The sequence below is a fragment of the Streptomyces amritsarensis genome, assembly GCF_001953875.1.
Classification (GTDB): Bacteria; Actinomycetota; Actinomycetes; order Streptomycetales; family Streptomycetaceae; genus Streptomyces; species Streptomyces amritsarensis.
On sequence record NZ_MQUR01000014.1, the window covers coordinates 55114 to 101355 of the forward strand.

At 73.2% G+C, this 46242-nt stretch carries 46 protein-coding genes; 21 read left to right on the forward strand and 25 right to left on the reverse strand.

The genetic code is table 11. The annotated features are described in order from the left end of the window. Positions 1-44: 44 nt before the first annotated feature. A complete protein-coding gene (locus tag AVW11_RS09075) occupies positions 45-680 on the forward strand; it encodes a helix-turn-helix domain-containing protein (RefSeq protein ID WP_079250568.1) in 636 nt (211 codons plus the stop codon). 61 nt (positions 681-741) lie between these two features. Here the strand turns inward: AVW11_RS09075 and AVW11_RS09080 are convergent, their stop codons facing one another. Continuing rightward, positions 742-1146 carry a CoA-binding protein gene (locus AVW11_RS09080; protein ID WP_030841981.1) on the reverse strand — a complete coding sequence of 135 codons (405 nt, stop codon included), beginning with the start codon at positions 1144-1146 and terminating at the stop codon, positions 742-744. 167 nt (positions 1147-1313) lie between these two features. On the opposite strand from AVW11_RS09080, the gene AVW11_RS09085 reads away from it, so the two are divergent. The 3 genes from AVW11_RS09085 (at position 1314) to AVW11_RS09095 (ending at position 6203) form a co-directional block, all read left to right on the forward strand. After that, positions 1314-1940 carry a YigZ family protein gene (locus tag AVW11_RS09085; protein WP_030841978.1) on the forward strand — a complete coding sequence of 209 codons (627 nt, stop codon included), beginning with the start codon at positions 1314-1316 and terminating at the stop codon, positions 1938-1940. A gap of 85 nt (positions 1941-2025) precedes the next feature. Further along, positions 2026-3195 (forward strand): exonuclease SbcCD subunit D, encoded by a 1170-nt coding sequence (locus tag AVW11_RS09090; RefSeq protein ID WP_076043715.1) that lies wholly within the window; start codon positions 2026-2028, stop codon positions 3193-3195. Further along, positions 3192-6203, forward strand: coding sequence for an AAA family ATPase (locus AVW11_RS09095; RefSeq protein WP_076043716.1), 3012 nt, complete (start codon positions 3192-3194; stop codon positions 6201-6203). The genes AVW11_RS09090 and AVW11_RS09095 overlap by 4 nt, the downstream gene beginning before the upstream one ends. Positions 6204-6273: 70 nt before the next feature. Here the strand turns inward: AVW11_RS09095 and AVW11_RS09100 are convergent, their stop codons facing one another. Beyond that, complete coding sequence (locus AVW11_RS09100; RefSeq protein WP_030841973.1) at positions 6274-6720, reverse strand: Lrp/AsnC family transcriptional regulator; 447 nt, start codon at positions 6718-6720, stop codon at positions 6274-6276. 94 nt (positions 6721-6814) lie between these two features. Here AVW11_RS09100 and AVW11_RS09105 point away from each other — a divergent pair, with 94 nt between their 5' ends. Then, positions 6815-7330: a rhodanese-like domain-containing protein gene (locus tag AVW11_RS09105; protein WP_076043717.1), complete on the forward strand. Its 516-nt coding sequence runs from the start codon at positions 6815-6817 to the stop codon at positions 7328-7330. A 115-nt stretch (positions 7331-7445) separates the two neighbouring features. On the opposite strand, the gene AVW11_RS09110 is transcribed toward AVW11_RS09105, so the two are convergent. The 4 genes from AVW11_RS09110 to AVW11_RS09125 all read right to left on the reverse strand — a co-directional run bounded on the left by AVW11_RS09110 (position 7446) and on the right by AVW11_RS09125 (position 13500). Beyond that, on the reverse strand, positions 7446-9149 hold the full coding sequence (locus AVW11_RS09110) for a DUF885 domain-containing protein (protein WP_060179348.1): 1704 nt from the start codon (positions 9147-9149) through the stop codon (positions 7446-7448). A gap of 236 nt (positions 9150-9385) precedes the next feature. Further along, positions 9386-10813: a GNAT family N-acetyltransferase gene (locus tag AVW11_RS09115; protein WP_060179347.1), complete on the reverse strand. Its 1428-nt coding sequence runs from the start codon at positions 10811-10813 to the stop codon at positions 9386-9388. Between the two features lie 112 nt (positions 10814-10925). Further along, positions 10926-12494: an alkaline phosphatase D family protein gene (locus AVW11_RS09120; protein ID WP_076043718.1), complete on the reverse strand. Its 1569-nt coding sequence runs from the start codon at positions 12492-12494 to the stop codon at positions 10926-10928. 154 nt (positions 12495-12648) lie between these two features. After that, positions 12649-13500: an alpha/beta fold hydrolase gene (locus AVW11_RS09125; RefSeq protein ID WP_076043719.1), complete on the reverse strand. Its 852-nt coding sequence runs from the start codon at positions 13498-13500 to the stop codon at positions 12649-12651. 288 nt (positions 13501-13788) lie between these two features. On the opposite strand from AVW11_RS09125, the gene AVW11_RS09130 reads away from it, so the two are divergent. Then, positions 13789-14556 carry a GntR family transcriptional regulator gene (locus AVW11_RS09130; RefSeq protein ID WP_076043720.1) on the forward strand — a complete coding sequence of 256 codons (768 nt, stop codon included), beginning with the start codon at positions 13789-13791 and terminating at the stop codon, positions 14554-14556. Between the two features lie 115 nt (positions 14557-14671). On the opposite strand, the gene AVW11_RS09135 is transcribed toward AVW11_RS09130, so the two are convergent. The 3 genes from AVW11_RS09135 to AVW11_RS09145 all read right to left on the reverse strand — a co-directional run bounded on the left by AVW11_RS09135 (position 14672) and on the right by AVW11_RS09145 (position 17773). After that, on the reverse strand, positions 14672-15829 hold the full coding sequence (locus AVW11_RS09135; RefSeq protein WP_030841959.1) for an ROK family transcriptional regulator: 1158 nt from the start codon (positions 15827-15829) through the stop codon (positions 14672-14674). 110 nt (positions 15830-15939) lie between these two features. Continuing rightward, the gene (locus AVW11_RS09140; protein WP_030841956.1) at positions 15940-16590 is read right to left on the reverse strand and encodes a response regulator; all 651 of its coding nucleotides are present in this window, start codon (positions 16588-16590) and stop codon (positions 15940-15942) included. A gap of 4 nt (positions 16591-16594) precedes the next feature. Next, on the reverse strand, positions 16595-17773 hold the full coding sequence (locus AVW11_RS09145; RefSeq protein ID WP_076043721.1) for a sensor histidine kinase: 1179 nt from the start codon (positions 17771-17773) through the stop codon (positions 16595-16597). A gap of 109 nt (positions 17774-17882) precedes the next feature. On the opposite strand from AVW11_RS09145, the gene AVW11_RS09150 reads away from it, so the two are divergent. Genes AVW11_RS09150 through AVW11_RS09165 form a run of 4 tightly spaced genes read left to right on the forward strand, consistent with a single transcriptional unit; the run spans position 17883 to position 20535 of the window. Then, entirely contained in the window at positions 17883-18794 is a 912-nt protein-coding gene (locus tag AVW11_RS09150; RefSeq protein WP_060179344.1) for an ABC transporter ATP-binding protein, read from the forward strand. A gap of 26 nt (positions 18795-18820) precedes the next feature. After that, positions 18821-19570, forward strand: coding sequence for an ABC transporter permease (locus AVW11_RS09155; RefSeq protein WP_060179343.1), 750 nt, complete (start codon positions 18821-18823; stop codon positions 19568-19570). A 40-nt stretch (positions 19571-19610) separates the two neighbouring features. After that, a complete protein-coding gene (locus AVW11_RS09160; protein ID WP_076043722.1) occupies positions 19611-20048 on the forward strand; it encodes a hypothetical protein in 438 nt (145 codons plus the stop codon). 10 nt (positions 20049-20058) lie between these two features. Next, positions 20059-20535 carry a hypothetical protein gene (locus tag AVW11_RS09165; protein ID WP_076043723.1) on the forward strand — a complete coding sequence of 159 codons (477 nt, stop codon included), beginning with the start codon at positions 20059-20061 and terminating at the stop codon, positions 20533-20535. A 7-nt stretch (positions 20536-20542) separates the two neighbouring features. On the opposite strand, the gene mug is transcribed toward AVW11_RS09165, so the two are convergent. The 5 genes from mug to AVW11_RS09190 form a co-directional block, all read right to left on the reverse strand. Further along, the gene (mug, locus tag AVW11_RS09170; protein WP_037832639.1) at positions 20543-21088 is read right to left on the reverse strand and encodes a G/U mismatch-specific DNA glycosylase; all 546 of its coding nucleotides are present in this window, start codon (positions 21086-21088) and stop codon (positions 20543-20545) included. Further along, complete coding sequence (purB, locus tag AVW11_RS09175; RefSeq protein WP_060179339.1) at positions 21085-22518, reverse strand: adenylosuccinate lyase; 1434 nt, start codon at positions 22516-22518, stop codon at positions 21085-21087. Before purB ends, mug begins: the two co-directional genes overlap by 4 nt. Positions 22519-22589: 71 nt before the next feature. After that, on the reverse strand, positions 22590-23372 hold the full coding sequence (locus tag AVW11_RS09180; protein WP_030841933.1) for an SGNH/GDSL hydrolase family protein: 783 nt from the start codon (positions 23370-23372) through the stop codon (positions 22590-22592). A 67-nt stretch (positions 23373-23439) separates the two neighbouring features. Then, positions 23440-24465, reverse strand: coding sequence for a hemolysin family protein (locus AVW11_RS09185; protein WP_030841930.1), 1026 nt, complete (start codon positions 24463-24465; stop codon positions 23440-23442). Next, the gene (locus AVW11_RS09190; RefSeq protein WP_060179338.1) at positions 24462-25796 is read right to left on the reverse strand and encodes a hemolysin family protein; all 1335 of its coding nucleotides are present in this window, start codon (positions 25794-25796) and stop codon (positions 24462-24464) included. The genes AVW11_RS09185 and AVW11_RS09190 overlap by 4 nt, the downstream gene beginning before the upstream one ends. Positions 25797-26014: 218 nt before the next feature. Between AVW11_RS09190 and AVW11_RS09195 the strand changes: the two genes are divergently transcribed. Next, the gene (locus AVW11_RS09195; RefSeq protein WP_030841926.1) at positions 26015-26437 is read left to right on the forward strand and encodes a GNAT family N-acetyltransferase; all 423 of its coding nucleotides are present in this window, start codon (positions 26015-26017) and stop codon (positions 26435-26437) included. Positions 26438-26950: 513 nt separating this feature from the next. On the opposite strand, the gene bioD is transcribed toward AVW11_RS09195, so the two are convergent. Genes bioD through bioB form a run of 3 tightly spaced genes read right to left on the reverse strand, consistent with a single transcriptional unit; the run spans position 26951 to position 30288 of the window. Beyond that, positions 26951-27694, reverse strand: coding sequence for a dethiobiotin synthase (gene bioD / locus AVW11_RS09200; RefSeq protein WP_037832638.1), 744 nt, complete (start codon positions 27692-27694; stop codon positions 26951-26953). Positions 27695-27704: 10 nt separating this feature from the next. Further along, complete coding sequence (locus AVW11_RS09205) at positions 27705-29027, reverse strand: adenosylmethionine--8-amino-7-oxononanoate transaminase (protein ID WP_076043724.1); 1323 nt, start codon at positions 29025-29027, stop codon at positions 27705-27707. Beyond that, positions 29020-30288 carry a biotin synthase BioB gene (bioB, locus tag AVW11_RS09210; RefSeq protein ID WP_076043725.1) on the reverse strand — a complete coding sequence of 423 codons (1269 nt, stop codon included), beginning with the start codon at positions 30286-30288 and terminating at the stop codon, positions 29020-29022. The genes AVW11_RS09205 and bioB overlap by 8 nt, the downstream gene beginning before the upstream one ends. A gap of 156 nt (positions 30289-30444) precedes the next feature. Here bioB and AVW11_RS09215 point away from each other — a divergent pair, with 156 nt between their 5' ends. Next, on the forward strand, positions 30445-31617 hold the full coding sequence (locus AVW11_RS09215; protein WP_030841918.1) for an 8-amino-7-oxononanoate synthase: 1173 nt from the start codon (positions 30445-30447) through the stop codon (positions 31615-31617). On the opposite strand, the gene AVW11_RS09220 is transcribed toward AVW11_RS09215, so the two are convergent. Continuing rightward, on the reverse strand, positions 31614-31844 hold the full coding sequence (locus tag AVW11_RS09220; protein WP_030820578.1) for a DUF397 domain-containing protein: 231 nt from the start codon (positions 31842-31844) through the stop codon (positions 31614-31616). The two genes, AVW11_RS09215 and AVW11_RS09220, sit on opposite strands and share 4 nt — an antisense overlap. A gap of 13 nt (positions 31845-31857) precedes the next feature. Further along, a complete protein-coding gene (locus AVW11_RS09225) occupies positions 31858-32742 on the reverse strand; it encodes a helix-turn-helix domain-containing protein (RefSeq protein ID WP_030841915.1) in 885 nt (294 codons plus the stop codon). Between the two features lie 196 nt (positions 32743-32938). Between AVW11_RS09225 and AVW11_RS09230 the strand changes: the two genes are divergently transcribed. From AVW11_RS09230 to AVW11_RS09265, 8 genes are all read left to right on the forward strand, one after another. Beyond that, positions 32939-33388, forward strand: a complete 450-nt coding sequence (locus AVW11_RS09230) for an ATP-binding protein (RefSeq protein WP_030841913.1) — start codon at positions 32939-32941, stop codon at positions 33386-33388. 344 nt (positions 33389-33732) lie between these two features. Further along, the gene (locus AVW11_RS09235) at positions 33733-34035 is read left to right on the forward strand and encodes an urease subunit gamma (protein ID WP_030841910.1); all 303 of its coding nucleotides are present in this window, start codon (positions 33733-33735) and stop codon (positions 34033-34035) included. A 16-nt stretch (positions 34036-34051) separates the two neighbouring features. Then, positions 34052-34363 carry an urease subunit beta gene (locus AVW11_RS09240; RefSeq protein ID WP_076043726.1) on the forward strand — a complete coding sequence of 104 codons (312 nt, stop codon included), beginning with the start codon at positions 34052-34054 and terminating at the stop codon, positions 34361-34363. Then, positions 34356-36077: an urease subunit alpha gene (locus AVW11_RS09245; protein WP_076043727.1), complete on the forward strand. Its 1722-nt coding sequence runs from the start codon at positions 34356-34358 to the stop codon at positions 36075-36077. Before AVW11_RS09240 ends, AVW11_RS09245 begins: the two co-directional genes overlap by 8 nt. Positions 36078-36090: 13 nt before the next feature. Continuing rightward, the gene (locus AVW11_RS09250; RefSeq protein ID WP_060179333.1) at positions 36091-36765 is read left to right on the forward strand and encodes an urease accessory protein UreF; all 675 of its coding nucleotides are present in this window, start codon (positions 36091-36093) and stop codon (positions 36763-36765) included. A gap of 38 nt (positions 36766-36803) precedes the next feature. Further along, positions 36804-37499: an urease accessory protein UreG gene (ureG, locus tag AVW11_RS09255; protein ID WP_030841902.1), complete on the forward strand. Its 696-nt coding sequence runs from the start codon at positions 36804-36806 to the stop codon at positions 37497-37499. Then, positions 37496-38281, forward strand: coding sequence for an urease accessory protein UreD (locus tag AVW11_RS09260; protein ID WP_076043728.1), 786 nt, complete (start codon positions 37496-37498; stop codon positions 38279-38281). The genes ureG and AVW11_RS09260 overlap by 4 nt, the downstream gene beginning before the upstream one ends. 185 nt (positions 38282-38466) lie before the next feature. Continuing rightward, entirely contained in the window at positions 38467-40143 is a 1677-nt protein-coding gene (locus AVW11_RS09265; RefSeq protein WP_079250567.1) for an alpha/beta hydrolase, read from the forward strand. 52 nt (positions 40144-40195) lie between these two features. Here AVW11_RS09265 and AVW11_RS09270 read toward each other — a convergent pair whose 3' ends face one another. The 6 genes from AVW11_RS09270 to AVW11_RS09290 all read right to left on the reverse strand — a co-directional run bounded on the left by AVW11_RS09270 (position 40196) and on the right by AVW11_RS09290 (position 45490). Next, positions 40196-40906, reverse strand: a complete 711-nt coding sequence (locus tag AVW11_RS09270) for a lysophospholipid acyltransferase family protein (RefSeq protein ID WP_030841899.1) — start codon at positions 40904-40906, stop codon at positions 40196-40198. Positions 40907-40993: 87 nt separating this feature from the next. After that, positions 40994-41152: a hypothetical protein gene (locus AVW11_RS37670; RefSeq protein ID WP_030841897.1), complete on the reverse strand. Its 159-nt coding sequence runs from the start codon at positions 41150-41152 to the stop codon at positions 40994-40996. 32 nt (positions 41153-41184) lie between these two features. Then, complete coding sequence (locus tag AVW11_RS09275; protein ID WP_030841895.1) at positions 41185-42141, reverse strand: cytochrome c oxidase assembly protein; 957 nt, start codon at positions 42139-42141, stop codon at positions 41185-41187. 112 nt (positions 42142-42253) lie between these two features. Beyond that, positions 42254-43279, reverse strand: coding sequence for a 6-phosphofructokinase (locus AVW11_RS09280; protein ID WP_030841893.1), 1026 nt, complete (start codon positions 43277-43279; stop codon positions 42254-42256). A gap of 215 nt (positions 43280-43494) precedes the next feature. Then, the gene (locus tag AVW11_RS09285) at positions 43495-44223 is read right to left on the reverse strand and encodes a type 1 glutamine amidotransferase (RefSeq protein WP_030841891.1); all 729 of its coding nucleotides are present in this window, start codon (positions 44221-44223) and stop codon (positions 43495-43497) included. 28 nt (positions 44224-44251) lie between these two features. After that, positions 44252-45490 (reverse strand): MurT ligase domain-containing protein, encoded by a 1239-nt coding sequence (locus tag AVW11_RS09290; RefSeq protein WP_030841889.1) that lies wholly within the window; start codon positions 45488-45490, stop codon positions 44252-44254. A gap of 123 nt (positions 45491-45613) precedes the next feature. On the opposite strand from AVW11_RS09290, the gene def reads away from it, so the two are divergent. Next, positions 45614-46168, forward strand: a complete 555-nt coding sequence (gene def / locus AVW11_RS09295) for a peptide deformylase (RefSeq protein ID WP_076043729.1) — start codon at positions 45614-45616, stop codon at positions 46166-46168. Positions 46169-46242 lie beyond the last annotated feature (74 nt).

The window sequence follows — 46242 nt, forward strand, 5'->3', positions numbered from 1 at the left end:
GTACACCCTGTTGGACTGCGTCATCCAGGATATTGGACGGAATGGTGTCGGATCTCGAACAGCTCACCCAGGCGCTCGCCCGGAACCTCAGGAGGTGGCGCGCGGAGCGCGGTTTCACACTGGACTCGCTGGCGGCCCGGGCCGGCGTGAGCCGCGGGATGATCATCCAGATCGAGCAGGCCCGTACGAACCCCAGTGTGGGCACCACGGTCAGGCTGGCCGACGCGCTGGGCGTCAGCATCTCCGCGCTCCTCGACTACGACCGCGGCCCGCAGGTCAGGGTCGTGGCGCCGGAGCAGGTGGTGCGGATCTGGTCGAGCGAGGCGGGCAGCTCGACGACCATGCTGATCGGCACCGACGAGCGCGGGCCCATGGAGCTGTGGACCTGGCACCTGGTCCCGGGCGAGGGCACGGACTCCGTCCCCCACCCCTCCGGCACCATCGAGATGCTGCACGTCACGGCCGGGGAGCTGACCCTGGTGGTCGGCGAGGAGGAGTTCCGCGTCCCCGCCGGGGCCGCGGCCGCCTTCGAGGCCAACCTCCCGCACTCCTACCGCAACGAAGGCTCCGTGCCGATGGAGATGACCCTCGCGGTGTCGGTCCCGCCCGTCTCCGCACCGGTACCCGCGACCGCCACCGCGCACGCGCACGGCGGTGCGGCCGCGGGCCGGGACGGCTAGAGCTGTGGCCGGCAACGGCGTGCCGGGCGGCGCGACCCGGTGAACCTTGCCGGTCACAGCACTAGAGAGCCGGGATCTCGATCGCCGGGCAGCGGTCCATGACCATCGTCAGCCCGGCCTCGCGGGTCCGGTCGAAGGCGGCCTCGTCGATCACGCCGAGCTGGAACCAGACGGCCTCGGCGCCGACGGCGGCCGCCTGGTCGGCCACCGCCCCGGCCAGCTCGCTGTTCACGAAGACGTCCACCACGTCCACCTTGAACGGGATCGCCTCCAGCGAGGCGTAGCCCGGCTCGCCGTGCACGGTCTCGGCCTTGGGGTGCACGGGAACCACGCGCTTGCCGTACTGCTGGAGCACGCGGGCCACCCCGTAGGCCGCCCGGTCCCTGTTGTTCGAGAGGCCCACCACGGCCCAGGTGTCGCCGAGCTCGGTGAGGATCTTGCGGATGGTTGCCGGATCGCCGTACACGCGTGCCGCCTCCTGCTGCTGTCTGCCGTCGTCTGCCGGTCAGGCGCAACAACCGAAAACCCGCACGTCCGATTCCCGCCGACGCTCTTGGGGACGCCTGCGCTTCGGGTCCCGTCCCTGCACCAGCGGCGGCCGGGGCCGCCACGGCCACGGACTAGGGTGGAGCGGTGAAGGCAGACCAGTACGTGACGGTGGCCCGTGAGGGTGCGCACGAGTCGGAGATCAACCGCTCGCGCTTCCTGTGTTCGCTCGCGCCCGCCGCGACCGAGCAGGAGGCGCAGGAGTTCGTCGCGCGCATCCGCAAGGAGCACCCCACCGCCACGCACAACTGCTACGCCTACGTCATCGGGGCCGACGCCGCCGTCCAGAAGGCCAGCGACGACGGGGAGCCCGGCGGCACCGCCGGGGTGCCCATGCTGCAGATGCTCATGCGCCGCGACGTCCGCTACGCCGTCGCCGTCGTCACCCGCTACTACGGCGGCGTGAAGCTCGGCGCCGGCGGGCTGATACGCGCCTACGGCGGTGTCGTCGGCGAGGCCCTCGACGAGCTCGGCACCGTCACCCGGCGCCGCTACCGGCTGGCCACCGTCACCGTCGACCACCAGCGGGCCGGCAAGACGCAGAACGACCTGCGCTCCACCGGCCGGACCGTGGTGGACCTGCGCTACGGGGCCGCCGTGGAGATCGAGGTCGCCCTGCCCGAGGCCGACCTGCCCGCCTTCGAGGCCTGGCTCGCCGACACCACGGCCGGCAGCGCCGCCCTGACCCTCGGCGGGGAGACGTACGCGCCCTGAGCGCCCCCGGGGACGGGTTAGCGTAGTGGGGTTCAGCGAGCGGGAGACGACCAGGGGGAGACGGCATGTGCGGCGGTGCCGGCGAGTGAAGTTCCTGCACACCTCCGACTGGCACCTCGGCCGGGCCTTCCACCGGGTGAACCTGCTCGGCGCCCAGGCCGCCTTCGTGGACCACCTCGTCGAGACGGTCCGCACGCACGGGGTCGACGCCGTCCTCGTCGCCGGCGACGTCTACGACCGTGCCGTGCCCCCGCTGCCCGCCGTCGAGCTGTACGACCGGGCCCTGCACCGGCTCGCCGACCTCGGGGTGCCCACCGTCATGATCTCCGGCAACCACGACTCCGCCCGCCGCCTCGGCGTCGGCGCCGGGCTGATCGGCCGCGCCGGGATCCACCTGCGGACCGACCCGGCCGGCTGCGCCGACCCCGTCGTACTGGCCGACGTACACGGTGATGTGGCCTTCTACGGGCTGCCGTACCTGGAGCCGGCCCTGGTCAAGGACGAGTTCGCCGCACGGAAGGTCAGCCACGAGGCGGTCCTCGGCGCGGCCATGGACCGGATCCGGGCCGACCTCGCCACCCGCCCGCCCGGCACCCGCTCCGTCGTCCTGGCGCACGCCTTCGTCACCGGCGGGCAGGCCAGCGACAGCGAGCGCGACATCAGCGTCGGCGGCGTCGAGGCCGTGCCCGCCTCCGTCTTCGACGGGGTGGACTACGCCGCCCTCGGCCACCTCCACGGCTGCCAGACGATCAACGAACGGGTCCGCTACTCCGGTTCCCCGCTCGCCTACTCCTTCTCCGAGGCGGACCACCGCAAGACCATGTGGCTCGTCGAACTGGGCGCGCAGGGAGAGATCGCCGCCGCCGAGCGCATCGACACCCCCGTACCGCGCGCCCTCGCGAGGCTGCGCGGACGCATCGACGACCTGCTCGACGACCCGGCGTACACCGTGCACGAGGACGCGTGGGTGGAGGCCACCCTCACCGACCCGGTCCGCCCCGAGGACCCCATGGCCCGCCTCGCCGCCCGCTTCCCGCACACCCTCACCCTGGCCTTCGACCCAGAAGGCCGTCGTGAGGACACCGGGGCCTCCTACGCGCAGCGGCTCCACGGCCGCACCGACCAGCAGATCGCCGAGGACTTCGTCGCCCACGTGCGCGGCGGCGGCCACCCCGACGAGGCCGAACGGGCCGTCCTCCAAGGCGCCTTCGACGACGTCCGCGCCGACGACAGCCGCCGGGAGACCCACCGATGAGGCTGCACCGGCTGGCCGTCACCGCCTTCGGGCCGTTCGCCGACCCCCAGGAGATCGACTTCGACGCCCTGTCCGGCGCCGGGATCTTCCTGCTGCACGGTCCCACGGGCGCGGGGAAGACCTCCGTGCTCGACGCCGTCTGCTACGCCCTCTACGGTTCCGTGCCCGGCGCCCGCCAGGCCCCCGGCACCAGCCTGCGCAGCGACCACGCCGCCCCCGGCACCCCGACCGAGGTCACCCTCGAACTCACCGCGGGCGGCCGCCGCCTGGAGATCACCCGCCGCCCCGAGCAGGAGCGCCCCAAGAAGCGCGGCACCGGCACCACCAAGGACAAGGCCCAGAGCCGGCTGCGCGAGCACACCGGCGACGGCTGGACAGCACTCAGCCGCTCCCACCAGGAGATCGGCGAGGAGATCGAGCACCTGCTCGGCATGAGCCGCGAGCAGTTCTGCCAGGTCGTGCTGTTGCCGCAGGGGGAGTTCGCCCGGTTCCTGCGCGCCGACGAGGCGGCCCGCGGCCGGCTCCTCGGCCGACTCTTCGACACCCGCCGCTTCGCGGCCGTCGAAACCCTGCTCGGGGAGCGGCGCCGGGCCGCCGAGGCCAGGGTCCGGGCCGGCGACGAAAAGGTGCTCCACACCGCCCAGCGACTCGCCCAGGCCGCCGGGGACAGCGCCGACCTGCGGGCCTGGCCGCTGCCCGGACACCAGCCGGGAGACCCCGGGCTGGCCGGAGCGGTCCGCGCCTGGGCGGCCGTCGCCCGCTGCTCGGCCCGGGAAAGGCTGGACGTCGCCGAATACGCCCTGGCCGCCGTCGAAGGCCGGCACGCCGCCGCCCGGCGGGCCGCCGAGGACGCGCGCGAGCTCGACCGGCTCCAGCGCCGACACGCGGAGACCGCCCGCCGGGCCGCCCTGCTCGCCGAGGCGGAGCCCGAGCGCGAGCGCGTGCGCGCCCTGCTGGACAGGGCCCGGCGCGCAGCCATGGTGGCGCCCGCCCTGGAGCTGCGCGGCGCGGCTTCCTCGGCACACCTCGCCGCCGCGCACGCCGAGACGGCGGCGCGCGCGGAACTGCCGCCCCCGCTGCGCGAGGCGGGCGCCGATCAGCTGGCCGCCGTCGAGCAGCGGCTGCGCGAGGAGCTCGGCGCGCTCGGCGCCGCCCACCGCGCCGAGCAGCGCAGCGCCGAGATCGGCCGCGAACGGGCCGACCTGGAACGGGAGTCCCGGGCAGCCGAGGAGCAGCACCAGGAGTCCGCCGAGTGGCTGGCGCGCTGGGACGAGACCCGCACCGCCCTCCAGGAACGGGCGGACGCCGCCCAGCAGGCCGCCACCCTGGCCGAGCAGCTCGCGGGCCGGCTGGAACCGGCCCGGATGAACCTCAGCGCCGCTCGCAGGCGGGACGAGTTCGCGGCCGAAGCGGAACGCGCCGAGGCCGAACTGCTCGACCTGCGCGAGGAGTCGGCAGCCGCCCGGGAGAGCTGGCTTCAGCTGAAGGAGGCCCGGCTGCGCGGAATCGCCGCCGAGCTCGCCGAGGCACTGGTGGCCGGGGAGGCCTGTACGGTGTGCGGCTCCGCGGAGCACCCCGCTCCGGCCCGCCCCGCCCCCGGCCACGTGGACCGCGCCGCCGAGGACGCCGCCCACGCCGCCTTCGAACAGGCCGAGCAGGCCCGCTCCGCCGTCGAACGCCGGCTTGCCGCCGCCCGGGAGGCCCGCGCCGAGGCCGCTTCCGCGGCCGGGGAGGCCACCACCGCCGAACTCCTCTCCCTCACCGCGGACCTGAGCGCCCGGCACGCCGCCGCCCACGCCGCGGCCGCCGGCCTGCACGCCGCCCGCGAGCAGCTCGCCCGCGCCGAACGGGAGCACGCCGCGCGCAGCGCCGACCGGCTCGACGCCGAGACCCGGGCCGCCGCCCGGGCCTCCCGCCGCGAGGCCCTGGACCGGGAACAGGCCTCGCTGGAGGCCGAACTCGCCCTGGTGCGGCGTGACGCTCCCACCGTCGCGGCCCGTGCCCGGACCCTGGAGGACCGGGTCCGGATGGTCGCCTCGGCCGCGGCCTGCCTGCGCCGGGCCGAGACGGCGGCCGCCCGGCTGAAAGAGGCCGACGACCAGCTGGCCGACGCCGCCTTCAAGGCCGGCTTCGACACCGTCGAGGCCGCCGCCGACGCCGTCCTGCCCGAGTACGAACGCACCGCGCTCCAACACAGGTTGGACACCTGGCAGGCGGAAGAGGCCCTCCTGGCGGACCGCCTCGGCGAGAGCGGCACCGCCGAGGCGGCGGCGCAGCCTCCGGCCGCACCGGACGCGGCCGAGGCGTACGCGGCCGCGGCCGCGGCGAAGCTGCGTACCGCAGGCTCCGCCTGCGACGCGGCCCGGGTCCGCTGCACCGAGCTGGACCGGCTCTCCCGGCAGATGGAGCAGGAACTGCGCGCGCTCGGCCCGCTGCGCGAGGACTACGACCGGGTGGCCCGGCTGGCCGGACTGACCGCGGGCACCTCCGCCGACAACGAGCGCAGGATGCGCCTGGAGGCCTACGTGCTGGCCGCCCGCCTGGAGCAGGTGGCCGCCGCCGCGACGGTACGGCTGCTGCGGATGTCCGGCGGCCGCTACACCCTGGTCCACTCCGACGCGCGAGCGGGCGGACGCGGGCGTTCCGGCCTCGGGCTGCACGTGGTCGACGCGTGGACCGGCAGCGAGCGGGACACCGCCACCCTGTCCGGCGGCGAGACCTTCTTCGCCTCGCTGTCCCTCGCGCTGGGCCTCGCCGACGTGGTCACCGACGAGGCGGGCGGCACCCGCCTCGACACCCTGTTCATCGACGAGGGCTTCGGCAGCCTCGACGACCAGGCCCTGGACGAGGTGCTCGACGTGCTGGACTCCCTGCGCGAACGGGACCGCAGTGTCGGCATCGTCAGCCACGTCGCCGACCTGCGCACCCGCGTCCAGGCGCAGCTGGAGATCGTCAAGCAGCGCGGCGGATCGGTGGTGCGCCACCGCACGGCGGCACTCACGGACTGAGCAGCTCCGGCCGGCGAACGGGCCGATCGGGCGGCGGGCCGGCTCACGGGCCGCGCGGGCCCGGGCCAGCTCACGGGCTGAGCGGGCGGCGGGGCAGCGGCGAGGAGTAGACGATGCTCGTCGTCACCGAGCCGAGTCCCGAGATCCGGCCGGTGACCTCCTCGAGGTGTCCCATCGAGCGGGTCGCGACCTTGAGGACGAAGCAGTCGTCGCCCGTGACGTGATGGGCCTCCAGGATCTCCGGGGTGGCCTCCAGGAAGTCGTGGAACGGCTTGTAGTTGCCGTGCGGATAGCGCAGCCGCACCAGCGCGAGGATGGACTTGCCGAGCTTCTCCGGGTCCACGACGGCCGTGTAGCCGGTGATCACACCGGCTTCCTCCAGCCGGCGGACCCGCTCGGTGACGGCGCTCGCGGACATGGACACGGTGCGGGCGAGCTCGGTGAAGCTGGCGCGGCCGTCCCGCTGGAGCGCTTCGAGGATCCGCCAGTCGGTGGCGTCAGGGGAATAGTCGGTCATGGGGCAGGTGTAGCAGGGGATTCCCCGGCGAGACAAGGAAAAGGCCGGGGAAACCCACTTCCTGGGGTGATCAACAGATCGTAGATTTCTGGCCATGACGACGACGCAGAACGCCTCCTCCGCCTCCGCCGCCACCAACCCCGTGCTCCGCGTGCCCCCGGCCTCCCCGGCCGCGGCCGCCGCGTACTTCGCTGCGAGCCTGGCCTTCCACGCGGACGTCTCCGATGTCGCGAGCGCCTTCAAGGCCCACCGCGAGTCGGGCGCCGAGCTGGGCTTCCAGCTGGTCGACTCCCGCTCCACGCCCTCGTGGGACCAGGCGCACGTGCCCGGTGCGATCCACCTGCCCACCGCCCTCGTCCCCGAGCAGGCCGAGCGGCTCCTGGACAAGAACCTGCCCGTGGTGACCTACTGCTGGGGCCCCGGCTGCAACGGCGCCACCCGATCCGCCCTCGCCCTGGCCGAACTCGGCTTCCAGGTCAAGGAGATGCTCGGCGGCATCGAGTACTGGATCCGCGAGGGCTTCGAGGTCGAGACCTGGCAGGGCGTGCAGCGGCGCGGCGAGGCCGACCCGCTGACCGCGCCGACCGACTCGGACGCCTGCGGCTGCTGACGCAGCCGCCCCGCGCGCACGGGCCGCCCCCTCCCGCGGGAGGGGGCGGCCCGTGCGCCGTGCGCCGTGCGTGGTCAGGCGTCCGCCGTCCGCCGGCCGGTGCCGCCCGGCGCCGTCAGAGCTTCGACAGCTCGTCCAGCAGGTCGTCCAGCCCCAGCGAACCCTGCGACAGCGCCGCCATGTGCCAGGCCTTCAGGTCGAAGGAATCGCCGTGCGCGGCCCGTGCGTTGTCCCGGCCCAGCAGCCAGGTGCGCTCGCCCAGTTTGTAGCCGATCGCCTGGCCCGGCATCGACAGGTAGCGGGTCAGCTCGCTCTCCACGAACTCCGCCGGCCGGCCGCTGTGCAGGCCGAAGAACTCCTGCGCGAGGTCCACGGTCCACGTCTCGCCCGGGTGGAACGGCGAGTCGGCCGGGATCTCCAGGCCCAGGTGCATGCCGATGTCGACGATGACCCGCGCCGCGCGCATCATCTGGCAGTCCAGGTAGCCCAGGCGCTGCTCGGCGTCCTTGAGGTAGCCCAGTTCGTCCATCAGCCGCTCCGCGTACAGGGCCCAGCCCTCGCAGTTGGCGCTGACCCAGCCGACGGTGGCCTGGTAGCGGGAGAGCTGGTCCGCCACATGCGTCCACTGCGCGAGCTGCAGGTGGTGGCCGGGCACGCCCTCGTGGTACCAGGTGGACACCAGATCGTAGACCGGGAAGCGGGTCTGCCCCATGGTGGGCAGCCAGGTGCGGCCGGGCCGGGAGAAGTCCTCCGACGGGGAGGTGTAGTACGGGGCCGCGGGGCCGCCCGGAGGGGCGATCCGGGACTCCACCTTGCGGACCCGCTCGGCCAGTTCGAAGTGGGTGCCGTCGAGGTTCTCGATGGCCTCGTCCATCAGGCTCTGCAGCCAGGCCTGGACCTCGTCCACCCCCTCGATGTGGGTGCCGTGCTCGTCCAGGTGCCGCAGCGCCTCCCAGGGGCCCGCGCCCGGGAGGATCTTGGCCGCCTCGGTCTTCATCTCGGCGAGCAGCCGGTGGTACTCCGACCAGCCGTAGGCGTAGGCCTCGTCCAGGTCCAGGTCGGTGCCGTTGAAGTAGCGGGACCAGCGGGCGTAGCGCTCGCGGCCCACCGTGTCGGGCCGGCCCTCGACGGCCGGGGCGTACACCGAGGTCATCCAGTCGCGCAGTTCGACGACGGCGGCGGTGGCGCCGGCAGCCGCCGCGTCCAGCTCGCCGCGCAGGGACTCCGGCCCGCCGGAGGCGAAGTCCTCGAAGAAGGCGGCGGAGGTGCCGTCCTGGCCGGCCCAGGTGGTCAGCTGGCCGATCATCGTCCCGGTGGCGCGCGGGCCGCCGTACAGGCCGCGGTCCAGGCCGAGCTGCAGGGTCTCGCGGTAGCCGGCGAAGGCGGCCGGGACGGCGCGCAGGCGCTCGGCGATGGCCGCCCAGTCCTCGTCGGTGTCGGCGGGGGTCAGGGAGAAGACCTCGCGGACCGAGTGCACGGGGCTGTGGATGTTGCTGACCGCCCGCAGGTCCTCGTCGGCCTCGTGGACCGCGAGCTCGGCGGTGAGGCGTTCGCGGAGCAGCCGGCCGCAGCGCCGCTCGGCGTCGCTGTCGGCGCCCGGGAGCGCCTCGGCGGCGTCGAGGCGGGCGAGGGTCTCACGGGAGAGCTCGGCGACGGCCGCGCGGCCCGCCGGGGAGAAGTCGGGGAGCTTGGCGGAGCTCTCGGCTACACCCAGGTAGGTGCCGGTGATCGGGTCGAGGGCGATGAGGCCGTCGACGTAATCGTCGGCCACCTGGCGGGGCAGCCGGGGGGCGCTGCCGGTGTGGAGGGTCTCTGACATGCGGCCATCTTCGTATGTGATGCGTGCTCCCGTCATCACCGATTGTCGTCCGCCTCCTGACACGGGCTGGAGCACGGCTGTCGGACGTGGTTCGCGGTGATCAACCAGCCCTGCGCACAAGCCACTTCGGGGGTCGGGGCCGGAGATGCCGGTGACGGCGCGGGCCGGAGTTTGGCCGGATCCGGACGCAGGCGCCCGCTCCGGCCGGAGCGGGCGCCTGCGCGGGGGGCCGGGGCTCAGTGCGGGCGGCGCGGAGCCTGGTGCTCCTGCGGCAGGCCGAGGGGGAGCCCGCGGGGCAGGCGCGAGCCGACACCGGTCGCGTCCAGCCGGGCCGTGATCACCAGAGTGCCCTCCTCGATCTGGTAGTCGAGGGGGAGGCCGAGGCCGCGCATGGCGGCGACCATGCCGGTGTTGGCGGCCTGGGTGACGGCGTACACGCTGTCGCACCCGGCCTCGGCGGCCATGGCGATGAGCCGGCGCAGCAGCTCGGAGCCGATGCCGCGGCGCTGCCAGTCGTCCTCGATGAGCAGGGCGATCTCGGTCTCGTCGCCGTCCCACAGCAGGTGGCCGAGGGCGACGAGCTTGCCGGATGCGGTGGTGGCGGCGAGGGTGCGGCCGAAGCGGGGGCTGAGCAGGTGGCCGAGGTAGCGGTCGGCGTCGGCGACGGGGCCGTGGTAGCGCAGCCCGAGGGTGCGCTCGGAGCAGCGGTCGTGCATGGCGCGGGCCGCGGGCAGGTCGGAGCCGTCGGCGCGGCGCACGGTGATCTCGTTGCCCTCGGGGAGGGTCAGTACGTCCTGGCTGCGCGGGACGCGCGGGCCGAGCCGGGCGTCGAGCTCGACGAGGGCGCGGGCCCGGGCGAACTCGGTCGGGGTGAAGGGCAGATAGGGCCGCTCCACGGTGATCGCACCTCCCGACGGGTCGCGCAGCCGCATGACCGTGGCCTCCAGGACGCCCTCGACCGGGGCGTCCGCGCCGGCGTTCGGGCGGCCGGAGAGGGTGGTCGCCGGGATCGAGTGGATCGTGCAGCGGCCGAGCAGCTGGCGCAGGGCGAGGGGGAGCTCGGCGGCGTCCAGCGCGGTGCGGGTGGCCAGGCCCAGCAGCCGGGTCGGGGTGTCGACGAGGTCGTGGGCGTCGGCGCGCTCGATCCAGGTGCTGTGGCCGCCGGCCCGGGAGACGGCGCGGGTGAGTTCGCCGGAGGGGAGCTGCTGCGGGGCGCGCAGCAGGAACTCGTCCACGGTGCCGCCCTCGGGCAGCGGGTGCGTCTGGAGGGTCAGGATGTCCACGCCGTGGCGGGCGAGGGCGGTGCACAGGACGGCCAGGGAGCCCGGCTGGTCGCGTACGGTCGTGCGCATCCGCCACAGGGTGGTGGACCCGGCGGCTGCGGGGGCGGCGGGCGCCGGCGCTGCCGGCTCGCCCGGGGGCGCTGTGCTGGGCGGCGGCGCATGGCTGTGGCGCCGTGCCCACCACGTGTGGAAGGCCGCGGTCACCAGCAGCGCGATGGCCGAGGCGACCAGCAGGATGGGTCCCCTGGGGCCGTGCACGACGAGATTGGCGATGGCGTCGGCGACCGCGACGGCGCAGAACAGTGCGGCGAGTTCGACGACGTCGCGGCGCCAGTGGTGGCGGTGGGGACGCTGGGCTGGGGCGTGGGCACGGTCAGTCATGCACACCACTGTTGCCCAAGGGTGTTGCGTGATCACGAACGATCTGTGACCGACTGGTTAAGTGTCCATCTGGCCGATTTCACCCAGTTTTCGGGGCGTTTTCCAGGTCGCCCTACTGGCCCACCCGCCCGGGCCGGAGCGTCCGGGTGAAGAGGACGACCCCTCCCTGGCGGCGCAGTCGGACGGTCAGGTCCCCGCTGCCGCCGTCGATGTCGACCTCCCCGTAGTACGGGGGGTTCTCGGACGGCGACATGTTGGCGAAGGGGGCCGACCGGACGAAGGCCGTCTCCGGGCCGAAGGTGGCGTCGAGCCGCCCGGCCGGGAAACCGCCGGCCCCGATGGGTCCGGAGACGAACTCCCAGAACGGCGCGAAGTCGGTGAACGCGGCCCGCTCGGGCGCGTAGTGGTGGGCGGCGGTGTAGTGCACGTCGGCGGTGAGCCAGAGGGTCCCGGTGATCCGCTGGTGCTTGATGTGCCGCAGCAGTTCGGCGATCTGCAGCTCCCGGCCCAGCGGGGCGCCGGGGTCGCCCTGGGCGACGGCCTCGAAGTCCGCGGCCCCGTCGGGGACGACGATGCCCAGGGGCATGTCGGCGGCGATGACCTTCCAGGTGGCCCGGGAGCGGGAGAGCTCGCGCTTGATCCACGCCAGCTGCTCGGGGCCGAGGATGCCGATGGGGTCCTCGGTCCGGTCGCCGGGGGAGTTGGCGTTGCGGTAGGTGCGCATGTCGAGGACGAAGACGTCGAGGAGCGGGCCGTAGCGCATCACGCGGTACATCCGGCCCTCGGTGCGGCCGCCGCGCAGGTCGGTGACCGGGAAGTACTCGCCGAAGGCGCGGCGGGCGCGGGCGGCCAGGACGTCGGCCTCCTTGACGGTGTAGCGGGCGTCGTCGATCAGCTGGCCCGGGTACCAGTTGTTGCGCACCTCGTGGTCGTCCCACTGGGCGAGGACGGGGACCTCGGCGTTGAAGCCGAGGAGGTTGCGGTCGAGGAGGTTGTAGCGGAAGTTCCCGCGGAACTCGTCGAGGGTCTCGGCGACCTTCGACTTCTCCGCGGTGGTGATGTTGCGCCAGACGGTGCCGTCGCGCAGCGGCACGGCCGACTTGATCGGCCCGTCGGCGTAGATCGTGTCCCCGCTGAAGAGGAAGAAGTCGGGGTCGCGACGGCGCATCTCGTCGAAGACGCGGTAGCCCCCGACGTCGGGGTTGATGCCCCAGCCCTGCCCCGCCAGGTCCCCGGACCACAGGAAGCGCACGTCGCGGCGGCGCGAGACCGGGGTGGTGCGGAAGGTGCCGTGGACGGGCTCGCAGGTGCGGCGGGGGTCGTCGGGGTCGGCCAGGACGACCCGGTAGTGGATCTGCTGCCCGGGCGGGAGGTCGCGCAGGACGGTGGTTCCGGTGAAGTCGCCCGACGGGCCGAGCAGCGGGCCGCGGTGGCGGCGTACGGCGTAGCGGAACGCCTCGCTCGGGGAGGTTTCGACGTACATCCGCGCGAGACGGTCGGAACGGGTCCACACGGTGGCCGAGTGCGCGGTGATCTCGCCGGACTGGACGCCCCAGAGCGCGCTCGGCCGGCCGGAGCGGGCGAAGGCGGGTGCGGCGAGCGCGGGTGCGGCGAGCAGCGCGGAGGACAGGGCGAGGGAACCGCCGATGAGGGACCGTCGGGTGTGTGGGGTCGATGCCATCGGTGCGTCTCCAGGGGGCGGCGAGGACGGGTCGGACCAGCGTGCCGTCGCGCACCGGCCCGGCCGCGTCGCCCACGCGAACCGCGGATGAACAGCGGTCAGCCGCTCATCCGTTCAGACCTCCGACCCCTTGACTCGGACCGGTCCCGCACACTCACCCGACCGGTACGGCGGCGCTGCGTGCCGTGTCCAGCACCACGCGGGCGACGAGCGCCGGATCGTCGCTCATCGGGACGTGGCCGCAGCCCGGGAGGCGGACCAGCCGTGCGCCGGGGAGGGTGTGCTTGGCGCGGACCCCCTGGCGGCGCAGCAGCAGCCGGTCGCGGGTGCCCCACGCGATGGTGACCGGCAGCCCCGGCACGTCGTCGGTGAAGCGAACGGAACCACCCGCGGCCAGGGTGTCCTCGAATCCGGTGGCGTGGCGCAGGGCGAGGGTCTCCGCGACCACGGCCTCGGGCGAACGGCGGGACGGGCGGGCGTAGATGGTGCCGGTGAGCGCGGCGCGGCCGGCGGCGCTGCGGGCGAGCCGGTGGACGGCGGGGAGGGGCAGCGTCCTGGCGCCCGCGCGCATGGCGAGGAGCGCGGCGAAGGCGTAGCGGCGCTCGCCCTCGGTCCAGAAGCCGGCGGGGGAGAGGGCGGTGATCGAGCGGACGAGATTGCTCCGGCCCATTTCGAGGGCGAGCAGGCCGCCGAGGGAGTTGCCCGCCACGTGCGGGCGCTCGACGCCGAGGGCCGTGCACAGGGCTCCGAGTGCCGGCGCCACGGTGTCCAGGGAGTACGGAACACCCTCGGGCAGCGGCTCCGAGGCGCCGAAGCCGGGCAGGTCGACGGCGATCACGTCGTACTCGGCGGCCAGGAGGTCGATCACCGGGTGCCAGGCCTGGAGGTGGTGGCCGATGCCGTGCAGCAGCAGGAGCGGTTCGCCCGCGCCCTTGCGCTCGTAGGCGGCTGTGGTGGTGCGGGGGCCGAGCGGCGAATCGATCGTGAAGGAGACCGTGGCGGTCATGCTGCTCCTCGTCGGTTGGACTGCTGCGAGACAGGCTGTCAGGAGGACCCACCGCCATCATTACCGTCGGGTAGCCCTTGACTACAAGCCCTTGTGGCGTACGAGAACATCCCGTGAACGGCTTGATACATATGCCCGATCTGCCCGGCAAAGGTATGAGCATTGGTCTTGACCAAGGGGGTGCACCGTCCTATCGTCACAGGGATAGTGCAGGAACCTTTAATAAACAAAGGCGCGGAACTGCCGCTGGAACACACGGCGAGTGCAGCGATGGCAGGAGGAGTCAGGGTGGGGACCACGCAGCTCGAAACGGTGCCGGAACCGAAGTACTGGCACCTCAAGACCGTCCTCAGCGAGGCGCTCGACCAGGACTTCGCCGTCGGCGAGGTGCTGCCCAACGAGCGTGAACTCGCAGCCCGCTTCGGAGTCGCCCGCGCGACCCTGCGTCAGGCGCTGGAACAGCTGGAGCTCGAAGGCCGGCTGCAGCGCCGCCGCGGCGTCGGCACCACCGTCGCCCCGCCGCGCGTCGGCGTCGCCGTCGGCAGCGCGCAGCACAGCTGGCCCGGGGAGGCCGCCGACGGCTGGGAGCCGCAGGACGCCTCGGAGTCCCTGCCGCCCGCCGCGGTCGTGAAACTCCTCGGCACCGGTGGGGCGTTCGCCGCCGACCAGCCGGTCCACACCGTGCGCCGCACCAGGATGACGAACGGTCAGGCCGTCGCCGCCGAGCTGCTGTACGTGCCGGCCGCCTCGGTCCCCGGACTCCCCGCCATCGAGGCCCCCTCGGGTCCCGCCCGGGCGCGCGCCGTCCTGCGCGAGCTGCAGCGGCTGGTCCTCGACGGCCAGGACCGCTCGGTGGAGCTGGGCTCCGCCCGCGCCGACGACGCCAAGGAACTGGACCGCCTGCCCGGCGCGCCGGTGCTCCTGGTCACCACGCGGTACTTCACCGCCGCGGGCACGGCCGCGGTCTCGGTGGCCACCTACCGCGCCGACACCTGCCGCCTCACCTTCGGGGGCTCCGGCGGCGTCGAGATCACGCACGAGCCCGTCGCCTCCTGACATCCGGACCGAGCACGAACGGCCGTGGCCCCGGCCCCCGTCCGCGGGGCCGGGCCACGGCCGTACCGGTTCTACGGTGCGCGCGCGGGCCGCGAGCGGCGTGTCGGGCGGGGCGTCAGCGGCCGCGGGCCGTGACGGTCTTCTCCACGGCGAAGAGCTCCTCCTCGACGTGGTCGAGTGCGAGCCGGAGGGCGCCGGTCGCCACCGCCGCCTCGCCGAGCAGGGACAGGGCCACCCGCGGCGGGCGCAGGCAGTAGCGCTCCAGCTCCCGGCGCAGGGGTTCCAGGACCCCGTCGAGGCCGGCCGCCCAGCCGCCGACGACCACCAGTTCCGGATCCATCGCCAGGACCAGCGCCGCCACGTCGTGCACCAGGCGCTGCAGGAACCTCTCCACGGCGGCGACCGCCCGCTCGTCGCCCCGCTTGGCCTTCGCGAAGACCTCCGCGACGGCCGGCTCGTCCAGCGGGTGCAGCGGCTCGCCCGTCGTCGACAGGAGCCGCTCGGGCGTCGCCTCGCGGCCCAGCAGGTGCAAGGCGCCGATCTCCCCGGCCGCCCCGCCGAAGCCCCGGTGGAGCCGACCGCCGATGAGCGAGCCCGCGCCCGGGCTGAGCCCCGCCATCACGAAGACCATGTCCCCGGTGTCCCGGGCGGCGCCCTTCCAGTGCTCGGCGACGGCCGCCGCGTTGGCGTCGTTCTCCACCTGCACCGGGCAGCGGAACGAGCGCCGCAGCCGGTCGCCGAGCGGCAGCCCGGTCCAGCCGGGCAGGGCCGTGCCGAGGCGCACGGTGCCGTCCGCCTCCACGATCCCGGGGCTGCCGACGCCGACCGCCCGCAGGGAGTCGCGGGGCACACCGGCCCGGCGCAGGAGATCGGCGACGGCCGCACGCACCCGCTCCAGCCGTTCGTCGGCCGAGGCCGTCTCGGCGACCTCCTTGGTGCCCGCGCCGATGATGCGGCCGTCCAGCCCGGACAGCAGGACCGCGACCCGGTGCGAGCCGATCTCTATGCCGAGCAGGTGCCCCGCCTCGGCCCGGAACCGGAACCGCCTGGCCGGCCGCCCCTGCCGCCGCGCGCCCTCCTCCGCGTCGGCCTCGACGACGAGCCCGGTCCCGATCAGCCCCTCCACGACCCCCTCGACGGTCGGCCGGGAGAGCCCGGTCAGCCGTGTCAGGTCGGTGAGGGTCGGCGACCCGGCCGTGCGCAGTGCCCTGAGCACCACCGCGGAATTGATCCGCCGAAGCAGAGAGGGATCCCCGCCGGTCAGCTGCCCCAACGTGTGTCCTCCCAGCCGGCGAGCCTGTCAGCCGGATCGTACTGCCCGTAGGGTGCCGGGGCGAGAAGCAGCCCCCCGTCGGCGGGAGCAGGCAGAGCAGGCCCTTCCCCTCAGGCGGGTGAGACGAAGCCCGACTCGTACGCCGTGATCACCGCCTGGGTGCGGTCGCGAGCCCCCAGCTTCGCCAGGATGGCGCTGACGTGGGACTTGACCGTCTCCGTGCCGACGATCAGCTCGGACGCGATCTCCACGTTGGTGAGCCCCCGCGCCATGAGCCGCAGGACCCCCTCCTCCCGCTCGGTCAGCGCGGCCCGCTCCAACACCGCCCGTGCCTGCCGGTTGCCGTACTCCGCGGCCAGGGCACGCACGGCCGCCGGGAAGAGCAGGGTCTCGCCCTCCGCCACCAGCCGTACCGCGTGCACGATCTCGGAAGGCCTGGCCCGCTTCAGCAGGAACCCGTCCGCTCCGGCCCGCAGCGCCTGGTACACGTACTCGTCGTTCTCGAAGGTGGTCACCACGAGGATCTTCGGCGGGGAGTCGACCGTACGCAGCACCGCGCGGGTCGCCTCGATCCCGTCGAGCAGCGGCATCCGCACGTCCATGGCCACCACGTCCGGCCGCAGCTGCCGTACGAGCGGGATCACGGAGGCACCGTCGGCCGCCTCACCCACCACCTCGATATCGGGCTGGGCGTCCAGGACGGCGCGCAGACCCGCGCGGACCAGGGGTTCGTCGTCGACGAGCAGTACGGTAACCGGCATCCGGTCAGCGTATTCGCTCCAGCGGAAGCCGTGCCCGCACCCTCCAGCCGCCCTCGTACGGTCCTGACTCGGCCTGCCCGCCGAGCAGCGCCGCCCGTTCCCGTATTCCGCGCAGTCCGCTGCCGCCGCCGGGCGTCACGGCGGGGCGCGTGGGCAGCGCGTTCGTCACCTCCATCTCCAGCCGGTCCACCTCCATCTCCACGCGCACCCGGACCGGTACGGGCCCGCAGTGGCGCAGCACGTTCGTGAGGGACTCCTGCAGGATGCGGTACCCCTCCCGGGTGACCGGCCCCGGCAGCTTCTCCAGCGGGCCGGTCAGTCGCGCGTCCACCTCGGAACCGGAGGCCCGGGCCGACTCCAGCAGCCGGTCGGCCTCGGCGAGCGTCGGCCGCTGCGACGGCTGCTGTCCGGACTCCCGCAGCACGCCGAGCACCCGCTCCAGGTCCTCCAGCGCGGCCCGGCCCGTCTCCTCGATGGCGGACAACGCCCGATCGGTGAAGACGGGATCACCCGCGGCGCGCGCCGCACCCGCCTGCACGACGGCGACGGTCAACGCGTGCCCGATGGAGTCGTGCAGCTCCCGCGCGATCCGGGTCCGTTCCAGCAGCTGCTCCGTACGCGCCTCCAGCGCGCTCAACCGCTCGGCCGCGGAGGGGCCCAGCAGCCGCGTGGCGATGGCGGTGACCAACTCGCCGAGCAGGACCACGACGACCATCAGCACGATGAGGGGAACGGGCGCCAGCAGGGCGGCGACCCAGCGATGCTCGGGTACGAGCGCCGCCAGCGGTCCCGGCTCCGGGGAGTACCCGAGCGCGCTCGCGACGAGGTCGACGGTCAGCACGGGCATCCATACGGTGGCGGCCATCGCGCCCGTCGCGATCACCATCCGCGTCTCCAGCCACACCACCGTCCGCCAGCGGTCGCCCCAATGCGCCGATGGAGCCAGGCTTATGACGCCGTCGGCGGAGCCCCGGTCGTACGGCGTGAGCAGGAACTGCGCCTGGAGGCCCTCCGCGAGCCGCACCCAGGGCACCAGCCCGAACGGCAGGATGAGCAGCATGGGCCCCCACGGCCACTCCGGCATCACGAACATCCATATGGCCAGCAGCAGCAGAGGCACGCAGAGGTGCAACCAGCGTGAATAGGTCACTGGTTGGAACGGAGCCCGCAGCAGTCGGTACATGGCTCCATGGTGGCAGTGCCCCGCTCGCCGCCGTCTCCCCCCATGTGGGGGAGACGGCACCCTCGCACGGGGGAGGGAAGGGGGTGGGGCCGGCGGCGAGCCTTGAGCCATGAACAGCATCGAGATCCGAGAACTGACCAAGGCCTACGGCGCCCACCGTGCGGTGGACGGCCTCACCTTCGATGTCCTGCCCGGGCGGGTCACCGGTTTCCTGGGCCCCAACGGCGCGGGGAAGTCGACCACCATGCGCCTGCTGCTGGGCCTGGACCGGCCCACCTCGGGCACGGCCACCATCGGCGGCCGGCGCTACGTGGACCTGCCCGACCCGCTGCACCGGGTCGGCGCCCTGCTGGACGCGCAGTCGGCCCACGGCGGCCGCACCGCCCGTGACCACCTGCGCATCCTCTCCGCCGCCGGCCGGATTCCACCGGGCAGGGTGGACGAGGTCCTGGAGCAGGCCGGAATAGCGTCCGCGGCGGGGCGCCGGATCAAGTCCTTCTCGCTCGGCATGCGCCAGCGCCTCGGCATAGCTGCCGCGCTGCTGGGCGATCCCGGGGTGCTCCTGCTGGACGAGCCGACCAACGGCCTCGACCCCGAGGGCATCATCTGGATCCGTGAGCTGATGCGCGGCCTCGCCGCCGAAGGGCGCACCGTGCTGGTCTCCAGCCACCTCATGTCCGAGACCGCCGCGCTCGCCGACCACCTGATCGTGCTCGGCAACGGCAAGCTGCTGGCCGACACGTCGATGGAGGAGTTCATCGACGCCCGCAGCACCCCGGGGGTGCGCCTGCGCACCTCGGATCCCCGCCGGCTGCGGGCCGCGCTCGCCCGGGACGGCTTCGATCTGACCGACGCGGGCGAGGGGCGATGGACCGTCGAGGGCATACAGGCCGAGCAGCTCGGCACCCTGGCCGCCCGCGAGGGCATCCCCGTGCTGGAGCTCGCCGACGAGCGCGCCTCACTGGAGCAGGCCTACCTCGATCTCACCGCCGATCACACGCAGTTCACCGCCACCCGCTGACGTCCCGACCCCCAGGAGGCCCCGCCATGCGTGCCGCTCTGCCCACCGCCCCCACCCTGCACTCGGAATGGATCAAGATACGGTCCCTGCGGGGCACCCTCGGGGGGCTCATAGCCGTCTTCCTCGTCACCGCGGGCATCCAGGCTCTGACGGCAGCTGCCATCGGCCGGTCCGAGGAAGGCAGCATGGGTGACGATCCGCTGTTCGCGGCCTATTACGGCCTCTCCTTCGGGCAGATCGCCGCCATGGTCTTCGGCGCCGGCGCCGTGTCCTGCGAGTTCCACAACGGGGCGCTGCGCACCTCGCTGGCGGCGGTGCCGAACCGCACCCGCTTCTACCTGTCGAAGATCGCTACCGTGGGCGTCCTGGCCCTGCTGGTGGGCCAGGTCACCGGGTTGGCCACCTTCGTCGCCGGTCAGGAGTTCATGGGCCGGTACGCCCTCGAACTCGGCGACCCGGGCACCTACCGCGCCGTCGTGGGCAGCGGGCTCTACCTCACGCTGATGGCGCTGTTCGCGGCCGGGCTGACCGCGTGGCTGCGCAGCGGGACGGTCGTCCTCAGCCTGCTCATACCCTTCGTCGTGATGGTGTCCTTCGTCGTCGGCGAGGCCGCGGGGGGCGCGGCGCAGTTCCTGCCGGACCGCGCCGGGCAGTTGGTGCTGCACGCCCGGATGCCGGGCGACCTCGGCCCCTGGACCGGGCTCGGCGTGATGGCCCTGTGGGCGGGGGCCGCGGTACTCGGCGGCTGGCTGGCGGTGCGCCGCAGGGACGCCTGACAGCAGGCCAGTTGTCAGTGCTGCTCGGGATACTGACGGCATGACCACGGCAGAGCACCTCGACACGATCGACCGGCTCCTGGCGAAGGAGTTCCCCCGGGAGCCGGTCCGCACCGTCGACAGCAGCAGCGGTCCGGGATTCCATCTGGTGCGGCTGTCGCGGACCCGGCACTTCTGGGACGACGACGGCTCCGGCCGGATCGAGGCCGCCGACCAGATCGGCGCCGAATACGGGGCGCTCACACAGGCCGTGACCGACCGGTGGGGAGACCCGCAGATCTTCAGCCTGGGGACGCTGAGGGACCGGGTATGGGAGGGGGAGGAGATACCGGAGCCGTGGAGGGAGCTGAGCGCCGACACCGACCACGTCCACCTGTGGCGGACCGGAGACCACTGGGTGGTGGCCTGTGTGACGCAGCGGGACGGAGACGACCCCTACCTGCTGACGGCAGGGGCCACCGTCATCGATCCGCCCTAGGGTTGCCCACGTGAGTGACGTGTACGAGCTGACGATCGCCGTCGACCTGCGGGACGAGATCTCCGATGCTGAACTGGCCGAGCTGAGCTGGCATCTGGGGATCGGCCCCCGACCGGACCGCCTGACCATCGTCACCGCATTCCCGGTCGTCGTGCTGGACGACTCGGACATGCCGGTGATCGAGGACGATCCTCGTCCGCTGCTGGCCGGGCGGGGCGCCGCGTGGCGGGTGGGCGGCGTTCTCTGCTCGGCCCTGGCGAGCCGTGCCGACCTGCCGCGGAAGGGCTGGTCGCTGATGTCCCGGCAGGAGATGCACCCGGACGACTTCGGCGAAGTCGGTGAGCTGCTGCGCTGGCTGGCCGCGAGGGCGCACGCGACGCATGTGCGCGAGGACGGCGCGGTCGGGGTCGGTTTCCTCAGGTTCCACGAGGCGGAGATCCCCGAAGCGCTCCGGGTCGAGAGCGGACAGGTCCGCTGGCCCGCCTGAGCCCCGCCTAGCCGGCGGGGGGTTCAGCGGCCGCGCGGAGGCGGGCGTACTCCTGGGCCATGGACTCGGCGGTCCAGTGGGCGTTGAGGCCGCTGGGGTTGGGGAGGGCCCAGATGCGGGTGGAGCCGATGGTGCGCTCCTGGGGACCGATCTGCGCCTTCCTCTCTCCGAAGGCCGTGCGGTAGGCGGTCACTCCCACCACCGCCAGCCATTGGGGGCGCAGCAGTTCCACCTTGGCCGTCAGGATGCGGCCGCCCTCGCGGAACTCCTCGGCGCTCAGCTCGTCGGCGCGGGCCGTGGCGCGGGCCACGACGTTGGTGATGCCGAGACGGTAGGTGAGCAGTTCCGCCTGTTCCGCGGGAGCCAGGCGGCGCGGGGTGAAGCCCGAGAGGTGCAGGACCGGCCAGAAGCGGTTGCCGGGGCGGGCGAAGTGGTGGCCTGTCGCGGCGGAGAGGAGACCGGGGTTGATGCCGCAGAACAGCACACGCAGGCCGCCCGCGACCACGTCCGGGAGGACGCGGTCGCGGGCGGCGGCCAGCTCTTCGGGGGTCAGAGGATCGACCCCGGGGTGTATCCGGCGGCCTCCGGGTGCTGCTTGGCGATCGCCTCGATACGGGAGACGACCGACCCGACCTGGTCGCCCGCGGCACCGGTGAAGGACAGCTTGTCCGCCATGAGCGCGTCGAGCTGGGTGCGGTCCAGCGGCATCCGCTCGTCGGCGGCGAGCTTGTCCAGCAGCTCGTTGCGCTCGGCGCCCTGCTCGCGCATGGCGAGCGCGGAGGCCACCGCGTGCTCCTTGATGACCTCGTGGGCGGCCTCACGGCCGACGCCCGCACGGACCGCGCCCATCAGGACCTTGGTGGTCGCGAGGAAGGGCAGGTAGCGGTCCAGCTCGCGGGCGACGACCGCGGGGAAGGCGCCGAACTCGTCGAGGACCGTCAGGAAGGTCTCCAGGAGGCCGTCGAACGCGAAGAAGGCGTCCGGCAGGGCCACGCGGCGGACCACGGAGCAGGAGACGTCGCCCTCGTTCCACTGGTCGCCGGCCAGCTCACCGGTCATCGAGGCGTAGCCCCGCAGGATGACCATCAGGCCGTTCACACGCTCGCAGGAGCGGGTGTTCATCTTGTGGGGCATCGCGGAGGAGCCGACCTGGCCGGGCTTGAAGCCCTCGGTGACCAGCTCGTGTCCGGCCATCAGGCGGATCGTCTTGGCGATCGAGGACGGCGCGGCGGCCAGCTGGACCAGGGCGGTGACCACGTCGTAGTCCAGGGAGCGCGGGTAGACCTGGCCGACCGAGGTGAAGGCGTGCGCGAAGCCGAGGTGGGCGGCGATGCGCTGCTCCAGGTCGGCGAGCTTGGCGGCGTCGCCGCCGAGGAGGTCGAGCATGTCCTGGGCGGTGCCGACGGGGCCCTTGATGCCGCGCAGCGGGTAGCGCTCGAGGAGGTTCTCCAGGCGGTCGTAGGCCACCAGCAGCTCGTCGGCCGCCGTCGCGAACCGCTTGCCGAGGGTGGTCGCCTGCGCCGCCACGTTGTGCGAGCGGCCGGCCATGACCAGCTCGGCGTGCTCGCCGGCCAGCTTGCCGAGACGGGCGAGCACGGCGACCGTGCGGTCGCGGGCCAGCTCCAGCGAGAGCCGGATCTGGAGCTGCTCGACGTTCTCGGTCAGGTCGCGGGAGGTCATGCCCTTGTGGACGTGCTCGTGGCCGGCGAGGGCGTTGAATTCCTCGATCCGGGCCTTCACGTCGTGCCGGGTGACCTTCTCGCGTTCGGCGATGGAGGCGAGGTCCACGTCCTCCAGGACGCGCTCGTAGTCGGCGAGGGCCGCGTCCGGGACCTCGATACCGAGGTCCTTCTGGGCGCGCAGCACGGCGAGCCACAGCCGCCGCTCCAGCGTCACCTTGTACTCGGGGGACCACAGGACGGCGAGCTCCGCGGAGGCGTAGCGGCCGGCCAGGACATTGGGAATGCGGGGCTTGGCAGTCACGTGTAGGGATTCTACTTGGGCCGCAGCTGTGTGTTTACGCAGGTCGGGCCACCGCGCGTGATTGTGCCTTGCTACGAGAGCGGTGCGTCCCCGTAGGGCTGCAGCTCCGGCCGCTTGGCCGGGCGGCCGTCCCCCGAGGAGCGGCCCGTCAGGCGGCGGCCGATCCAGGGGAGCAGGTGCTGCCGGGCGAAGCTCAGGTCCTGGGTCCGGCGCACCGCCCAGCCGGGCGGCTCGGCGACGGGCAGTTCGGTGCGCCAGTCCAGCTCGGCGGGCAGGCCCAGTGTCTGCCAGACGGCCTCCGCCACCCGGCGGTGGCCCTCGGCCGTCAGGTGCAGCCGGTCGACGTCCCACATCCGGGGGTCCGCGAGGACCGGGGCGCCGTAGAGGTCCACCACCAGGGCGCCGTGCCGGGCCGCGAGCTCGTCGATGGTGGCGAACAGCTGCTCCATGCGGGGGCGGAAGCGCTCCATCACCGGCCCGTTGCGCCCCGGGGAGCGCATCAGGACGAGCTGCTTGCAGGAGGGTGCGAGCAGCTCGACGGCCGCCTCCAGGTGGGCCCGGACCAGGCCCATGTCCACCTTGGGGCGCAAGGTGTCGTTCAGCCCGCCCACCAGGGTGACCACGTCGGCGCCCATCGCGGCCGCCACGGGGGCCTGGTCCTGCGCGATCTGGCCGATGAGCTTCCCGCGGACCGCGAGGTTCGCGTAGCGGAAGCCCGGCTCGCGCGCCGCGAGGCGGGCGGCCAGCAGGTCGGCCCAGCCCCGGTAGGAGCCGTCCGGCAGGCGGTCGGACATGCCCTCGGTGAAGGAGTCACCGACCGCGACGAAACTGGTGTAAGAGGCATTCATCTCCATGGCGGAGTGATGTTACCGCGCGGTACCCCGGCCCCGCAGGGCCGGGGACCCGCGCTTCCCCCGTGCACTACGCGGAGGCCGGCCTTCCGAACAGCTCCCGCAGCACGTCCTCCATCGTCACCAGGCCCGTCATGGCGCCCTCCGCCCCGAGCACCGCCGCCAGGTGGGTGCGGCTGCGCCGCATGGCGGTCAGCACATCGTCCAGCGGGGTCTCCGCCCGCACCTGCGCGATCGGGCGCAGCGCCGACGCCGGGAACGGCTCCTCGCGCGACTCCTCGTCCGCGTCCAGGGCGTCCTTCACGTGCAGGTAGCCGAGGATCCTCTGCTGCGCGTCGACCACCGGGAAACGGGAGTACCCGCTCTCGGCCGACAGCCGTTCCAGCCCGGCCGGAGTGATGCCCTCGCGCGCCGAGATGACCCGCTCGGCGGGCAGCACCACGTCGGTCACCGGTCGCCGGCCCAGTTCCAGGGCGTCGTGCAGGCGCTCGCTCGCCCGGTCGTCGAGGAGCCCCGCATCACTGGAGTCCTTCACCATCCGGGCCAGCTCGTCGTCCGAGAACGTCGCCGAGACCTCGTCCTTGACCTCCACCCGCAGCAGCCGCAGCAGGGCGTTGGCGAAGGCGTTGATCGCGAAGATCACCGGCCGCAGCGCCCGGGTGAGGGTCACCAGCGGCGGACCCAGCAGCAGCGCCGTGCGCACCGGCTCGGACAGCGCCACGTTCTTCGGCAGCATCTCGCCGAAGAGCATGTGCAGGTAGGTCGCCAGGGCCAGCGCCACCACGAAGGAGATCGCGTGGGTCAGCCCGGACGGCACCCCGACCAGGTCGAACAGCGGGGTCAGCAGATGGGCGATGGCCGGCTCGGCCACCACACCCAGCACCAGCGTGCACAGGGTGATGCCGAGCTGCGCGGCGGCCATCAGGGCAGACACGTGCTCGAGGCCCCACAGGACGGCGCGGGCCCGCCGGTCGCCCTGCTCGGCGTACGGCTCGATCTGGCTGCGCCGGACCGAGATCAGCGCGAACTCCGCGCCGACGAAGAAGGCGTTCACGACCAGCGTCGCCAGGCCGATCAACAGCTGGATCGCGGTCATCGCGCGTCCTCCGTCCCGTCCGCGGAACCGGCGGGCGCGTGCAGCAGCACGCGCGCCGCCCGGCGCCCGATGTCGTCCACCACGTCCAGCTGCCAGCCGTCCAGCTCCAGGCTGTCGCCGACGGACGGGATCCGGCCCAGCTCGGTCGCTATCAGGCCGGCCAGCGTCTCGTACGGGCCGTCGGGCACCCGCAGCCCGATCCGCCGGAGCTGGTCGGTGCGCGCGGCGCCGTCGGCGGAGTACAGCCGCCGCCCGGAGGGATCCGTACCGGCCGGGGCCAGGTCGGGGGTCTCGTGCGGGTCGTGCTCGTCGCGCACCTCGCCGACGACCTCCTCGACGATGTCCTCCAGCGTGGCCACGCCCGCCGTTCCGCCGTACTCGTCGATGACCACGGCCATGGTCTGCTTGCCGGACAGCCGGTCCAGCAGCCGGTCCACGGTCAGCGACTCCGGTACGAGGAGGGGCTCGCGCAGGAGCTGCGACACCGGGCGGCGGCGCCGTTCCTCGGCGGGCAGCGCCAGCACGTCCTTGATGTGGACGGTGCCGACGACGGTGTCGAGGCTTCCGCGGTAGACGGGGAAGCGGGACAGGCCGGTGGCCATCGTCGCGTTCGCCACGTCCTCGGCGGTGGTCTGCACGTCGAGGGCGGTGACCTGGACGCGCGGGGTCATCACGTTCTCCGCGGTCAGGTCGGCCAGGTTCAGGGTGCGGACGAACAGCTCGGCCGTGTCCTTCTCCAGGGCGCCCTGCTTGGCGGAGTGCCGGGCCAGGGCGACCAGCTCCTGCGGGGTGCGCGCCGACGCCAGCTCCTCGGTCGGCTCCATGCCGAAGCGGCGCACCAGGTGGTTGGCCGTGGTGTTGAGGTGGCTGATGAGTGGCCGGAAGGCCAGGCTGAAGACCCGCTGGAAGGTCGCCACCCGCTTGGCGATCGCCAGCGGGGAGGAGATGGCCCAGTTCTTCGGCACCAGTTCTCCGACGACCATCAGGACGACGGTGGACAGGGCCGTCCCGAGGACCAGGGCCGTGGAGGAGGCGGCGCTCGCCGGCAGCCCCATGGCTTCGAACGGTCCCTGGAGCAGGGCGGCGATCGAGGGCTTGGAGATCATGCCGATGACCAGGCCGGTCACGGTGATGCCGAGCTGGGCGCCGGAGAGCTGGAAGGTGAGGGTGCGGACGGCCGCGAGGGCGCTGTCGGCACCGCGCTCACCGCGCTCGGCGGCCCGTTCCAGTTCGCTGCGCTCGACGGTCGTGAGAGAGAACTCGGCCGCGACGAAGATTCCGCACGCAAGGCAGAGCAGCAGTGCCACGACGAGCAGGAGCACCTCGGTCATCGGTCGATCACCTCCGTCCCATGATCGGCCAGGAGGAGGGAGATCGCGCGGTGTCGCGGCGAAGTGGAATGTCGTGGACTGGGGGGCTCGCCCATGGGCGGACGCTCACACACCTTTCACTCGAGAGGGACCGGGACATGCCCCCACATGGTAAAGGAAGGGCAAAGCGATCGGATCATCCTTTTGGCGGAACGCGGCCGGATGATGGGATCCGGGGCATGAGCGATCTTCACGTGGGCCCGGCCTCGACCGGGGACCTCGGTGCCGTACTGGACTTCTGGAAGACAGCCGCCGAGGGGACGAGCATCAGCGACGACCTCGCGGGCGTCGAGCGGCTCCACGAGCGGGACCCGCAGGCGCTGCTGCTGGCGCGCCGCGACGGAGAGCTGGTCGGGACCGTGATCGCGGGGTTCGACGGCTGGCGCTGTCACCTCTACCGGCTCGCCGTTCACCCGGGGCACCGGAGGCAGGGGATAGGCAGTGCGCTGTTGGCCGCCGCGGAGGAGCGTTTCGCCGCGCTGGGCGGGCGGCGCGCCGACGCGATGGTGCTCGACCGCAACGAGCGGGCGCACCCGGCGTGGGAGGCGGCCGGGTACGGGCCGCAGGAGGCGTGGACGCGGTGGGTGAAGCCGCTCGGCTAGCCGCCGGGGCCGCAGCGCCCCCGGGGCCGAGCCCCCGGCCCCGAGGGTCCACCCAGCGGCGCCGGCGGAACCCGAGGCTCGGGGCTCCGCCCCGGCCCCGCACTGTGAGCGCCGGCGGGGCCGGGTGGTGTCGGCGGTGCCGGGGGGTCCGGGGGTCCGGCCGGGGTCCTGCGCGTCGAGTGCCGACCGCCTCCCGGCTCCGCGCTGTGAGCGTCGGCGGGGTCGGGTGGTGTCGGCGGTGCCGGGGGGTCCGGGGGTCCGCCCGGGTCCTGCGCGTCGAGTGCCGGCGGCGCCCCGGCCCCGTGCTGTGAGCGTCGGCGGGGTCTGGCGGTGTCGGAGGGGCGGCGGTCCGCCCGGGTCCTGGGCGTCGAGTGCCGGCGGCCCCCCGGCCCCCCTGAGCGTCGGCGGGGCCGGAAGGGCGGGGGCCGGCCGGGTCCTGGGCGTCCAGTGCCGGCGGCCCCCCGGCCGTGCGCGGCGAGGGGTGGAGTGGGGCTCCGGCCTCGGGCCGGGGCTTCAGACGCCAGTCGTGGCGAATGCCGGCGGGGACCAGGTGGTGAGGAAGGACTGAGCCGACCAGGTCCCCGACAGGGCCGGGGCCAGCCAGGACGCGGCCGAGGCGCGGAAGCGCTCCGGCGGCAGGGTGCCCGAGCCCTCCGGGACCGCCCCAAGGAGCGGCAGCTCCGACGACTTCGGGAGGTCCGCCAGGTTGCAGCGGGCCGCCAGGTCCGGGGAGTGCGGCCAGCTGCCGACGACCACGCCGAGCGGGGTCAGGCCGCGGGCCCGCAGCGCTTCCGCCGTGAGCGTCGTGGAGTTGAGGGTTCCCAGACCCGCCTGGGCGACGATCAGCGTCGGGGCGTCCAGCAGGCGCGCCGCGTCGGCCAGCGTGTGGCCCGCCTCGTCGAACTGCACGAGCAGCCCTCCCGCGCCCTCCACCAGGACCAGGTCGTGGTCCTCGGACAGCCGCCGCGCGGCCTCCGCGATCTGCGCCGGGGCCAGCGTCGGCAGCCCCGCACGACGGGCGGCGGTGTCCGGGGCCAGGGGCTCGGGATAGCGGGCCAGTTCCCTCGCGGTGACGGAGGGACCCGCCAGCCGCACCACCTCCGCCGCGTCCCCCGGCTCCTGCGGGCCCACACCGGTCTGCGCCGGCTTGAGCACCGCCACCGAGCGGCCGGCCGCCACGGCCGCCGCCGCCACAGCCGCCGTGACCACGGTCTTGCCGATCTCCGTGCCCGTCCCGGACACGATCAGTACGGACATCTCAGTCTTCTCAGCCTTCCTGGGCCGCCGCGCACACCGCGCGGCAGATACGGGTCACGTCCGCGTCGCCCGTGACGAACGGCGGCATCACATAGATCAAATCCCGGAACGGTCTCAGCCACACGCCCTCGCGCACCGCCGCCCGGGTGGCGGCGGCCACGTCGACCTCGTGGTCCAGCTGGACCACGCCGATGGCGCCGAGCACGCGGACGTCCCGCACACCGGGGATGCGGGCCGCGGCGGCCAGGCCCTCGCGCAGCCCCGCCTCGATCCGCTTGACCTCGAGCGCCCAGTCCTGGCCGAGCAGCAGCTCCACGGAGGCCAGCGCCACGGCCGTGGCCAGCGGGTTCCCCATGAAGGTCGGGCCGTGCGCGAGCACCGGCACCTCGCCCTGGGAGATCCCCTCGGCCACCCGCTCCGTGCACAGGGTCGCCGCCAGCGTGAGGTAGCCGCCGGTCAGGGACTTGCCCAGGCACATCACGTCCGGGGTGATCCCCGCGTGGTCGGCCGCGAAGAGCGCGCCGGTACGGCCGAAGCCCGTGGCGATCTCGTCCAGGATCAGCAGGACCCCGTACTCGTCGCACAGCTCCCGCAGCACCCGCAGGTGGCCGGGGTGGTGGAAGCGCATGCCTCCCGCGCCCTGCACCACCGGCTCCACGATCACGGCGGCCAGCTCGTCCGCGTGGGCTGCGATCATGCCGCGCAGGTGGTCGGCGTACGCGGGATCCACCGGCGTGTCGAAACCGCCCGGCGGGGCGTCCGCGAAGACCTGGCGCGGCAGGTGACCCTGCCACAGCTCGTGCATGCCGCCCTCGGGGTCGCAGACGGCCATGGGCTGCCAGGTGTCCCCGTGGTAGCCGCCGCGCCAGGTCAGCAGCCTGGTCTTGCCGGTGCGGCCCAGCGAACGCCAGTACTGCAGGCACATCTTGACGGCGACCTCGACGGAGACCGAACCGGAGTCGGCGAGGAAGACGTGCTCCAGTCCCGGCGGGGTGATCTCCACGAGCTTCGCGGCGAGCCGGACGGCGGGCTCATGGGTGAGCCCGCCGAACATCACGTGGGACATCCGCGCGAGCTGCGCGGTCACGGCCTCGTTGAGCACCGGGTGGTTGTAGCCGTGGATGGCCGACCACCAGGAGGACATGCCGTCGACGAGCTCGTCGCGGCCCTCTGCCTGGGACGGGTCGGCCAGCCTGAGCCGCACCCCCGAGGCGGAGGCGATGACCAGCGGCTCCTGCCGTCCGGGCATCGGGCCGTACGGGTGCCAGACGTGCTGCCGGTCCAGCGCGAGCAGGTCCGCGCCGGCCGACTGCGGGCGGGACCGGTCAGGCATTGGGCGCGATGTCCGTCCCCGCGCCGCGGCGGCGTACCGCCACCAGGTCCGACCGGAGTGCGCCGGGCTCGGCCTGGGCCGGCTGCGCCGGCACCGGCTCCGCCTCCGCGTGCGCGTGTCCGGAGCAGCCGCCGCACGCCGATCCGCAGCCCGCGGCTTCCCCGCCGGAGGCCGAGGCCGCGCCCGCGCCCGAACCGCACAGCGAGGCGCCGCCGGACCCGCAGCCGCCGCCGGAGGGGGCCGCGTCCGCCGCGTCCGAGCGGTGCGCGGGGAGGGTCGTCGTACCGGCGCCCTCCACCTCGAAACCGGCGTCCGCGATCATGTCGAGGTCGGCCTGCCCGGCCTGGCCCTCACTGGTCAGGTAGTCACCCAGGAAGATCGAGTTGACGATGTTCAGCGCCAGCGGCTGCATCGAGCGCAGGTGCACCTCGCGGCCGCCCGCGAGCCGGACCTCGACGTCGGGGCAGACGAAGCGCGCCATCGCCAGGATCCGGAGGCAGCGCTGCGGGGTGAGGTTCCACTCCTTGGCCAGCGGAGTGCCCTCGAAGGGGATCAGGAAGTTGACCGGCACGGAGTCGGCGTCCAGCTCGCGCAGCGAGAAGACCACGTCGACGAGGTCCTCGTCGGTCTCGCCCATGCCCGCGATCAGGCCGGAGCAGGCCGACAGGCCCGCCGCGTGCGCCTTCTCCACGGTGTCCACGCGGTCGGCGTAGGTGTGGGTCTTGGTGATCTGGCCGTAGGTGGCCTCGGAGGTGTTCAGGTTGTGGTTGTAGGCGTCGGCGCCCGCCTCGCGCAGCTTTTCCGCCTGGCCGTCCGAGAGCAGGCCGAGGCAGGCGCACACCTCGATGCCCTCGTTCTGCTCCTTGATCGCCTCGATCGTCCTGCCGACGCGCTCCACGTCACGGTCCGTCGGACCGCGGCCGCTCGCCACCAGGCAGACCCGCTTCGCCCCGCCCGCGACGCCCGCGGCGGCCGCCTGGGAGGCCTCCTCCGGCTTGAGCCACGTGTACTTGAGGATCTCGGCCTTCGAGCCCAGGCGCTGGGAACAGTAGGAGCAGTCCTCCGGGCACAGGCCCGACTTCAGGTTGACCAGGTAGTTCAGCTTGACCCGACGCCCGAACCACTGGCGGCGCACCTTGCCGGCCGCGGCCACCACGTCGAGCAGTTCGTCGTCAGAAGTCGCCAGTACGGCGAGTGCTTCTTCGCGGGTCGGCAGCTCGCGCCGCAGCCCCTTGTCCACCAGGGTGTTCAGCAGGTCCATGGACCAGATCCTGTCCCACGCGACCCATCCCGGCCAAGGAGAGATCGCACAACATGGCCGGATGGGTGTGTGTGTATCACCACACCTGGCGGACAAGTCGCGGCGGCTAGGGTCGGGCAGGTCTGTGGACTGCCGACAAAACACGAGGACACGCCGATGCCCCAGCACACCCCCGACCCAGCGGACGTCTTCGCCTGGATCGACGCCGCGGAACGCGCGCGGGAGCAGGCCGGACTGGTCCGCACCCTGCGCCCCCGGCCGCCGGTGTCGCCGCTGCTGGACCTCGCGAGCAACGACTACCTCGGCCTGTCCCAGCACCCCGAGACGATCCGCGGGGCCCGGGAGGCGGCGCAGTGCTGGGGCGCCGGGGCCACCGGCTCCCGTCTCGTCACCGGCACCACCGAGCTGCACGCGGAACTGGAGCGGGAGCTCGCCGCCTTCTGCGGGTTCGAGGCCGCGCTCGTCCTGTCCTCCGGATACGCGGCCAACCTCGCCGCCGTCACGGCGCTCAGCGACTGGGGCACGCTGGTCGTCTCCGACGCCGGCAACCACGCCTCCATCGTCGACGGCTGCCGGCTCTCACGCGCGCAGACCGCGGTGGTCCCGCACTCCGACCCGGAGGCCGCGCGCAAGGCGCTCGCCGCGCACGAGGGCCGGGCCCTGCTGGTCAGCGACTCGGTGTTCTCCGTCGACGGCGACGCAGCCCCGCTCGCCGGGTACGCGGCGGCGTGCCGCGACGAGGGTGCGGCCCTCCTCGTGGACGACGCCCACGGCCTGGGGGTGCTGGGCGCGGGCGGCCGCGGCGCGCTGCACGCCGCCGGGCTGGCCGGCGCGCCCTACGTGGTCGCCACCCTGACCCTCTCGAAGTCGCTGGGCAGCCAGGGCGGTGCCGTCCTCGGCCCGGCCAAGGTGATCAGGCACCTGGTCAACACGGCGCGCACCTTCATCTTCGACACCGGGCTTGCCCCGGCCGCCGCGGGCGCGGCACTGGCGAGCCTGCGCCTGCTCCGGCGGGAACCGGAACGCGCCGACCGTGCCCGCGAGGTGGCCGACCGCCTGTACGGGCGGCTTACCGCGTCCGGCCTGACCGCGGCCCGGCCGGACGCGGCCGTGGTGTCGGTACGGGCCCCGTCGGCGTCGGCGGCACTGCGCTGGGCCGCCGACTGCCGCGAGGCCGGTCTGTCCGTGGGGTGCTTCCGCCCGCCGTCGGTGCCGGACGGCATCTCCCGGCTGCGGCTGACCGCCCGGGCCGACCTCACGGGGGACGAGATCGATCGGGCGGTCACGACGATCCTGGCGACCGCGCCCGCCGGAGCCGTGAACTGCTAGACGGACGCGTGCGCGTCCGCCCGTACGGAGGCCAGGAAGCCGTCCCAGGCCGGCCCGGTGAAGAGCACGGCCGGGCCGTCCGTCCGCTTGGAGTCGCGGACGGCCAGCAGGCCGTCGCCGAGGACGGCCGCTTCCACGCAGTTGTTCATTCCGGTGCTGCGGCTGCTCCGCCGCCACCGGGCGGCTCTGATCAGAAGTCCGCTGGTGCTTAAGGGGGTTGCGGACACGGGGGTGCCTCCTCTACGCGTCGTCAGCGAGTGAGCCGATGAGTTCCGAAGAGTCCTGGGGCGGGAGGGCGTGCGCCTGGATGGTGCGGAACGCGGCGCCGTACGCCTCTAGGTCTTCCTTCCGCTCCAGATAGAGGCTACTCGTCAAATGGTCGAGTACCACCACATCCAGATCGGCGATGTTCGTAAATGAGAAAATGACGAACGGTCCCGTGAGGCCGAGATGACCACCCACGCTGAACGGCAGCACCTGGAGGTTCACTTGCGGGAGCCGTGACACCCGGACCAGGTGGCGCAGCTGCTCCGCCATCACCCCCGGGCCGCCGATCTGCCGGCGCAGCACCGCCTCGTCCAGCACCGCGCTCAGCTCCAGCGGCGGATCGGCCCGGAGCACCGCCTGCCGGGCGAGGCGTACGTCGACCAGCGCGTCCACCTTCGGCTCGGGCAGCCCGCCGAGCGCGGCCCGGGTCACGGCCCGTGCGTACTCGGGGGTCTGCAACAGCCCCGGAACCACGGACAGTTCCACCGTGCGGGCCGACCGGGCCCCCGCCTCCAGGCTGATGAAGTCCCGGTACTCCTGCGGCAGCAGCCCCCGGTAGTCGTGCCACCACTGGCGTCCCCGGCCGGTGTCGCCGCCCGGCCCGGGGCCGGCGGCCGAGGCGGAGAGGGCCTCCAGCAGTGCCCGCTGCTCCGGGCTCACGACCTCCCCGTAGGCGTCGAGGAGCAGCCGGATGTCCCCCGGTTTCACGCCGCTGCGACCCGTTTCGATGCGGCTGATTTTCGACTGGTGCCATCCCACGATCCGGGCGGCCTCACCACTGGTGAGTCCGGACCGGTCACGCAGGGCACGCAGTTCCTCGCCGAGCTTGCGCCGGCGCACCGCGGGGCCGTGCTGCACACCCGCCTCCTTCCACCGGCACAGGTCGCACCAGTTTGCCGTCCAAATACGTTCTTCCGTAGCAGAGTTCACCGCATCGAGCGACAGATATATGCAGATCTTTGGGGAAACGCCGATGCGGAGGCACGATGGGTGGCACTCTGGCGTCCAGCACAGATCCGGGGCTTTTCCGCCTCGGTGGGAAAGGGACGTCGCCATGGCAGACCACCAGGAAGCATCCGTCACTCTGCCGAGCGATCCCGCCTCGGTGGCCGCTGCCCGACGCTACGTCGCGGAGGTGCTGTGCGAATGGGGACTGCCCGATGACGCCGAGACCGCGGACAGTGTCCGGCTGATCGTCTCGGAGCTCGCCACCAACGCCGTACAGCACACCTTCGGCCAGTCGCCCACCTTCACCGTCGACATCCGCCTGGAGCGCGAGGAGTGGCTGCGGGTCGGGGTGACCGACAGCTATCCGCGCTGGCCCAAGCGGCTGCCGGCCGCCGTCCAGCAGGACAACGGCCGCGGGATGGTCATCATCCGCTGGCTCGCCGTGGAGGCGGGCGGGCGGCTCTCGGTCACCCCCACGGAGGACGGCGGCAAGACGGTCTGGATCGCGCTGCCCTGGACCGCGGGCACACCGATCGCGGCCGCCGGGGGCTGCTGACCGCCCGACCCGCACCCGTACGAAGAGCGACCGCCGGGCGGCCCCAGGGCCCCCGGCGGTTTCCGTATACGGAAGTCGCGGCCGAAGGGTCGAGGACCCGAACCGGGTGCCTGCCCGAAACGTGGGTTAACTCTGCGGAAAAGAGCGGCCCCTAGCGTGGCGTCACGTGCGACCACCAATGATCACCGCTGAGCCGGTAGAGCTGCGGTGGACGGAACGGAAAGCCTTCCCCTGCGTTGGGCAAGAGACGCCTGGGTCGGAAAAGCGCAGGTCAACAGAGTGTTGAACGCCGCTGAGGTCCCTCGGCACGAAGTCGATCTCGTCCCGGAAGTTTGGTGATACGAGTGCAACTGACACCGCACGAACAGGAGCGACTGCTCATCCACGTGGCCGCGGACGTGGCCGGGAAGCGGAGGGCGCGAGGGGTACGCCTCAACCACCCCGAGGCGGTGGCGCTGATCGCCTCGCACATCCTCGAAGGGGCCCGTGACGGCCGTACGGTGGCCGAGCTCATGGCCTCCGGCCGCACCGTCCTGAGCCGCGCGGACGTCATGGAGGGGATCCCCGAGATGATCCACGACGTGCAGGTCGAGGCGACCTTCCCGGACGGCACCAAACTCGTCACGGTCCACGACCCCATCGTCTGACAAGGAGTACCCCCGCATGATCCCCGGCGAAATCGCCTTCGGGGAAGGCCCGGTACTGCTCAACGAGGGCCGCCCCGTCACCCGTCTCACCGTCCTCAACTCCGCCGACCGGCCCGTCCAGGTCGGCTCCCACTACCACTTCGCCGAGGCCAATCCCGGCCTCGACTTCGACCGCGCCGCGGCCCGCGGGCTCCGGCTCAACATCGCCGCCGGCACGGCCGTCCGCTTCGAGCCGGGCATCCCGGCGGCGGTGGAACTCGTCCCGCTGGCGGGCACGCGGACCGTACCCGGACTGCGCGGCGAGACCGGAGGGCCGCTCGATGGCTGAGATCTCCCGCCAGGTGTACGCCGACCTCTTCGGGCCGACGACCGGCGACCGGATCCGGCTCGCCGACACCGACCTCTTCGTCGAGATCGAGCAGGACCTCGGCGGCGGCCCCGGCCGCTCCGGCGACGAAGCCGTCTTCGGCGGCGGCAAGGTCATCCGCGAATCCATGGGCCAGGCCCGCACCACCCGGGCCGAAGGCGCACCCGACACCGTGATCACCGGAGTCGTGGTCCTCGACCACTGGGGCATCGTCAAGGCCGACCTCGGCATCCGCGACGGCAGGATCTGCGGCATCGGCAAGGCCGGCAACCCCGACACCATGGACGGCGTCGATCCGGCGCTGGTCATCGGCCCCGAGACCGAGATCATCGCGGGCAACGGGAAGATCGTCACCGCCGGCGCCATCGACGCGCACGTGCACTTCATCTCCCCGACCGTCGTCGACGAGGCCCTCGCCTCCGGGATCACCACCCTGGTCGGCGGCGGCACCGGACCGGCCGAAGGCACCAAGGCCACCACCGTCACCCCCGGACCCTGGCACCTGGCCCGGATGTTCGCGGCGCTGGAGGCCTACCCGGTCAACATCGGCCTCCTCGGCAAGGGCAACACCACCTCCCGTGAGGCCATGCACTCCCAGCTGCGCGGCGGAGCCCTCGGATTCAAGATCCACGAGGACTGGGGTGCCACCCCCGCCGCCATCGACGCCTGCCTGAGCGTCTGCGACGAGACCGGCGCCCAGGTCGCCATCCACACCGACACGCTCAACGAGGCCGGCTTCGTCGCCGACACCCTCGCGGCCGTCGCCGGGCGGACCATCCACGCGTACCACACCGAGGGCGCGGGCGGCGGACACGCCCCCGACATCATCACCGTCGTCTCCGAGCCGAACGTCCTGCCCAGCTCCACCAACCCCACCCGGCCGCACACCGTCAACACCGTCGAGGAACACCTCGACATGCTGATGGTCTGCCACCACCTCAACCCGGCCGTCCCCGAGGACCTCGCCTTCGCCGAATCCCGGATCCGGCCCTCGACCATCGCCGCCGAGGACGTCCTGCACGACCTCGGGGCCATCTCCATCATCTCCTCCGACTCCCAGGCCATGGGGCGGGTCGGCGAGGTCGTCCTGCGCACCTGGCAGACCGCCCACGTGATGAAGAAGAGGCGGGGCTTCCTCCCCGGCGACGGCCCCGCCGACAACCACCGCGCCCGCCGCTACGTCGCCAAGTACACGATCAACCCCGCCGTGGCCCAGGGTTTCGCCCGCGACGTCGGCTCGATCGAGACCGGGAAACTCGCCGACCTGGTGCTGTGGAACCCCGCCTTCTTCGGGGTCAAGCCCGAGCTCGTCCTCAAGGGCGGCCAGATCGCCTACGCCCAGATGGGCGACGCCAACGCCTCCATCCCCACCCCGCAGCCCGTCCTGCCCCGGCCGATGTTCGGCAGCCACGGCCGCGCGCCCGGCCTGAACTCGCTGAACTTCACCGCCCAGGCCGCGCTCGACGACGGCCTGCCCGAACGGCTCGGACTCGGCAAGCGGTTCACCGCCATAGAGACCACGCGGAAGGTGACCAAGGCGGACATGCGCAACAACGACGCCATGCCGCGGGTCGAGGTCGACGCCGATACCTTCACCGTCACCATCGACGGCGAAGCGGTCGAACCGGCGCCCGCCGCGGAACTGCCCATGGCCCAGCGCTACTTCCTCTTCTGATGGGTCCCGCCACATGAGCCTCGCCGCGCTGCTCGTCCTCGCGGACGGCCGGTTCCCCGCGGGCGGCCACGCCCACTCCGGCGGGGCCGAGGCCGCCTGCAAGGCCGGCCGCATCCACGACGCCGCCACCCTGGAGGGCTTCTGCCGGGGCCGGCTGCACACCGCCGGGCTCACCGCGGCGGCCCTCGCGGCGGCGGCCGCCGCCGGGCTCGACCCGGCCGTCCTCGACGCCGAGGCCGATGCCCGCACCCCGTCGCCCGCGCTGCGCACCGCGGCGCGGCGGCTGGGCCGGCAGCTGCTGCGGGCCGCGCGGGCCACCTGGCCCGACCCCGCACTGGAGCAGCTCGCCGCCGCGTTCCCGCGTGGCGCCCACCAGCCCGTGGTGCTCGGCGTCACCGCCCGGGCGGCCGGGCTCGGGCCGCGGGACGCCGCGCACGTGGCGGCTTACGAGAGCGTCGGCGGACCGGCGACCGCCACCGTGCGGCTGCTGGGGCTGGACCCCTTCGAGGCGAGCGGGGTGCTGGCCCGGCTCGCCCCCGAGCTCGACGCCGTCGCCGCCCGGGCCGCCGAGGCCGCGCACCAGGCCCTGCTCGACGGGCCCGAGGCCCTGCCCGCGGCCTCCTCGCCGCTGCTGGAGATCGCCGCCGAGGTCCATGCCGACTGGCCGGTCCGCCTGTTCGCCTCCTGACCGCACCGCCCCACTCCTTCGACCCCGGGAGCACCCCCATGCACCTCGACCACGCCGTCGCCCCCACCCACCGCCACACCCACAGCGCCGAACCGCTGCGCGCCGACGGCACCCGGCGCGCCCTGCGCATCGGACTCGGCGGCCCCGTCGGCTCCGGCAAGACCGCCACCGTCGCCGCCCTGTGCCGCGCCCTGCGCACCGACCTGTCCATGGCGGTGGTCACCAACGACATCTACACCCGCGAGGACGCCGAGTTCCTGCTCCGCGAGGCGGTCCTGCCGCCGGAGCGGATCGCCGCCGTCGAGACCGGGGCCTGCCCGCACACCGCCATCCGCGACGACATCTCCGCCAACCTGGAGGCCGTTGAGGAACTGGAGGATGCCTTCCGCGAGCACGCCCCGCTCGACCTGATCCTCGTCGAGTCCGGCGGCGACAACCTCACCGCCACCTTCTCCCGGGGCCTGGTCGACGCCCAGATCTTCGTCATCGACGTGGCCGGCGGGGACGACATCCCGCGCAAGGGCGGGCCCGGCGTCACCACCGCCGACCTCCTCATCGTCAACAAGACCGACCTCGCCCCCCACGTCGGCTCCGACCTCGGCCGGATGGCCCGCGACGCCGCCGAGCAGCGCGGCGACCTGCCCGTCGCCTTCCAGTCGCTGCGCGGCCCCGAGGGCGTGGCCCCGGTCGCCGCCTGGGTCCGCGAGCGGATCGCCGCCTGGACCGTACGGTGACCACCGCGCCCCCCGTCCCCCCGCCCGCCGCGGGAGTGCGGGCCACCGCCCGCATCCACGCCGTGGCCGACGGCCGGGGCGGGACCGCGCTGCCCCTGCTCGCCGGGGAAGGCCCGCTCGCCCTGCGCCGCACCCGAGGCCGGGAGGCCGAGGCCGGGGTCGTGCTCGTCGGCGCGATGAGCGCCCCCCTCGGCGGCGACCACCTCACCGTCCGCGCCACCGCCGGACCCGGGGCCAGGCTGGCCCTGGCATCCGCCGCGGCCACCCTGGCCCTGCCCGGCCGGGCCGGCGAGCCCGCGCGCTACGACGTGGAGCTGGACCTGGAGGACGGCGCCGCGGTGCGATGGCTGCCGGAGCCGCTCGTCTCGGTCCGCGGCAGCGACCTGCGGGTCCGCACCCGGGTCCGGCTGGCCCCCACGGCACGCCTGCTGCTGCGCGAGGAACAGGTCCTGGGCCGTCACGGGGAGCAGCCCGGTCTGCTGCGCAGCCGCCTCACCGTCACCCGCGGCGGCCGGCCGCTGCTGGACCAGGAGCTCGCCTGCGGCCCCGGCGCCCCCGGCGGTTGGGACGGCCCGGCCGGCCTGGCCGGGCACCGGGCCGTCGGCCAGCTCCTCGTCGTGGACCCGGCCTTCGCGCAGGACCCGCCGCCGGCCGCGGTGCTGGGGGAGTGCGCCGCCGCGACGCCGCTGGCCGGTCCGGCCGTCCTCGTGACGGCCCTGGCCGGGGACGCCCTGCGGCTGCGCGAGGTCCTCGACGCGGCCTGCCGCGCCTACCACCGCTGAACGCCGGACGCGTCGGGCCCCGCTCAGCGGTACTGGGCTGTCCGGTTATCGGCTTGGCAAAGAATGTGGACAGCACCCTGTCGCCGGGCCCGGACCGGACGACAGGATCCCCCTGCACGCCGACGACCACAGCGGCCAACCCGGCTGCCCACGGCGGCATTTGACGCAGGGGGAACAATCACGTGATGCGCAACGCGGCGCTGGGGAGCGCCGCCACACTGATCACCGGCGCACTGGCCGCGAGCCTGCTGCTCGCCCCGCCGGCCGCCGCGGCCCCGGCCGACCAGGCCTCCCGGATCCCGGAGTCGCTGGGCGTGCAGATCGCCGCCGCCCGCGCCGCCCGTACCGGGATCGACTGGAAGGACTGTCCGGCGGACTGGGGCCTGGAGAAGCCCATCCAGTGCGGCTGGGTGAAGGTTCCGCTGGACTACGCCAAGCCGTACGGCAAGACCGTCGACATCGCCGTCGACCGGATCGGCAGCACCGGGACCAAGGAGGAGCGCCAAGGCGCCCTCGTCTACAACCCCGGCGGCCCCGGCGGCTCCGGCATGCGCTTCCCGCGCCGGGTCACCACCAAGAGCCCGCTGTGGGTCAACGCCTCCAAGGCCTACGACTTCGTGGGCTTCGACCCGCGCGGTGTCGGCCATTCGGCGCCCATCTCCTGCATCGACCCGCAGGAGTTCGTGAAGGCACCCAAGGCCGACCCGGTCCCGGACACCGAGGCCGACAAGCGCGCCCAGCGGGGGCTCGCCGCCGCGTACGCGGACGGCTGCAAGGAGCGCAGCGGCGAGATGCTGCCGCACATGACCACGCCGAACACCGCGCGCGACCTCGACGTCGTCCGGGCCGCCCTCGGCGAGCGGAAGCTGAACTACCTCGGCGTCTCCTACGGAACCTACCTGGGCGGGGTCTACGCGACCCTCTTCCCGACCCACGTGCGCCGCATGATCGTCGACAGCGTGGTGGACCCGTCGCAGGACAACATCTGGTACCAGGCCAACCTCGGCCAGGACGTCGCCTTCCAGACGCGCTGGAACGACTGGCAGGACTGGGTCGCCGGGAACGACGCCGTCTTCCACCTCGGCGACACCCGCGCGAAGGTCGAGGCCAAGTGGCAGGAGCTGCGCGGCAAGGCCAAGGCCGAGGCGCTCGGCGGGATCGTCGGCCCGGCCGAGCTCATCGGCTTCTTCCAGAGCGCCCCGTACTACGACTCCGCCTGGGTGCCCGTCGCCCGGACCTTCGCGGCCTGGGCGGCCGGCGACGAGCAGGCGCTGATCGACGCCATCGCCCCGGACATGTCGGACACCAAGGGCAACGCGGCCTCGGAGAACAGCAACGCCGTCTACACCGCCGTCGAGTGCGCCGACGCGAAGTGGCCCACCAGCTGGACCAGGTGGGACCGGGACAACACCCGGCTGCACGAGAAGTACCCGTTCCTCACCTGGTCGAACGCCTGGATGAACCTGCCGTGCGCGACCTGGAGGTCGAAGCAGAGCACCCCGCTGGAGGTCCGCGCCGGCCGCGGTCTGCCGCCGGTCCTGATCGTCCAGTCCGAGCGGGACGCGGCCACCCCGTACCAGGGCGCCGTCGAGCTGCACCGCCGGCTCGCCGGCTCGCGCCTGATCACCGAGCAGAACGCCGGCTCGCACGGCGTCACCAGCCTGGTGAACAGCTGCGTCAACACGCGGGTGGACGCCTACCTGCTCACCGGCAAGGTCGACGCCGAGGACGTGACGTGCGCCCCGCACGCCACTCCGGTCGCCCCGGCCGCGGCGGCCGCCCGCTCGTTGGACGCCGCTCCGGCCGACCTCCCGGCGCGCGAGGAGCTGCCCGCCGTACGCCGGGCCGTGTCCGCACGGTAGCGCGGGACGGGGGCGCGGCCGGCCCCGTGTGACCGGTGGAGCGGGAGGAGGCTCAGCGCGTCGTGCGCCGGGCCTTCTTCCGCGCCTGCTCCTCCTCGGCCTTCACCTCGGCCGCGTACCGGTCGACGTACTCCTGCCCGGACAGGCCGAGGATCGCGTACATGATCTCGTCGGTCACCGCCCGCAGGACGGCGCGCTCGCGCTCCATCCCGGCGTACCGGGAGAAGTCGAGCGGCTCGCCGAAGCGGATGGTCACCCGCCTGATCTTCGGGATCTTCTGGCCGGGCGGCTGGATCTCGAAGGTGCCCACCATCGCGCAGGGGATGACCGGCACCCCGGCGCCCAGCGCCATCGCGGCCACGCCCACCTTGCCCTTGTAGAGCCGGCCGTCGTGCGAGCGGGTGCCCTCCGGGTAGATGCCCAGCAGCTCGCCCTTGGCCAGCACCCCCAGCCCCTCGCGCAGGGCCGCCTGCCCGGCGTCCTTGCCGGAGCGGTCCACGGGGATCTGGCCGGCGCTGCGAAAGAACGCGGCGGTGAGCCTCCCCTTGAGCCCGGGGCCGGTGAAGTATTCGGCCTTCGCCAGGAAGGTGATCCGCCGCGCAAGGATCGCGGGCATCAGGAAATGGTCGGAGAACGAAAGGTGGTTGCCCGCGACGATCGCGGCGCCCTCCGCCGGGATGTTGTCCAGGCCCTCGATCCGCGGCCGGAACAGCAGCCGCAGGAGCGGGCCGAGGAGCACGTGCTTGAGCAAGTGGTAGAACACCAGGCCGCTCCTGTCGGTATCCCGTCGTCACGGTCATTTTACTGACGGTGAGCCCCGGGACGGCAGGGGTGGGGGCGGCGGCCTTCGTCAGGCACTGCGCGAAGCGGCCATCCCCGCGGTCAGCAGCCCCAGCACCACCCAGCCGAACCACAGCCAGCCGTTGCTGCCGAGGACCACCGAGTACGTGGCCACGGCCACCAGTGCGGCGAAGGTCATCACTGCCATCGCCTTAACGGATCCGGTCATGCCCCATGGTGGCTCGCCGGGGTGGGATCGCGCTACTGGCCACGCGCTCGGAGCGAGGCGAGATACGCGTTGTACGCCTCCAGCTCCTGGTCGCCGTTGCGGTCCGCGGCCCGGTCGGAGCGCTTCGCGGCCCGCTGCTCGGAGTGGTACCACTGGTAGATCAGGGCGATCAGGACCAGCACCGAGGGGATCTCGCTGAACGCCCAGGCGATGCCGCCGCCCCACTGCTGGTCGAGCAGCGGATCGATGCCGAGGGAGGCCGGCGGGTTCGCGTACGTCTTGATCATCGGCTGGCTCGCCATCATCAGGGCGATACCGAAGAAGGCGTGGAAGGGCATGCCCGCGAACAGCTCCAGCATCCGCATGACGTAGCCCGGACGGTGCGGCCCGGGGTCGACGCCCATGATCGGCCAGAAGAAGATCATGCCGACGGCGAAGAAGTGGACCATCATCGAGATGTGCCCGGCGCGGCTCTCCATCAGGAAGTCGAAGAGCGGGGTGAAGTACAGCGCGTAGAGGCTCGCGATGAACATCGGGATCGTGAAGGCCGGGTGCGTGATCACCCTCATGTACCGGCTGTGCAGCAGCGCCAGCAGCAGCTCGCGCGGCCCCCTGCGCCCGCGGGCGGCGGGCGGCAGCGCGCGCAGCGCCAGCGTCACCGGGGCGCCCAGCAGCACCAGGATCGGGGTGATCATGCTGATCACCATGTGCTGGACCATGTGCACGCTGAACATGACCATGCCGTAGTCGTTCAGCTTGGTGCACATCACCAGGACCACGGTCAGCACGCCGATGGTGAACGCGATGGTCCGGCCCAGCGGCCAGGAGTCCCCGCGCCGGCGCAGCCGCAGCACGCCCCACCCGTAGAGGGCGAGGCCGAGCAGGGAGCCGAACAGGAAGAACGCGTCGAAGGAGAACTCCAGCCCGCGCCCGAGAGTGAACGGCGGCATGTCCATGTGCATGTCCATGCCGTGCCCGTTGTGGTCCATCTGTTCACTCCCTCGACTGTGCTGCCCCACCACAGTAGTGCCGCCCCCGTACGCTCTTGCGCGCGGGGGCGGCCTGTCACAAAAGGGACGTCAGGGGACGGTCGCAGAACGGTCAGAGAACGGTCTGGGCCTCGTCGTAGCGCTCGGCCGGGACGGTCTTCAGGGTCGAGGTGGCCTCGGCGAGCGGCACCATCTCGATCTCGGTGCCGCGCAGTGCGGTCAGCATGCCGAACTCGCCCCGGTGCGCCGCCTCCACCGCGTGCCAGCCGAAGCGGGTCGCGAGGACGCGGTCGTACGCGGTGGGCGTGCCGCCGCGCTGGACGTGGCCCAGGATCACCGGCCGGGCCTCCTTGCCCAGGCGGTTCTCCAGCTCGACGGCCAGCAGGTTGCCGATGCCGGCGAACCGCTCGTGGCCGTAGATGTCCTTGCCGCGCTCCTCGAAGGCCATCGAGCCGGGCTTCGGCTTGGCGCCCTCGGCGACCACGACGATCGCGAACCGCTTGCCCGCGGAGAAGCGCTCGCCGACGATCGCGGTCAGCTCGTCGATGTCGAAGGGGCGTTCCGGCACGACGATGGCGTGGGCGCCGGCCGCCATGCCCGAGTGCAGCGCGATCCAACCGGTGTGGCGGCCCATGACCTCGACGACCATCACGCGCTGGTGGGACTCGGCGGTGGTCTTCAGCCGGTCCAGCGCCTCCGTGGCGACGCCGACGGCGGTGTCGAAGCCGAAGGTGACGTCGGTCGAGGCGATGTCGTTGTCGATGGTCTTCGGGACGCCGACGATCGGCAGGCCGGCCTGCGAGAGCAGGTTCGCGGCCTTCAGGGTGCCCTCGCCGCCGATCGGGATGATCGCGTCGAGCCCGAGGTCGGCGACGTGCCCGCGGGCACGCTCGACGCCGTCGCGCAGGTGCGCGGGCTGGACCCGGGAGGAGCCGAGGATTGTGCCGCCGCGGGCGAGGATGCCGGCGACCGCATCGAGGTCGAGCTTGCGGTAGTCCGCCTCCAGCAGGCCCTTCCAGCCGTCATGGAAGCCGATCACCTCATCGCCGTGGTCGACGACGGCGCGGTGTACGACGGAGCGGATGACGGCGTTGAGGCCGGGGCAGTCGCCACCGGAAGTGAGCACACCTATGCGCATGGCAGAAGAGACCTTTGCAACGTGGGCCGGCGACCGGACCACGTCGTCCGGTGGGAACTACGGCCACCCTACAAGCGGTTTGGCAGTGCCCTGAACCATCCTCCACATGCTGGTCGTGATCGTCGTGCGAAACGACGTCGGCCCGGTTCCCCCTAGGGAAAACCGGGCCGAACACATGATGCGGGGGCCGCCCTGATGAGCGGTTCGCGCGGGTGCTAGGCGGGCTGTGTCGCCGCCGCGATCCGCTCGGCGCGCAGCGCCTCGTACCACCGGTCGTCTATGGCCGGCAGCGCGTTGACGTCGAGGGCCAGCTTCAGCAGCAGGTCCGCGATCTGCGGGTTGCGCGCCATCACGGGCCCGTGCATGTAGGTCCCGAACACCGTGTCGTTGTAGGCGCCTTCGGTGCCGTCGCCGGTGCCGTTGCCGCGGCCCATGGTCACCCGGGCGAACGGCTTCGCCGTCGGGCCCAGGTGGGTGACGCCCTGGTGGTTCTCGAAGCCCGTCAGCTGCGGCAGGCCCAGGCGCGGGTCGATGTCGGCGAGGACGTCGCCGACGCACCGCTCGCCCTCACCGCGCAGCGTCACGACGTCCAGCAGGCCGAGGCCCTCCTGGCGCTGGCCCTGGTCGTTGACGAACTCCTTGCCGAGGATCTGGTAGCCGGCGCAGACGGAGAAGACGATCGCCCCGTTCGAGACGGCGCGCTCCAGACCGCCGTCGCGCAGCAGGCGCTCCGCCGCCAGGCGCTGCGGGCGGTCCTCACCGCCGCCGATCAGGTAGATGTCACCCGAGGTGGGGATGGGCTGGTCGCTGCGCACGTCCACGCGCTGCACGTCCAGGCCGCGCTGGCGGGCCCGGCGCTCCACGACGAGGGCGTTGCCCTGGTCTCCGTACGTGCTGAGCAGGTCGGGGTAGACCCACACCAGACGCAGGCTGTTGTCGCTCATGCTCGTGTGTCCTCTGGGGGTATGAGTTCTAGTTGCCGACGCGGCGGCGCACGTCCTGGAAGGCGGTGTAGTTGGCGATCAGCTCGATCTGTCCGGGCGGCGCGAGCTGCACGGCCTCGTCGAGCGTCTCGCACACCCGGAAGTCCAGGCCCGCGACCTCGAGGCGGACCGCGAGGTCCAGCTTGCGGTCGCCGATGACGAAGATCGGGTGGCCGGCCAGGCGCGGGTAGTCGACGTCCCACAGCCAGGACGTGTCGGTTCCGTCGGCGCCGCGCGCGTTCACGGAGAGGATCACCGGGGTCGGCGGCGGGTCGATCAGCGAAAACGTTTCGAGCCAGCCCGCAGGGTTCTTCGCGAGCAGCAGGCGCAGTTCGCGGCCCTGGAAGGTGACGACGTCGTAGCGGCCGGCGACGGCCTGCACCTGGTACATCCGCTCCAGTGCGACCTGCGGCGGGACGCCGAAGACGGCGGCCACGGCGGCCGAGGTGGCGGCGTTGGCCTTGTTGGCGCGGCCGGGCAGCTGGAGGTGGATCGGCCAGGCCGAGCCGTGCGGGTCCAGTACGTGGTCGCCGGAGAGCGCCCAGGTCGGGGCCGGGCGGCGGAAGCCGCACTCGCCGCAGAACCAGTCGTCGCCCGGGCGCTGCATGACACCGCCGCAGGAGGGGCACGACCAGGCGTCGTCCTTCCACTCCTGGCCGGCGGCGACCCACACCACGTTCTGGGAGGAGGAGGCGGACCATACGATCAGCGGGTCGTCGCAGTTGGCGACGATGACGGCCTTGGAGCCCTGGAGCCCCTCACGCCACTTCTCCGCGAGCATGCGGGTCTCGGCGGCGCGGTCCAGCTGGTCGCGGGAGAGGTTGAGCAGGGCGATCACCTTGGGGGTGACGTCCCGGGCCACTCCGGCCAGGTACTTCTCGTCGACCTCGATGACGCCGTATTTGGCGTCCGAGCCGCCGGCGAGAGCCGAGGTGATGCCCGCCGGCATGTTGGCGCCGAGGGCGTTGGACACGACCGGTCCGCTGGCCCGGAGGGCCTCGGCGATCAGCCGGGTCGTCGTGGTCTTGCCGTTCGTCGCGGAGACGAGGACGACGTCGAGGTGTTGCGCCAGCGCGCCGAGAAGATCGGGGTCGAGCCTGAGTGCGACCTTGCCACCGATCACCGATCCGCTTCCGCGTCCCGCGGCCCGCGACACCGCCGCCGCGGCCTTGCCCGCCGTCACGGCCAGCTTGGCCCGCGGCGAAAGCGGCTCCGTGTTGCCTGCCATCGTCCCTTGTCCTCCTAGCGTCGGTCGGCCCCAGCCTATCCAGTACCTGCCGCAGCCTTGACCGCGGCGCCCCCGCCCCGTCGCGGATCTGCTCATATAGTCGCCCGTCGTAGGCTTGGCGCCATGCGACAGCGCCTGATCCCCGGTACCACCGGACTCGTCCGCACCATGAGCCTGCTGGGTGATCCGGTGCTCCACTCGCCCTGCCCGGAGGTCACCGAATTCGGCCCGGCCCTCGCCCGGCTGATCGAGGACATGTTCGCGACGATGTACGCCGCCGAGGGGGTCGGCCTCGCCGCGAACCAGATCGGTGTCGCCCAGCGGGTGTTCGTCTACGACTGTCCCGATGACGAAGACGTACGGCACGTCGGGCACGTCGTCAACCCGCGTCTGGTGACGGCCGACGGGGACGAGTTCCTCGGGCCCGAGGGCTGCCTGTCCCTGCCGGGGCTGGAGGCGGGCACGGCCCGCTTCGACCACGCGGTCGTGGAGGGGGTCACCTCGGACGGGACTCCCGTGCGGATCTCCGGCACGGGGTTCTTCGCGCGCTGCCTCCAGCACGAGTGCGACCACCTCGACGGGACCGTGTACGCGGACCGCGTGACGGGGATGCGGGCCCGTCGCCTGCGGCGGGCGATCGCGAAGACGCCCTGGGGAGCCGAGTCGCTGCGCGGCTAGGCACTTTGAGCCTCGCCGGCGTTTGAGGCGCGGGGTCCGGGGCGGCGCCCCGGGGAACCCGGCTCCGCCGGGCA

Coding starts and splice junctions, on each gene's coding strand:
- AVW11_RS37670 (WP_030841897.1), bottom strand. CDS start 41,152: ATGACCGGATCCGTTAAGGCGATGGCAGTGATGACCTTCGCCGCACTG.
- AVW11_RS09185 (WP_030841930.1), bottom strand. CDS start 24,465: ATGACCGCGATCCAGCTGTTGATCGGCCTGGCGACGCTGGTCGTGAAC.
- AVW11_RS09280 (WP_030841893.1), bottom strand. CDS start 43,279: ATGCGCATAGGTGTGCTCACTTCCGGTGGCGACTGCCCCGGCCTCAAC.
- def (WP_076043729.1), top strand. CDS start 45,614: ATGCGACAGCGCCTGATCCCCGGTACCACCGGACTCGTCCGCACCATG.
- AVW11_RS09120 (WP_076043718.1), bottom strand. CDS start 12,494: ATGGCATCGACCCCACACACCCGACGGTCCCTCATCGGCGGTTCCCTC.
- AVW11_RS09240 (WP_076043726.1), top strand. CDS start 34,052: ATGATCCCCGGCGAAATCGCCTTCGGGGAAGGCCCGGTACTGCTCAAC.
- AVW11_RS09105 (WP_076043717.1), top strand. CDS start 6,815: ATGACGACGACGCAGAACGCCTCCTCCGCCTCCGCCGCCACCAACCCC.
- AVW11_RS09230 (WP_030841913.1), top strand. CDS start 32,939: ATGGCAGACCACCAGGAAGCATCCGTCACTCTGCCGAGCGATCCCGCC.
- bioB (WP_076043725.1), bottom strand. CDS start 30,288: ATGGACCTGCTGAACACCCTGGTGGACAAGGGGCTGCGGCGCGAGCTG.
- AVW11_RS09290 (WP_030841889.1), bottom strand. CDS start 45,490: ATGGCAGGCAACACGGAGCCGCTTTCGCCGCGGGCCAAGCTGGCCGTG.
- AVW11_RS09275 (WP_030841895.1), bottom strand. CDS start 42,141: ATGGACCACAACGGGCACGGCATGGACATGCACATGGACATGCCGCCG.
- bioD (WP_037832638.1), bottom strand. CDS start 27,694: ATGTCCGTACTGATCGTGTCCGGGACGGGCACGGAGATCGGCAAGACC.
- AVW11_RS09285 (WP_030841891.1), bottom strand. CDS start 44,223: ATGAGCGACAACAGCCTGCGTCTGGTGTGGGTCTACCCCGACCTGCTC.
- AVW11_RS09150 (WP_060179344.1), top strand. CDS start 17,883: ATGAACAGCATCGAGATCCGAGAACTGACCAAGGCCTACGGCGCCCAC.
- AVW11_RS09095 (WP_076043716.1), top strand. CDS start 3,192: ATGAGGCTGCACCGGCTGGCCGTCACCGCCTTCGGGCCGTTCGCCGAC.
- AVW11_RS09125 (WP_076043719.1), bottom strand. CDS start 13,500: ATGACCGCCACGGTCTCCTTCACGATCGATTCGCCGCTCGGCCCCCGC.
- AVW11_RS09140 (WP_030841956.1), bottom strand. CDS start 16,590: ATGCCGGTTACCGTACTGCTCGTCGACGACGAACCCCTGGTCCGCGCG.
- AVW11_RS09115 (WP_060179347.1), bottom strand. CDS start 10,813: ATGACTGACCGTGCCCACGCCCCAGCCCAGCGTCCCCACCGCCACCAC.
- AVW11_RS09145 (WP_076043721.1), bottom strand. CDS start 17,773: ATGTACCGACTGCTGCGGGCTCCGTTCCAACCAGTGACCTATTCACGC.
- AVW11_RS09100 (WP_030841973.1), bottom strand. CDS start 6,720: ATGACCGACTATTCCCCTGACGCCACCGACTGGCGGATCCTCGAAGCG.
- AVW11_RS09195 (WP_030841926.1), top strand. CDS start 26,015: ATGAGCGATCTTCACGTGGGCCCGGCCTCGACCGGGGACCTCGGTGCC.
- AVW11_RS09190 (WP_060179338.1), bottom strand. CDS start 25,796: ATGACCGAGGTGCTCCTGCTCGTCGTGGCACTGCTGCTCTGCCTTGCG.
- AVW11_RS09180 (WP_030841933.1), bottom strand. CDS start 23,372: ATGGAGATGAATGCCTCTTACACCAGTTTCGTCGCGGTCGGTGACTCC.
- AVW11_RS09215 (WP_030841918.1), top strand. CDS start 30,445: ATGCCCCAGCACACCCCCGACCCAGCGGACGTCTTCGCCTGGATCGAC.
- AVW11_RS09250 (WP_060179333.1), top strand. CDS start 36,091: ATGAGCCTCGCCGCGCTGCTCGTCCTCGCGGACGGCCGGTTCCCCGCG.
- AVW11_RS09205 (WP_076043724.1), bottom strand. CDS start 29,027: ATGCCTGACCGGTCCCGCCCGCAGTCGGCCGGCGCGGACCTGCTCGCG.
- AVW11_RS09245 (WP_076043727.1), top strand. CDS start 34,356: ATGGCTGAGATCTCCCGCCAGGTGTACGCCGACCTCTTCGGGCCGACG.
- ureG (WP_030841902.1), top strand. CDS start 36,804: ATGCACCTCGACCACGCCGTCGCCCCCACCCACCGCCACACCCACAGC.
- AVW11_RS09160 (WP_076043722.1), top strand. CDS start 19,611: ATGACCACGGCAGAGCACCTCGACACGATCGACCGGCTCCTGGCGAAG.
- AVW11_RS09155 (WP_060179343.1), top strand. CDS start 18,821: ATGCGTGCCGCTCTGCCCACCGCCCCCACCCTGCACTCGGAATGGATC.
- AVW11_RS09265 (WP_079250567.1), top strand. CDS start 38,467: ATGCGCAACGCGGCGCTGGGGAGCGCCGCCACACTGATCACCGGCGCA.
- AVW11_RS09110 (WP_060179348.1), bottom strand. CDS start 9,149: ATGTCAGAGACCCTCCACACCGGCAGCGCCCCCCGGCTGCCCCGCCAG.